At 37.4% G+C, this 57,671-nt stretch carries 63 protein-coding genes (1 of these 63 running past the window's edge); 21 read left to right on the top strand and 42 right to left on the bottom strand.

Annotated elements, in window-relative coordinates:
• From spoVAC to LKW28_RS15000, 16 genes are all read right to left on the bottom strand, one after another.
• On the bottom strand, positions 1-316 hold the 5' portion of the coding sequence (gene spoVAC, locus LKW28_RS15075) for a stage V sporulation protein AC (RefSeq protein ID WP_229141353.1). It extends 146 nt beyond the left edge of the window; the window shows 316 of its 462 coding nt (coding positions 1-316); it begins with the start codon at positions 314-316; its stop codon lies beyond the left edge, outside the window.
• Positions 317-348: 32 nt separating this feature from the next.
• A complete protein-coding gene (locus LKW28_RS15070) occupies positions 349-768 on the bottom strand; it encodes a stage V sporulation protein AB (RefSeq protein WP_229141180.1) in 420 nt (139 codons plus the stop codon).
• Positions 758-1,378: a stage V sporulation protein AA gene (locus tag LKW28_RS15065; RefSeq protein WP_229141179.1), complete on the bottom strand. Its 621-nt coding sequence runs from the start codon at positions 1,376-1,378 to the stop codon at positions 758-760. Before LKW28_RS15065 ends, LKW28_RS15070 begins: the two co-directional genes overlap by 11 nt.
• A gap of 118 nt (positions 1,379-1,496) precedes the next feature.
• Positions 1,497-2,255: an RNA polymerase sporulation sigma factor SigF gene (gene sigF, locus LKW28_RS15060; RefSeq protein ID WP_229141178.1), complete on the bottom strand. Its 759-nt coding sequence runs from the start codon at positions 2,253-2,255 to the stop codon at positions 1,497-1,499.
• A 12-nt stretch (positions 2,256-2,267) separates the two neighbouring features.
• Entirely contained in the window at positions 2,268-2,708 is a 441-nt protein-coding gene (gene spoIIAB, locus LKW28_RS15055; RefSeq protein ID WP_229141177.1) for an anti-sigma F factor, read from the bottom strand.
• Positions 2,708-3,058 (bottom strand): anti-sigma F factor antagonist, encoded by a 351-nt coding sequence (gene spoIIAA, locus LKW28_RS15050; protein ID WP_229141176.1) that lies wholly within the window; start codon positions 3,056-3,058, stop codon positions 2,708-2,710. The genes spoIIAB and spoIIAA overlap by 1 nt, the downstream gene beginning before the upstream one ends.
• A gap of 243 nt (positions 3,059-3,301) precedes the next feature.
• Positions 3,302-4,465 carry a D-alanyl-D-alanine carboxypeptidase family protein gene (locus LKW28_RS15045; RefSeq protein WP_229141175.1) on the bottom strand — a complete coding sequence of 388 codons (1,164 nt, stop codon included), beginning with the start codon at positions 4,463-4,465 and terminating at the stop codon, positions 3,302-3,304.
• A gap of 225 nt (positions 4,466-4,690) precedes the next feature.
• On the bottom strand, positions 4,691-5,992 hold the full coding sequence (locus LKW28_RS15040; RefSeq protein WP_229141174.1) for a pyrimidine-nucleoside phosphorylase: 1,302 nt from the start codon (positions 5,990-5,992) through the stop codon (positions 4,691-4,693).
• 38 nt (positions 5,993-6,030) lie between these two features.
• Complete coding sequence (locus LKW28_RS15035; protein ID WP_229141173.1) at positions 6,031-6,843, bottom strand: purine-nucleoside phosphorylase; 813 nt, start codon at positions 6,841-6,843, stop codon at positions 6,031-6,033.
• Positions 6,836-8,038, bottom strand: a complete 1,203-nt coding sequence (gene deoB, locus LKW28_RS15030; RefSeq protein WP_229141172.1) for a phosphopentomutase — start codon at positions 8,036-8,038, stop codon at positions 6,836-6,838. The genes LKW28_RS15035 and deoB overlap by 8 nt, the downstream gene beginning before the upstream one ends.
• A gap of 229 nt (positions 8,039-8,267) precedes the next feature.
• Positions 8,268-9,158 carry a site-specific tyrosine recombinase XerD gene (gene xerD, locus LKW28_RS15025; protein WP_229141171.1) on the bottom strand — a complete coding sequence of 297 codons (891 nt, stop codon included), beginning with the start codon at positions 9,156-9,158 and terminating at the stop codon, positions 8,268-8,270.
• Positions 9,159-9,164: 6 nt separating this feature from the next.
• Entirely contained in the window at positions 9,165-9,392 is a 228-nt protein-coding gene (locus LKW28_RS15020; RefSeq protein WP_229141170.1) for a YqzK family protein, read from the bottom strand.
• Between the two features lie 289 nt (positions 9,393-9,681).
• Positions 9,682-10,152 (bottom strand): Fur family transcriptional regulator, encoded by a 471-nt coding sequence (locus tag LKW28_RS15015; RefSeq protein WP_229141169.1) that lies wholly within the window; start codon positions 10,150-10,152, stop codon positions 9,682-9,684.
• A gap of 114 nt (positions 10,153-10,266) precedes the next feature.
• Entirely contained in the window at positions 10,267-10,914 is a 648-nt protein-coding gene (gene spoIIM / locus LKW28_RS15010; RefSeq protein ID WP_229141168.1) for a stage II sporulation protein M, read from the bottom strand.
• 104 nt (positions 10,915-11,018) lie between these two features.
• A complete protein-coding gene (locus LKW28_RS15005) occupies positions 11,019-12,188 on the bottom strand; it encodes an endonuclease Q family protein (RefSeq protein ID WP_229141167.1) in 1,170 nt (389 codons plus the stop codon).
• A gap of 6 nt (positions 12,189-12,194) precedes the next feature.
• Complete coding sequence (locus tag LKW28_RS15000) at positions 12,195-12,746, bottom strand: NUDIX hydrolase (protein ID WP_229141166.1); 552 nt, start codon at positions 12,744-12,746, stop codon at positions 12,195-12,197.
• 88 nt (positions 12,747-12,834) lie between these two features.
• Here LKW28_RS15000 and mciZ point away from each other — a divergent pair, with 88 nt between their 5' ends.
• Positions 12,835-12,978, top strand: coding sequence for a Z-ring formation inhibitor MciZ (mciZ, locus tag LKW28_RS14995; RefSeq protein WP_229141165.1), 144 nt, complete (start codon positions 12,835-12,837; stop codon positions 12,976-12,978).
• Positions 12,979-13,064: 86 nt separating this feature from the next.
• Positions 13,065-13,988, top strand: coding sequence for an aldo/keto reductase (locus LKW28_RS14990; protein WP_229141164.1), 924 nt, complete (start codon positions 13,065-13,067; stop codon positions 13,986-13,988).
• Between the two features lie 41 nt (positions 13,989-14,029).
• Here LKW28_RS14990 and LKW28_RS14985 read toward each other — a convergent pair whose 3' ends face one another.
• The 4 genes from LKW28_RS14985 to LKW28_RS14970 all read right to left on the bottom strand — a co-directional run bounded on the left by LKW28_RS14985 (position 14,030) and on the right by LKW28_RS14970 (position 16,925).
• Positions 14,030-14,278, bottom strand: a complete 249-nt coding sequence (locus LKW28_RS14985) for a YqkE family protein (protein WP_229141163.1) — start codon at positions 14,276-14,278, stop codon at positions 14,030-14,032.
• A gap of 87 nt (positions 14,279-14,365) precedes the next feature.
• Complete coding sequence (locus LKW28_RS14980) at positions 14,366-15,022, bottom strand: 3-oxoacid CoA-transferase subunit B (protein ID WP_229141162.1); 657 nt, start codon at positions 15,020-15,022, stop codon at positions 14,366-14,368.
• Between the two features lie 13 nt (positions 15,023-15,035).
• Positions 15,036-15,725: a CoA transferase subunit A gene (locus tag LKW28_RS14975; RefSeq protein ID WP_229141161.1), complete on the bottom strand. Its 690-nt coding sequence runs from the start codon at positions 15,723-15,725 to the stop codon at positions 15,036-15,038.
• A 12-nt stretch (positions 15,726-15,737) separates the two neighbouring features.
• Complete coding sequence (locus LKW28_RS14970; protein WP_229141160.1) at positions 15,738-16,925, bottom strand: acetyl-CoA C-acetyltransferase; 1,188 nt, start codon at positions 16,923-16,925, stop codon at positions 15,738-15,740.
• 168 nt (positions 16,926-17,093) lie between these two features.
• Here LKW28_RS14970 and LKW28_RS14965 point away from each other — a divergent pair, with 168 nt between their 5' ends.
• The 3 genes from LKW28_RS14965 (at position 17,094) to LKW28_RS14960 (ending at position 19,202) form a co-directional block, all read left to right on the top strand.
• Positions 17,094-17,987 (top strand): hydroxymethylglutaryl-CoA lyase, encoded by an 894-nt coding sequence (locus LKW28_RS14965; RefSeq protein ID WP_229141159.1) that lies wholly within the window; start codon positions 17,094-17,096, stop codon positions 17,985-17,987.
• A 63-nt stretch (positions 17,988-18,050) separates the two neighbouring features.
• The gene (locus tag LKW28_RS23010; protein ID WP_267498022.1) at positions 18,051-18,179 is read left to right on the top strand and encodes a hypothetical protein; all 129 of its coding nucleotides are present in this window, start codon (positions 18,051-18,053) and stop codon (positions 18,177-18,179) included.
• 114 nt (positions 18,180-18,293) lie between these two features.
• Positions 18,294-19,202 carry an alpha/beta hydrolase gene (locus tag LKW28_RS14960; protein ID WP_229141352.1) on the top strand — a complete coding sequence of 303 codons (909 nt, stop codon included), beginning with the start codon at positions 18,294-18,296 and terminating at the stop codon, positions 19,200-19,202.
• 15 nt (positions 19,203-19,217) lie between these two features.
• On the opposite strand, the gene LKW28_RS14955 is transcribed toward LKW28_RS14960, so the two are convergent.
• Complete coding sequence (locus LKW28_RS14955) at positions 19,218-19,460, bottom strand: DUF2552 family protein (RefSeq protein WP_229141158.1); 243 nt, start codon at positions 19,458-19,460, stop codon at positions 19,218-19,220.
• Positions 19,444-19,788, bottom strand: a complete 345-nt coding sequence (locus LKW28_RS14950) for an iron-sulfur cluster biosynthesis family protein (RefSeq protein ID WP_229141157.1) — start codon at positions 19,786-19,788, stop codon at positions 19,444-19,446. The genes LKW28_RS14955 and LKW28_RS14950 overlap by 17 nt, the downstream gene beginning before the upstream one ends.
• A 158-nt stretch (positions 19,789-19,946) precedes the next feature.
• Here LKW28_RS14950 and LKW28_RS14945 point away from each other — a divergent pair, with 158 nt between their 5' ends.
• Both LKW28_RS14945 and LKW28_RS14940 read left to right on the top strand, forming a co-directional pair.
• Positions 19,947-20,150 carry a CDGSH iron-sulfur domain-containing protein gene (locus LKW28_RS14945; RefSeq protein WP_229141156.1) on the top strand — a complete coding sequence of 68 codons (204 nt, stop codon included), beginning with the start codon at positions 19,947-19,949 and terminating at the stop codon, positions 20,148-20,150.
• A gap of 107 nt (positions 20,151-20,257) precedes the next feature.
• Positions 20,258-22,054, top strand: a complete 1,797-nt coding sequence (locus tag LKW28_RS14940) for a dihydroorotate dehydrogenase (RefSeq protein WP_229141155.1) — start codon at positions 20,258-20,260, stop codon at positions 22,052-22,054.
• A 50-nt stretch (positions 22,055-22,104) separates the two neighbouring features.
• Here LKW28_RS14940 and LKW28_RS14935 read toward each other — a convergent pair whose 3' ends face one another.
• On the bottom strand, positions 22,105-22,821 hold the full coding sequence (locus LKW28_RS14935; protein ID WP_229141154.1) for a dihydropteridine reductase: 717 nt from the start codon (positions 22,819-22,821) through the stop codon (positions 22,105-22,107).
• A gap of 223 nt (positions 22,822-23,044) precedes the next feature.
• On the opposite strand from LKW28_RS14935, the gene LKW28_RS14930 reads away from it, so the two are divergent.
• Both LKW28_RS14930 and LKW28_RS14925 read left to right on the top strand, forming a co-directional pair.
• A complete protein-coding gene (locus LKW28_RS14930) occupies positions 23,045-24,316 on the top strand; it encodes a class I SAM-dependent methyltransferase (protein ID WP_229141153.1) in 1,272 nt (423 codons plus the stop codon).
• Positions 24,313-26,919 (top strand): metallophosphoesterase, encoded by a 2,607-nt coding sequence (locus LKW28_RS14925; protein ID WP_229141152.1) that lies wholly within the window; start codon positions 24,313-24,315, stop codon positions 26,917-26,919. The genes LKW28_RS14930 and LKW28_RS14925 overlap by 4 nt, the downstream gene beginning before the upstream one ends.
• 285 nt (positions 26,920-27,204) lie before the next feature.
• On the opposite strand, the gene LKW28_RS14920 is transcribed toward LKW28_RS14925, so the two are convergent.
• Positions 27,205-28,284: an NAD(P)/FAD-dependent oxidoreductase gene (locus LKW28_RS14920; RefSeq protein WP_229141151.1), complete on the bottom strand. Its 1,080-nt coding sequence runs from the start codon at positions 28,282-28,284 to the stop codon at positions 27,205-27,207.
• A gap of 152 nt (positions 28,285-28,436) precedes the next feature.
• Here LKW28_RS14920 and LKW28_RS14915 point away from each other — a divergent pair, with 152 nt between their 5' ends.
• The 5 genes from LKW28_RS14915 to LKW28_RS14895 all read left to right on the top strand — a co-directional run bounded on the left by LKW28_RS14915 (position 28,437) and on the right by LKW28_RS14895 (position 33,354).
• A complete protein-coding gene (locus LKW28_RS14915) occupies positions 28,437-29,279 on the top strand; it encodes an ABC transporter ATP-binding protein (RefSeq protein ID WP_229141150.1) in 843 nt (280 codons plus the stop codon).
• Positions 29,233-30,153 (top strand): iron-hydroxamate ABC transporter substrate-binding protein, encoded by a 921-nt coding sequence (locus tag LKW28_RS14910; RefSeq protein WP_229141149.1) that lies wholly within the window; start codon positions 29,233-29,235, stop codon positions 30,151-30,153. The genes LKW28_RS14915 and LKW28_RS14910 overlap by 47 nt, the downstream gene beginning before the upstream one ends.
• A gap of 66 nt (positions 30,154-30,219) precedes the next feature.
• Positions 30,220-31,227 (top strand): FecCD family ABC transporter permease, encoded by a 1,008-nt coding sequence (locus LKW28_RS14905; protein ID WP_229141148.1) that lies wholly within the window; start codon positions 30,220-30,222, stop codon positions 31,225-31,227.
• Positions 31,224-32,234, top strand: coding sequence for a FecCD family ABC transporter permease (locus LKW28_RS14900; protein ID WP_229141147.1), 1,011 nt, complete (start codon positions 31,224-31,226; stop codon positions 32,232-32,234). Before LKW28_RS14905 ends, LKW28_RS14900 begins: the two co-directional genes overlap by 4 nt.
• Positions 32,235-32,580: 346 nt before the next feature.
• Positions 32,581-33,354 carry a DUF2935 domain-containing protein gene (locus LKW28_RS14895; RefSeq protein ID WP_229141146.1) on the top strand — a complete coding sequence of 258 codons (774 nt, stop codon included), beginning with the start codon at positions 32,581-32,583 and terminating at the stop codon, positions 33,352-33,354.
• Positions 33,355-33,558: 204 nt separating this feature from the next.
• Here LKW28_RS14895 and LKW28_RS14890 read toward each other — a convergent pair whose 3' ends face one another.
• Positions 33,559-33,981: a hypothetical protein gene (locus LKW28_RS14890; RefSeq protein WP_229141145.1), complete on the bottom strand. Its 423-nt coding sequence runs from the start codon at positions 33,979-33,981 to the stop codon at positions 33,559-33,561.
• Positions 33,982-34,270: 289 nt separating this feature from the next.
• Between LKW28_RS14890 and LKW28_RS14885 the strand changes: the two genes are divergently transcribed.
• On the top strand, positions 34,271-34,555 hold the full coding sequence (locus tag LKW28_RS14885; RefSeq protein WP_229141144.1) for a hypothetical protein: 285 nt from the start codon (positions 34,271-34,273) through the stop codon (positions 34,553-34,555).
• Positions 34,556-34,900: 345 nt separating this feature from the next.
• Here LKW28_RS14885 and LKW28_RS14880 read toward each other — a convergent pair whose 3' ends face one another.
• The 3 genes from LKW28_RS14880 to LKW28_RS14870 all read right to left on the bottom strand — a co-directional run bounded on the left by LKW28_RS14880 (position 34,901) and on the right by LKW28_RS14870 (position 37,932).
• Positions 34,901-36,187, bottom strand: coding sequence for an arsenic transporter (locus LKW28_RS14880; protein ID WP_229141143.1), 1,287 nt, complete (start codon positions 36,185-36,187; stop codon positions 34,901-34,903).
• A gap of 154 nt (positions 36,188-36,341) precedes the next feature.
• The gene (locus LKW28_RS14875) at positions 36,342-37,757 is read right to left on the bottom strand and encodes an amidase (protein ID WP_229141142.1); all 1,416 of its coding nucleotides are present in this window, start codon (positions 37,755-37,757) and stop codon (positions 36,342-36,344) included.
• Positions 37,750-37,932 (bottom strand): hypothetical protein, encoded by a 183-nt coding sequence (locus tag LKW28_RS14870; protein WP_229141141.1) that lies wholly within the window; start codon positions 37,930-37,932, stop codon positions 37,750-37,752. Before LKW28_RS14870 ends, LKW28_RS14875 begins: the two co-directional genes overlap by 8 nt.
• Positions 37,933-38,298: 366 nt before the next feature.
• On the opposite strand from LKW28_RS14870, the gene LKW28_RS14865 reads away from it, so the two are divergent.
• Together LKW28_RS14865 and LKW28_RS14860 are read left to right on the top strand one after the other, a co-directional pair.
• A complete protein-coding gene (locus LKW28_RS14865; RefSeq protein WP_229141140.1) occupies positions 38,299-40,578 on the top strand; it encodes a transporter substrate-binding protein in 2,280 nt (759 codons plus the stop codon).
• Between the two features lie 349 nt (positions 40,579-40,927).
• Entirely contained in the window at positions 40,928-41,548 is a 621-nt protein-coding gene (locus LKW28_RS14860) for an AmiS/UreI family transporter (RefSeq protein ID WP_229141139.1), read from the top strand.
• A gap of 141 nt (positions 41,549-41,689) precedes the next feature.
• Here LKW28_RS14860 and LKW28_RS14855 read toward each other — a convergent pair whose 3' ends face one another.
• Positions 41,690-42,022: a YolD-like family protein gene (locus LKW28_RS14855; protein ID WP_229141138.1), complete on the bottom strand. Its 333-nt coding sequence runs from the start codon at positions 42,020-42,022 to the stop codon at positions 41,690-41,692.
• A gap of 315 nt (positions 42,023-42,337) precedes the next feature.
• On the opposite strand from LKW28_RS14855, the gene LKW28_RS14850 reads away from it, so the two are divergent.
• Entirely contained in the window at positions 42,338-43,249 is a 912-nt protein-coding gene (locus LKW28_RS14850) for an Rpn family recombination-promoting nuclease/putative transposase (protein ID WP_229141137.1), read from the top strand.
• A gap of 204 nt (positions 43,250-43,453) precedes the next feature.
• Here LKW28_RS14850 and LKW28_RS14845 read toward each other — a convergent pair whose 3' ends face one another.
• The gene (locus tag LKW28_RS14845) at positions 43,454-44,713 is read right to left on the bottom strand and encodes a DNA polymerase thumb domain-containing protein (protein WP_229141136.1); all 1,260 of its coding nucleotides are present in this window, start codon (positions 44,711-44,713) and stop codon (positions 43,454-43,456) included.
• Between the two features lie 189 nt (positions 44,714-44,902).
• Between LKW28_RS14845 and LKW28_RS14840 the strand changes: the two genes are divergently transcribed.
• Complete coding sequence (locus LKW28_RS14840) at positions 44,903-45,250, top strand: AbrB/MazE/SpoVT family DNA-binding domain-containing protein (RefSeq protein ID WP_229141135.1); 348 nt, start codon at positions 44,903-44,905, stop codon at positions 45,248-45,250.
• 137 nt (positions 45,251-45,387) lie between these two features.
• On the opposite strand, the gene LKW28_RS14835 is transcribed toward LKW28_RS14840, so the two are convergent.
• The 8 genes from LKW28_RS14835 to LKW28_RS14800 form a co-directional block, all read right to left on the bottom strand.
• Positions 45,388-46,191: a hypothetical protein gene (locus tag LKW28_RS14835; protein WP_229141134.1), complete on the bottom strand. Its 804-nt coding sequence runs from the start codon at positions 46,189-46,191 to the stop codon at positions 45,388-45,390.
• Between the two features lie 202 nt (positions 46,192-46,393).
• Positions 46,394-47,503, bottom strand: a complete 1,110-nt coding sequence (locus tag LKW28_RS14830) for a glycosyl hydrolase family 18 protein (RefSeq protein ID WP_229141133.1) — start codon at positions 47,501-47,503, stop codon at positions 46,394-46,396.
• Positions 47,504-47,630: 127 nt separating this feature from the next.
• On the bottom strand, positions 47,631-48,542 hold the full coding sequence (locus tag LKW28_RS23160) for a DnaD domain protein (protein ID WP_229141132.1): 912 nt from the start codon (positions 48,540-48,542) through the stop codon (positions 47,631-47,633).
• A gap of 234 nt (positions 48,543-48,776) precedes the next feature.
• Positions 48,777-49,106 (bottom strand): hypothetical protein, encoded by a 330-nt coding sequence (locus LKW28_RS14820; RefSeq protein WP_229141131.1) that lies wholly within the window; start codon positions 49,104-49,106, stop codon positions 48,777-48,779.
• A complete protein-coding gene (locus LKW28_RS14815) occupies positions 49,099-49,746 on the bottom strand; it encodes a hypothetical protein (RefSeq protein WP_229141130.1) in 648 nt (215 codons plus the stop codon). The genes LKW28_RS14820 and LKW28_RS14815 overlap by 8 nt, the downstream gene beginning before the upstream one ends.
• Positions 49,747-49,978: 232 nt before the next feature.
• Positions 49,979-50,329: a hypothetical protein gene (locus tag LKW28_RS14810; RefSeq protein WP_229141129.1), complete on the bottom strand. Its 351-nt coding sequence runs from the start codon at positions 50,327-50,329 to the stop codon at positions 49,979-49,981.
• Positions 50,330-50,483: 154 nt separating this feature from the next.
• Positions 50,484-50,699, bottom strand: coding sequence for a YdbC family protein (locus tag LKW28_RS14805; protein ID WP_229141128.1), 216 nt, complete (start codon positions 50,697-50,699; stop codon positions 50,484-50,486).
• A gap of 133 nt (positions 50,700-50,832) precedes the next feature.
• A complete protein-coding gene (locus LKW28_RS14800; protein WP_229141127.1) occupies positions 50,833-51,975 on the bottom strand; it encodes a type I restriction endonuclease in 1,143 nt (380 codons plus the stop codon).
• Positions 51,976-52,083: 108 nt separating this feature from the next.
• On the opposite strand from LKW28_RS14800, the gene LKW28_RS14795 reads away from it, so the two are divergent.
• Together LKW28_RS14795 and LKW28_RS14790 are read left to right on the top strand one after the other, a co-directional pair.
• A complete protein-coding gene (locus LKW28_RS14795) occupies positions 52,084-52,215 on the top strand; it encodes a DUF2922 domain-containing protein (protein ID WP_324255042.1) in 132 nt (43 codons plus the stop codon).
• A gap of 235 nt (positions 52,216-52,450) precedes the next feature.
• A complete protein-coding gene (locus tag LKW28_RS14790; protein ID WP_229141125.1) occupies positions 52,451-52,621 on the top strand; it encodes a YvrJ family protein in 171 nt (56 codons plus the stop codon).
• 367 nt (positions 52,622-52,988) lie between these two features.
• Here the strand turns inward: LKW28_RS14790 and LKW28_RS14785 are convergent, their stop codons facing one another.
• The 4 genes from LKW28_RS14785 to LKW28_RS14770 form a co-directional block, all read right to left on the bottom strand.
• Positions 52,989-53,393 carry a hypothetical protein gene (locus LKW28_RS14785; protein WP_229141124.1) on the bottom strand — a complete coding sequence of 135 codons (405 nt, stop codon included), beginning with the start codon at positions 53,391-53,393 and terminating at the stop codon, positions 52,989-52,991.
• A 166-nt stretch (positions 53,394-53,559) separates the two neighbouring features.
• On the bottom strand, positions 53,560-54,564 hold the full coding sequence (locus LKW28_RS14780) for a hypothetical protein (RefSeq protein WP_229141123.1): 1,005 nt from the start codon (positions 54,562-54,564) through the stop codon (positions 53,560-53,562).
• 197 nt (positions 54,565-54,761) lie between these two features.
• Positions 54,762-55,865 (bottom strand): hypothetical protein, encoded by a 1,104-nt coding sequence (locus LKW28_RS14775; RefSeq protein WP_229141122.1) that lies wholly within the window; start codon positions 55,863-55,865, stop codon positions 54,762-54,764.
• Positions 55,855-57,327 carry a DUF5677 domain-containing protein gene (locus LKW28_RS14770; protein WP_229141121.1) on the bottom strand — a complete coding sequence of 491 codons (1,473 nt, stop codon included), beginning with the start codon at positions 57,325-57,327 and terminating at the stop codon, positions 55,855-55,857. The genes LKW28_RS14775 and LKW28_RS14770 overlap by 11 nt, the downstream gene beginning before the upstream one ends.
• Positions 57,328-57,671: the final 344 nt, after the last annotated feature.

Below are 57,671 nucleotides of genomic sequence, written 5' to 3'. Positions count from 1 at the left end.
CACTCGTCATTGAGTTTGCAAATCCGGTTACAGGTACCGCAGACCCCGCACCGGCAAATTGTCCCAGTTTGTCATAAATACCAAAGCCCGTTAACAAGGCCGCTATTAAAATAAGCGTTGCAACGGTTGGATTACCCACATCTTTTTCCGAGAAATTAAATACGGTCATATAGAAATTCTGTATACCTTGCCCAAAACAACAAATAGCACCTCCAACCAGAAATGCCTTTATACAATTAAAAAAATACTTAGGCTTCGGCTGGTACTTTTTGACGCTGTTCTTATAATCATCTTTAATCTTTTTCTTTGTAGCCACTTTCTTGTTCACTCCCTACCTGCCTAAAATGATTATTTCACATAGTACATCCATTGAAATAAAGACCCTGCTATTTTTCCGAAAACAATTGCCATCACCAAAATAACAATTTTACTTTCGATTCCAATTCGTTTTGCTAATATCGGAAACACATTCAGTACCTCTGTGAGAGCAGCTGCCAGCATTCCAACGAATATTCCACTTGCCAATCCAACAGGCAGCACTAAAATTTTCCATAAGTGAAAGATTTGATCATTTAGAGTAAACCAGCCGCCAAATACGGCACCAAGGACAACCCCCCACTCATAAAAGCGAATATATTTCATCGTTTTCGTTAATTGTGTAAGCCGAGGGATGATCCCTAAAACGGCTAAAAATGCTACAAAACCGCCACCAACTGCAAGTCCACTTCCCAATCCAATAAAAATAATCAGAAGGACTTTAATTGTCATCGACGTGCTTCATGCTTTCTTTGTTTTCAGTGATAATTAAGTAATTATCTAAATCCTGTTGGTAATTAAACATTTCAACTTCAAGTGGACTGGGTTCTTCATTCAGACGTTTTCTAAAGAAATGATTGAAAAATAAAATCATCCCTATCCCTAAACCTAGTGAATATGGAATTTGAAAGAGCAATGGTTTAGGGACCACGTCACCTGTTATCATCGTATAAATGCGAAGATGAACTTCTCTCATGGATACATCTTCATGGAAATTCATCATCGTAAGGGCCGCTCCTATAAATAATAAAAGCCAAACCGCTACAAAAAGTGCAGGTGCAAACCGTTTTTTCTTAATCTCTACCTCAATAATGGTTTGAGCGGGACCTACCGTTTGAATATCCACATGAGGAAATCGCCTCCTGATTTGTTCAATGACCTTCATTACATCAATGATGATAATATTTTTATCCTTCTTGCTAACTTGATGAATAATGATCTTTTTAATATCCTGTGCAACGTTTTCCTCAGCACTAATTTGTACGATTTCTCCAATTTTTACAGTTGCATTGGGTTGTACCAGTACGCGATGGCGCATTCGAACATAAATTGATTTTTCCATCACTTTCACACCCTACACATTGTTTTCCTTATATATGTAGTATGTTAAATCTAATCTATCTAATGCGATTGGACCGCAAACTCCAATAATTACCACGACGCAAAAAAAACCGAATGGATTATACGTCCATTCGGTCTTTCATTTGTTGTAATATTTTTTTCTCTAGCCTTGACACTTGTACTTGAGATATACCAAGCCTTGTCGCAACTTCAGATTGGGTTTGATCTTTATAATACCGCAGATAAACGATTAATCGCTCACGTTCGTCCAGCTCGCGAATGGCTTCCTTTAAAGCAATTTTATCAAACCATTTCGTCTCATTATTATCCGCAATTTGATCAAGTAATGTAATTGGGTCACCATCATTTTCATATACCGTTTCATGAATGGAAGAAGGCGCACGACTTGCCTCTTGAGCTAAAACGACATCCTCAGGGGTAATTTCCAAGTACTCCGCAATTTCAACAATTGTTGGAACCCTGCCAAACTGTTTTGACAGCTCGTCCTTCGCTTTTCGGATTTTATTTCCGGTTTCCTTTAATGAACGACTCACCTTAACTGTCCCATCATCTCGAATAAAACGTTGTATTTCACCGATAATCATGGGTACAGCATAGGTTGAAAATTTAACATCATAAGATAAATCAAATTTATCGACAGACTTCAATAATCCAATGCAGCCTATTTGAAACAAATCATCTGGTTCATAGCCTCGATTTAAAAATCGTTGTACAACAGACCAAACTAACCTCATATTCTTCTGGACGATCAGATCTCGTGCTTCCTGTCGTCCTTCTTGGCTGAGTTTGATTAAATTCTTAACCTCACTGTCCTTTAAATACGTTTCACTTTTGGTGTTCTTGACCTCCACATCCATTGGCAAGTCTCCTTAATTGCATAACGCTTTACTCTTTGATAAATGCTTTGTTAACCGTAATGTTGTACCATTAGCTGAACCTGTTTCCACTTCAAACTCATCCATGAAATTTTCCATGATTGTAAAGCCCATACCAGAACGCTCAAGCTCTGGCTTTGTTGTAAATAATGGCTGCCTTGCTTCCTCAAGATCGTTAATTCCAATTCCTTCATCTCTTATGGTGATATACACAGTACTGTCTTCAATTTTGCAAGAAATATAAACAATCCCATTTGGATCACTTTCATATCCATGAATAATTGAGTTTGTTACAGCCTCAGACACAACTGTCTTAATCTCAGTTAGTTCGTCTAAGGTTGGATCTAATTGTGTAATAAATGATGCAACAGCGACACGAGCAAATGATTCATTTTGGCTTAGTGCTGAAAATTGAAGGTGCATTTCGTTTTTCATTATGCCACCCCCAATGATTGCAGCGCAAAAGACTCATCACGCTCTAATCGAATGATTTTGAAAAGCCCAGACATCTCAAATAATCGTTCTACCTGAGTAGAAATGGAACAAACCACCATTTCTCCGCCCAGATTTTTGATTTGCTTGTATCTTCCTAAAATAACACCTAATCCTGAGCTATCCATAAATGTAAGCTTTTCAAGATTTAATAGGATGTGATTAATTTGATTGCTCTCAATCGTATCTGTTACCTTTAATCGCAATTCTTCAGCAGTATGATGATCTAACTCACCCGTAAGCCGAATGCATAACACATTGTTTTTTACTTCAAGTTCTATTCCAAGACTCACTTTACAATGCCTCCTTAAAATCGTATAGAGAGTCTTTTCGCTATTTACTTGAAAGAATCCTTCTAGATGACAAAACTAGTGTTGATTCGGCAAAAAAAACAGAAAAGTGCAAGCGCCTTGATCAGCCCCGACAAGCACAAGACAAGCTGGCTAGAAGGTTGTACTTTGACCTTCTTGACAGATTGGATTGTGACCTCGAGGGGCTAGGCGCTGGAACTAGACAACAAAAACTACATAAAAGAATTAAGGTGTTTTATTAAAAGTACCCATTGTACGTTTAAATAATTTCCACCAGCTTGCAGCATCAATATCTTTTTCTGCAACTAGCGGGCTTTCACTTAAAATCTTTCCATCCTTCTTAATAACTAGCTTTCCGATTTCGTCACCTTTTTTTATTGGTGCGCTCAGGTTTTTTGCCACGATTACTTCTTTTTGTACATCATCGACTTTTTCACCTTTTCTCGTTAATAGTGATATAGGTTCAGATGTCACAAGCTTGATTTTCTTTTCACTGCCCTTACTAATCTTTGCATCAGCAACTTCCTGATTACGATCATATAAAGGGTGTGTCTTATACTGACTGAAGCCGTAATCAAGCATTTTAGTTACTTGCGCATTACGATCCTTAGGTGTAGGGGCTCCAAAAATAACAGAAATTAAACGCATATCCTCTTTTTCAGCAGTGGCCGTTAAACAATATTTTGCCTCTGTTGTAAAACCTGTTTTTAATCCATCCACACCCTGATAAAATCTGACAAGGCGATTTGTATTGACTAGCCAAAATTTATTATCAGAATCTTGACGTAAATAATCCTCATATTTACCAGTGAATTTCGTGATATCTTCATATTTCAGTAATTCCTTAGACATAATAGCCATGTCATGGGCAGAACTATAATGATTTTCCGCAGGAAGGCCAGTTGGATTTTGAAAGTGAGTATTCTTAAGGCCTAATTTCTTAACCTTCTCATTCATCATTTCAACAAAGGCTTCTTCTGATCCTGCTAATTTTTCCGCCATGGCAACAGATGCATCATTGCCTGAACCGATGGCAATTCCTTTTAACATTTCCTCTACTGTCATTTCTTCGCCAGGTTCTAGGAAAATTTGTGATCCCCCCATTGAAGCAGCATGTTCACTTGTTCTAACTTTCTCAGAATAGGTGATACTGCCTTTATCAAGGGCTTCCATAATTAACAGCATGGTCATGATTTTTGTCATACTAGCTGGGGGAAGCTTTTCATCACTATTTTTTTCGTAAAGAATCTTTCCTGTATCACGTTCAATTAATATTGCAGATTTTGCATTATTCGCTAAATCAACAGTTGATTCCTGTGCAGAAGCGAAAGGTGTAAACGTAAAAATCGTGATCGTTGAAATTAACAGACTAATAAATACACGTTTCATCTCCAAACCCTCCATTCTTTATACTTTCCCATTTTTTCCAACAAACGAAAAAATATACACAGAAAAGTTTTTGGCGCGCAGCCCTAGGCGACAAGCATAAGACGAGCGCTGGCAGAAGGCGCCCTTTGCCTTCAGAAGCGATTGGCTTAGACCTCGAGCCGATAGCGCCTAAAACTAGACATTAACAAATAAAAAATCCGGGGATTTTTATCCCCGGATTGTGAATTATGATATTTTATCAATGATTAATGTAGGTGGCGGCACTGGATTTGGTGAAATCGCGATACTTTCAGATAGCTTCTTTTTAATTTCAGCAATATCTTCAAAATTACTATGAATGGTCACAAGACTTTCTCCTTTAGAAACCTTGTCACCAATTTTTTTCTGAAGAACAAGCCCAACCGCCAAATCAATCGACGATTCCTTGGTTGCTCTTCCCGCACCAAGCAGCATCGCCGCTGTACCGATTGAATCAGCAATAATCTCAGAAACATATCCATCTGATTCTGCTTCAAATTCAAATTGATATTTTGCTTGTGGCAGCTTTTCAGGAGCATCAACAATGGAAGCATCTCCACCCTGTGACTGTAAAAAGATTTTAAAGGTTTCTAATGCTTTTCCAGTTTTGACAGACTCCTCAAGTAAGGCTCTAGCTTCTTCGAGAGAATTAGCTTTCTTCGCAAGCAAGACCATTTGGCTTCCCAAAACAAGACAAAGCTCCTGGAGATCAGCTGGCCCCTCCCCTTTTAATGTATCAATTGCCTCTTTCACTTCAAGTGCATTTCCAATCGCAAAACCAAGCGGCTGACTCATATCCGAAATAATCGCCATCGTGTTTCTGCCCACATTATTCCCAATGTCAACCATTGTCTTGGCTAACTCTTTTGCATCATTCAAATCCTTCATAAAAGCACCTGCGCCGGTTTTTACATCTAAAACGATCGCATCCGCTCCTGCGGCAATTTTCTTACTCATGATTGAACTAGCAATTAATGGGATGCTATTTACCGTCGCTGTGACATCCCTTAACGCATATAACTTTTTATCTGCTGGTGTTAAATTTCCGCTTTGCCCAATGACAGCAACCTTATTTTGATTAACTAGACGAATAAAGTCATCATTGGTAATTTCAACATGGAAGCCCGAAACAGATTCGAGCTTATCAATCGTTCCGCCGGTATGGCCAAGTCCCCGGCCTGACATCTTTGCAACCGGCACTCCAACTGATCCAACTAAAGGGGCAAGCACCAAAGTGGTTGTATCACCTACACCACCCGTACTATGTTTATCGACTTTTACTCCTTCGATCCCTGAAAGGTCAATCGTGTCACCAGACTGAACCATTGCCATGGTGAAATCAGCTTGTTCCTGTTTCGTCATTCCCTTAAAAAAGACCGCCATCGTAAAGGCACTCATTTGATAGTCAGGAATATCACCTTTTGTGTACCCATCTACAACAAATGAAATTTCCTCGGCTGTTAATTCCATTCCATCCCGCTTTTTTTCAATTAAATCGACCATTCTCATGTTTATTCACCTTTTTCTAACCGTTCATTATTGTTGACCTATATTTTCTTAACAATTTCTTTTACAAGCGCTAAAAAGTCTGTCTTCACTTTTTCTGTTGTTTCAATAACCTCGTCATGGGTTAGCGGTTGATCTAAAATACCTGCTGCCATATTGGAGATACAAGAAATGCCAAGCACTTTTAAATTAGCATGGCGCGCAATAATCACCTCTGGAACAGTTGACATGCCAACTGCGTCTCCACCAAGTGTTCGGAGCATTCTAATTTCTGCTGGTGTTTCGTATGATGGTCCTGTCATCCCAACATAAACGCCTTCCTGAACAGAAATATTCAATTCATTCGCAGCCTCTTTTGCGAGTGTCCGAAGTTCCTTCGTATACGCTTCTGACATATCCGGGAACCTAGCTCCAAGCTTCGAATCATTGGGTCCAATTAAAGGGTTTTGCCCGAAATTCAGATGATCTGTAATAATCATGAGATCGCCTGGTTGAAAGGATTCATTCACTCCGCCAGCCGCATTTGTTACAACTAAAGTCGTGACACCAAGTTCTTTCATCACACGAACAGGGAATGTTACCTTATCAAGACTATATCCCTCGTAAAAATGAAAACGTCCCTGCATGGCAACAACTGATTTTCCTTGTAAAGTACCAAATACAAGCTGGCCCGCATGACCTTCCACTGTTGATACTGGAAACTCTGGAATTTGGTCATATGGCACTTTGATTGGATTTTCAATTTCATCTGCCAAAACACCTAGTCCTGAACCTAAAATCAAACCGATTTCAGGAACTGAAGGGCTCTTTTCCTTTAAAAATTGTGCAGCTCTTTCCATAATCGTTTTATCCATTCCTTTTTCCTCCGTTTATTTCTGAAAGAAAGCTCTTTCCATGTTTAGGTAATGTTACGTTAAAATTGTCTGCTACGGTTGCACCGATATCAGCAAAAGTTGTTCGTAATGGTAATTCCTTACCACCATTCATTTTTTTGTTATAAACTAATAATGGAACATACTCACGTGTATGATCCGTTCCAGGATGTACTGGGTCATTTCCATGATCTGCTGTAATGATTAGCAGATCGTCATCTGTTAGTTTTTCAAATACTTCAGGTAAACGTGCATCGTATTCCTCAAGTGCTTCCCCGTAGCCCTTTGGATCGCGGCGATGGCCAAATAAAGCATCAAAATCCACTAAATTTAAAAAGCTTAAGCCTGTAAATTCCATGTTAAGCGTCTGAACTAATTTATCCATTCCATCCATATTGGACTTTGTACGTAAAGCTTGTGTAACGCCCTCACCATCATAAATATCTGAAATTTTTCCGATTGCAATCACATCAAAACCTTTATCACTTAACTCATTCATTACTGTACGATCGAATGGTTTCAATGCATAGTCATGTCTGTTAGATGTTCTTGTGAAATTGCCAGGCTCCCCAACAAATGGGCGGGCAATGACACGTCCCACCATATATTTTTCATCAAGGGTCAATTCACGGGCAATTTCACATATTTTATATTGCTCTTCAATAGGAATGATTCCCTCGTGTGCAGCAATTTGTAAAACGGAATCTGCCGAGGTATAGATAATCAGTTTTCCAGTTTTCATGTGCTCTTCGCCTAGCTCATCAATTATTTCGGTTCCAGATGCTGGCTTATTTCCTAAAACTCCACGACCAGTCCGTTTTTCAAGTTCATCTAATAGTTCTTTTGGAAATCCTTCCGGGAAAACTTGAAATGGTGTTTCAATATGTAAGCCCATGATTTCCCAATGTCCGGTCATCGTATCTTTACCATTCGAAGCCTCTTGCATTTTGGTGTAATACGCAAGTGGACTGTCTTGAACAGGAATTCCTTTAATTTCACGAATGTTGCTTAAGCCAAGCTTTGCCATATTTGGCATATGTAGACCATTCATTTCTTCGGCGATATGACCTAAAGTATCTGAACCCTCGTCACCAAATTTTTTCGCATCTGGTGCCTCTCCAATTCCAACGGAGTCCATAACAACCAGGAAAATTCGTTTATATGTATAAGCAGACATGTAATTCCCTCCCAATATAAGATATCGTTATTCTATGGTATATTTTCCCCTACAAGCTACAACTTACTCAATCTTTTATGAACACGCTCGTCAGAAGTCTGACATCTTTGAGTATAAAGGGTGAGCGGTTGTCTTTTCAAGTAGATTACAAGAGTTTTAGTAAAAATTGTTAAGTTTGTATGACGAAAAAAAGGCCAGACGTCCTAGTCTAGCAATCTACTACTGCATTTTAAGCACGAGGATGATAGGTTTTATAGACATCCTTTAAACGTGTCTTAGTAACATGCGTATATATTTGTGTCGTCGAAATGTCTGCATGACCCAGCATTTCCTGCACTGCTCTTAAGTCAGCCCCATTTTCCAATAGATGGGTCGCAAAAGAGTGACGAAGGGTATGTGGTGTTAATTCCTTTTCAATTCGGGCTTCCCGTGCGATTTTCTTTAAATTTTTCCAGAAGCCTTGTCTTGTCATGCGATTCCCATGATGATTCACAAAAAAGGCATCTGTTCTCTTTTGCTTCACAAGTTGACGGCGGCCCTGATCTAAATATGCCTGCAATGCCTTCGTTGCTACACTGCCAAGTGGAACAATACGCTCCTTATTTCCTTTCCCAAGACATCTGATGAATCCCATCGATAAGTGGATATCCGCAAAATTTAAGTTGATTAGTTCACTCACCCGCAATCCTGTCGCATATAAAAGCTCAAGCATGGCTTTATCGCGTATCCCAAGCGGATTGTCCAATTTGGGTGCATCAAGCAATGCTTCTACTTCAGAAAGATTTAATACCTTTGGCAGTGTACGCTCAGCCTGTGGCGTTTCTATCTGTTCCGTAGGATCATGATCCGTTACTTTTTCGCGGAACAAAAACTTGTGAAAAGAACGAATAGATGCAATATGTCTAGCCAAAGTTCTTGATGAATTTCCTTGTTCCTTTAATGTTTTTAAAAAATGGATCACTTGTATCCGGTTCACATCATTAAAGGATGAAATGTTTTCAACCTTTGTTACGTATTGATAGTATTTTCTAAGATCCCTTTCATAGGACTTCACTGTATTGTCAGCAAGTCTTCTTTCGACAACTAAGTAATGTAAATAATCCTTTACTTGATCTTCCACTGAACTCTACTCCCCATTTCGGTAAAAAAACAGTAATCTATCTAATAGGCCATCCTCCTTTTCTTCAAGCATTGAGGTGGCCTTTACTGAGGACCCTTCTGGTTCATCATATTTGTGATAATTTTGATATTCCTCATTAACCCATATAATACCATAATAAAATAAAACCGTGCATCCAGTAAACAATACAAAAACCTTTAACGTATCATATACAACTTGAAACCATTGTCTCATCTGGTAATCCTCCATTAATAATCAAATGCGCGCCTTCGCGTATTTGCCGCCCAGATTTTTTCGCACATGGGCGAAAAACTTCCTTAGAAAATCTGTGGCATCCGCCGGAGGCTTTAACTTTATCAAGCCGGGTAATAGAACCCCGGCTTGACATAAAGTTATCGTTATTAGAAGATATGCCAAATTTGCATGGTTTTATACACGCTTATCCCAATTTTTGCGATTTCTTTTCAATCCTAGTAATTTATGAAAATGAAAAAAACCTTTTCCCGAAAGGAAAAGGGGTCGCTTATTTATGTAGATCTGTTTCTTCTTTTGCTTCTTTATCATGACATCGATGACAAATCCCATGGAAAGTTAAACGATGGTCTTTAATAATAAAGTTCCAATTTTTTTCCACGATTTCTTCAACATCTTCTAGTAAATCTTCCTTAATCTCATCGACTGCTCCACATTCGATACATACGAGGTGATGATGGAAATGTGCAACACCTTCTTGGCGAAGGTCATATCTAGATACACCATCTCCGAAATTTATTTTATCCACGATCTTTAATTCAGTAAGTAATTCAAGTGTCCGATAGACAGTTGCTAAGCCGATCTCTGGCGACTTTTCTTTTACTAGGAGGTAGACATCTTCGGCACTTAAATGATCCTCTTCATGTTCAAGCAGTACCCGAACGGTCGCCTCACGCTGTGGTGTAAGCTTATAACTTGATGAATGCAACTGTTTCTTTATACGATCAATCCGATTTTCCATGTAAAACTTTCCCTCCCTCGCCGTTACCTCATTATTATAACAGAAGAAGGGGCACTGTCCAAATAAAATAATTATAAATAACAGGAACTAATTCTTATTACTTAATAATTATTCTTATTTATTAACGACATCAATAATTTCTTTCATTAGGACAGGAGAAGCGAATGCCTCCACAGCTGAAGCCATTAAGATCACGAAACTTACCGCAACCATCAATAGCGAATACCTTGTTAATAACTGAAGAACAGGCTCGTTCATTCGTTTCATAAATTGCTGGCGAATCATTTTCAATGAGAATGCCACAGCGACTGTACCAACGATGATGAACGTTGGAATGATTAAGAGATTTTGCGGTAATACAGAAACAAATGATAAAAGAAACCCGCTCCAGCCCATTTGATTAACGAGAAAGCCAACCGTGAATCCAACAACAACCCCTTTTAGGAATAACAGAATCAAGATAATCGGCAGCCCAATAATGGAGATTCCTAAAATCCACATGAGTCCAACATATTTAAGATTGTGAAGAATGCTTTGCTTGAACATATCGGTTGAGTTAGCATAGGTTCCTTCAGATACCTCTCCAAAAAATCGGCTTAAATAGAAAAAGAGATCCTCTTTCTGACTGGGGTTTAGACTGTTAACGACGATGGCTCCAAAGATGACACCCATTAGGAATAGTACGGAAATAAATAAATATATGGATGAATGTTCACGAAAATGATTCACTGCGATTGTTTTATATGGCTGTTGCTTTCTCATCTATCGATCCTCCTATCAATCTTCTAGTAGATTGTATGAGGTCAAATAGATTTCTATGACAACTTGATAGAACTATTTCTATTAACTACATGAAAAAGAGACTCCTATTTAGAGTCTACTTTTCCATATTTACCGCCACCACCGGATGTTAGGCGGAGTTTTCCTTGGCGAGCTTGAATGATGATGTCGGCGATTTGTCCCTTCACCACACGTCTTAGTTCTTCTTCAGGTACCTCATGAAGAATGGCCATTTCTGTCTTAAAATAATCCCTTAGTTTTTGTAAGGTTTTCGGCCCAAGCCCTGGTATAAATTCAAGCGGAACTTGGTGTACATATGGCGGCCTATACGGATTTGGTTCATCAGCGCTTTTTAATTCCTGTAACCTATCAAAAACCCCTTTTACAAATCGAGTATGTCCACAGCTGGGACAAGCCTCTGCCATCACATCCTCAATGATTGTTAAACATTTCTCACAACTTGTTTTATGATATTTTCCCAACAACGGATCTAATCCATAATTTGCAACAACTTCCCTGCCATCTATCAAATGAAGCGCGAGTCTTAGTTCTTCAAAAGTAGGCTCTTGCATTTTAATGATTTGATATTCCCTCGCAATTTTCGGAAGCGAATGCGCGTCTGAATTGGATACAAAAGTAAATCGATGCAATTCTTGAATTTGATCAGCCATATCCGTATTCGAGCTCAATCCTAGTTCAACCCCATCGATTAAATCTTCATCGAACACTTCCGTTAATGATTGTTTGACGCCACGACCGTACATACTTTTGTAAGGTGTGAAGACATGTGCAGGAATAAAAATACCGGATAACTCTTTTACCTTTCGTTGCAACTCTCTTCCGTCCACATAAATTCTTTGCGAACTCAAAGTGATATTTTTCATTCGTTGTGCTAACCATGCGGAAAACAGCTTCATTTTTTCAATTGTAGGGATAAATGCCAGAACATGGATCGGCCCTTTGCAGTTTTCATCATAGATTTCAAGCTCAGATCCTAAGATGAGCGTGACATTTTTAAACCGTAATCCGCCTTCTTCATAGGGGTATACTTCTCCAATTTCGATTAGCGCTTCAAGTTCCTCAATGACTTCCGGAACATGACAATCAATTACACCAATCATGTCCATCCCTTTAATTTCAGTGGACTCCTGCAGGATATTTCCAATCGTAAGTGATTTGGCACCTGTGATTTTCACTGGTTTGCCTGAATTCGTTCTTCCAATGTGGATATGAAGATCAACATAGTAATTATTCATCGTGCATTATTCTCCTAATGCTTGTTGTAGTTGCAGATACTGTACCGCATATGCCGTCTTTGCATCATAAATTTTCTTTTCATTTATCAAATTAAGCGCTTCTTCTAATGTAACCTCAAGTAAGTCAACAAATTCATCCTCATCCAAGCCGGCTGGGTTTTCCATTTTCTTTAAACCTTTCGCAATAAAAAGATGCACCAATTCGTCTGCAAAGCCAGGTGAAGTATAAAACGAAATAAGCGGTGTTAGTGTTTCACAATCATAACCCGTTTCTTCTTCTAGTTCTCGTTTTGCAGTTACTTCCGGCAGCTCACCCTTTTCAAGCTTTCCTGCTGGAATCTCAACGATTACCTTATCCAATGCTTTCCGATATTGCTGCACCATGACGATTCTTTGATCATCCGTTAAGGCAAGAATCGCAACAGCTCCAGGATGTTTGATTAGCTCTCTTCTACTAGTATTTCCGTTTGGCAACTCTACCTCTTCTATATGTAAATCGATAACCTTTCCTTCAAAAAGGACTTCCCTGCTGATTGTTTTTTCTAGTAAATGATCCATTATTTATTGCCAGCTCCTTGTTCTACTAAATCTTATTTCTTCATACATTTTAGCATAGTTCTTTCCGTATTTTAAAAGGAGGTTTGCAATGAAAATTGTGATTGGTGAAAATCGGGTAGCACTAGTCGGCAAAGCATGGGAAATCCGTGCAAAACTGAAGGAATATAGCAGGTCCTATCAAACTGTTCAGGAATGGATCAATCAAGGAAAGGTAAAACAAGAGAAAAAGTAAACTCAACGCCCCTTCAAATCATTTGTGGTTCAGACCCGAAAACGATAAAATGTGACTAGAATGACAAATTCTGGAGGGGAATCGTTATGGATAAAAGAAGAATCGGATCTTCTGATTTATTTGTAAGCAAAATTGGGCTAGGCTGTATGTCCATTGGTACAGATGAGAAAAAAGCGTCACAAATCCTTGATGCTGCTGTGGATATGGGAATTAATTATTTTGATACCGCTGATTTATATGATCAGGGTCTAAATGAGGAGTTCGTTGGAAAAGCCTTAAAATCCAAAAGACAAGATATCATTTTAGCCACTAAAGTCGGAAACCGATTTGAAGCAGGAAAAGAAGGCTGGTCCTGGGATCCATCAAAAAAATACATAAAGTCCGCTGTCAAGGAGAGTCTGCGTCGGTTACAAACCGATTATATCGACCTTTATCAGCTTCACGGGGGAACGATCGAGGATCAAATCGATGAAACAATTGAGGCGTTTGAGGAGTTAAAAGGAGAAGGTGTTATCCGTTATTATGGAATCTCTTCGATCCGCCCGAATGTGATACGAGAATATGTCAATAAATCCTCGATCGTAAGCCTGATGATGCAATACAGCATTTTAGATCGACGCCCCGAGGAGCAAATACTTTCGTTTTTAAAGGAACATGAAGTGAGTGTCGTGACACGTGGACCCGTGGCAAAAGGATTGCTTACTAACCGGCCAATTGAAGATGCTAATCAAAGTACAAAACAAGATGGATATCTTGATTATTCCTTTGAGGAGCTTGAGGCGGTGATATCTAGCCTTAAGTCAGAAGTGGCTGGCTCTAGACCATTAACAGAAATCGCACTTCAATATTGCTTATTTGAGGATGCCGTCGCTTCTGTCGTAGCCGGTGCAAGTTCCACCCAACAAATCGAAAAAAATGTAGAGGCCGCGAATGCCAAGCCTTTAACAGCAGATGAGATCCGGAAAATCAGAGAACTTTCGAAGGCTTCTGTTTACAGTCAGCATAGATAAATTCCATAAGTTAACCCCACAGTCCATGTGGGGTTTTAAAATTATTTAAAATCTGACCATTTAAGGCTGCTGTCGTTTAGTAACTCCTCAAATGACTTATTTTTTTCTCTTTGTCTTCGCTCCTCACGCTGTCTTTCTAGCTCAGCATCTTGTTTCTTTTGCGCTTCTTCTTTTAATTGCTGTTGAGTATTTTTTAGCTTGGAAACAATCTCCTCATTGAGTAAATCCCCAAGGCTTAGTTTTTCATCTTTTTGTTTTTTAACAGAAGGCTTTTGTTTTTTCTTAGCCATATTCTTCCCTCCATACGTATGCCATTTGACAATTATTATATCAAAAAAAGCGAATAACCGCTTGATAGGTTACTCGCTAAAATTGCCTTAGAACGCATCGAGTAGAACATCATCATTAATAACGAGATTTGGCTCAGTAGAAGCTTTTACATCCTCAACCGTAAATCCTTTCGCTACCTCTACTAATTGTAAACCGTTCTCGGTAACATCGATTACTGACCGGTCAGTAATAATTCGATTGACGACCCCTTTGCCAGTTAAAGGAAGCGTACATTTTGTTAAGATTTTTGCTTCCCCTTTTTTGTTCACATGATCCATTATGACAATAATTTTCTGGGCCCCATGAACAAGGTCCATCGCCCCGCCCATTCCCTTAATCATTTTTCCAGGAATCATCCAGTTCGCCAGGTCACCCGTCTCCGAAACTTCCATTCCGCCAAGAATGGCAATATTGATATGTCCGCCGCGGATCATCGCAAATGATTCTGCACTGTCAAAATAAGCTGCTCCCGGAATCGCTGTGACCGTCTCTTTTCCTGCATTGATTAAATCCGGATCCACATCTGCTTCGGTTGGATATGGGCCGATTCCAAGCAACCCATTCTCTGATTGAAGAACAACCTGCTTATTGGCAGATATATAATTTGCGACAAGGGTTGGCATACCAATTCCAAGATTTACATAAAAGCCATTCTCAATTTCCTTCTCAGCCCTTTTTGCAATCTTTTCACGCGTATTTGTCATAGCCTTCTCCCTTCTATCTAGATATTGTCAAACGTTCAATTTTCTTCTTTTGTTCACCCACGACCAATCCTTGGACATAGATACTTGGTGTATGTATCCTATTGGGGTCAAGATCGCCAATCTCACAGAGTTCCTCAACCTCAGCAATCGTCACTTTTCCCGCAGCCGCCATCATCGGGTTAAAATTCCGGGCTGTCTTGTTAAAGATTAAATTCCCCATCTTATCTGCCTTTTCAGCGCGCACAAGACTAAAATCAGCAACAAATGCTTCTTCAAGGACATATTCCTTTCCATTAAATACTCTTGTTTCTTTTCCATTTGCAATGGGTGTACCAACTCCAGCTGGTGTATAAAACGCGGGAATCCCGGCTCCACCTGCTCTAATTTTTTCAGCTAAAGTTCCTTGGGGTACAAGTTCGACCTCAAGCTCGCCTGACAATGCTTGTCGTTCAAATTCCTTGTTTTCTCCCACATACGAACCAATCATTTTTGAGATTTGTTTGTTTTGTAAAAGCAAACCAAGTCCCCAATCATCTACGCCACAGTTATTTGAAATAACGGTTAGATCCTTCACCCCAGACTCAGCCAATGCTAAAATTAAATTTTCTGGGATACCACATAAGCCAAATCCACCAACCATGATCGTGGAACCGTCCTTAATATCCTTGACTGCTTCCTGAAAAGAAGAGTATATTGGTTTCATTTGCACACCCCGCTATTCGATATTTTCAACAATTGTCGCGACACCTTGACCGCCGCCAATACATAAAGTCGCTAATCCGTAACGATCATTGCGACGCTTCAACTCATGAATAAGCGTAACTAGAATTCTTGCCCCACTTGCGCCAATTGGATGGCCTAAGGCAATTGCGCCACCATTTACATTTAAAATTTCCTGATTAAAATGAAGCTCCCGATCAACGGCAATCGATTGAGCTGCAAATGCTTCATTTGCCTCGATCAAATTCATATCAGCGACACTTAATCCGCACTTTTCCATTGCTTTTTGTACAGCTGCAACTGGGCCAATTCCCATAATACTAGGGTCAACTCCAGCATTTCCATTCGCTTTTATCGTGACTAATCCTTTTATCCCCAGTTCATCTGCTTTCTTTTTACTCATCACAACAAATGCAGCTGCTCCATCATTAATACCTGAAGCATTACCTGCTGTAACCGAACCGTCCTTTTTAAAAGCTGGACGCAAGTTACCTAGCTTCTCAGCGGTTGTGCCTGCTTTAGGGTATTCATCTGTATCAAAGACAATGCTTTCTTTTTTCCGTTGCGGGATCACGACAGGCACTATTTCTTCTTTAAATTTACCTGCTTCAATTGCTGCAATCGCCCTTTGTTGACTGCGTGCTGAAAAACGATCCTGTTCTTCTCTCGTAATCTCGTATTTATCGCATAAATTTTCGGCTGTTATTCCCATATGATAATCATTAAATGCACACCATAGTCCATCGGAAATCATACTATCAATCATCTTTTGGTCGCCCATTTTAAACCCATTTCGTGCACCTTTTAACAGATAAGGGGCCTGGCTCATATTTTCCATCCCGCCAGCCACAATAACATCTGCGTCACCGGCAAGGATCGCCTGCGATGCTAAATGCACAGCTTTTAATCCTGAACCACATACCTTATTTATTGTCATTGCTGGAGTTTCCTGTAACAATCCTGCTTTTATCGCTGCCTGTCTGGCTGGATTTTGTCCCACTCCTGCCTGCAAAACATTCCCCATGATGACTTCATCCACATGTTTGGGGTCCACGCCTGCTTTTTCTAGAGCTCCTTTAATGACAACTGCACCAAGTTCCGGAGCTGAAATAGAATGCAAACTCCCTCCAAAACTGCCAATCGCCGTTCTAACAGCGCTTACAATTACAACCTCATTACTCATTTCAACATCCCCTTTTACATTTACGCTTAAGTACCTAATACCATTTATATTTCTAGTCTTTTTTCGAAATACCTCTTATTTTGTCTAAATTCCTATTATTCTTGCTTTTTACGAAATGTCTCCACTAGAATAAGAGATAATACTATATGTTTTGCTGGAGGGTTGTCGATGCAATTACCTAAGCACGTGACGATTATTGAAGTCGGGCCTAGGGATGGGCTCCAAAACGAAAAAAGCGTAATCCCGACAGAAGCTAAGATTGAGTTTATTAAAAAATTAAAAAAGGCGGGCCTTCAGGAAATGGAGCTCACTTCATTTGTTTCGCCGAAATGGGTTCCACAGATGAAGGATGCCGAAGAAATTATCGCATCCTGTTTAGATGATTCCCGCAATTTGGTTCTAGCTCCAAATCGGAAAGGAATTGAAAGACTGTACCTGACAAATTGTAAAGCGGTTGCCGTCTTTGTTGGGGTCAGTGAAAGCTTTAATAAAAAAAATATCAATAAAACGACTACTGAAAGTATGGAGGAACTAAAGCCTCTTATCCAGGAATTAAAGGAAAAAGGATATTTTGTTCGTGCCTGTATTTCTACTTCCTTCTACTGTCCATATGAAGGAAAAATGGATGAAGAAGCGGTACTTCACCTTTGCTCAACCTTTGTACAGTACGGTGTTGATGAATTAAGTGTTGCCGATACAATTGGAAAAGCAAATCCCAAAGAGGTTTACTCGCTTTTTTCAAAATTAAAAAAAGAGCTGCCAAACACACTATTAACCGCACATTTTCATGACACTCATGGTTTGGCGCTCGCAAATGTGTTAGCTGCTCTTATAGCTGGAATTGACCGTTTTGACACATCTGCTGGCGGCTTAGGCGGTTGCCCGTTCGCACCTGGAGCAACTGGTAATGTTGCCACTGAGGTTGTTGTGTATATGATTGAGGAATTGGGGATTTCAACAGGAATTGATCTTGCAAAGCTTATGGAGGCAGTAGATGTCATTAAACCACACCTCACGCGGCCTATCGAAAGCAAGTATTATCGATTACATTCTCCTAAATAGGAATACTTTGTATGAAAACTTCACATCCTATCCATGACATTTCAGGAAATGGAGTTGTTACCATTGGCAAAACGAGATAAAGGTCGTTCTCAAAAAGGTAAACCGAATGCAGATACGACAAACAATATAATGGCTGCTGAAGAAATGGAAAAAGCCATTCATCCGACAAAGCGTCAAAATTCACAGCAATGAGGAAGAAACCGTGCCCATTAGAGGTACGGTTTTTCATATGTTTTTTTGGTGCAAAATGGTAAAATGAAATCACATCAGTTGCAGCTTTCAGGAGGAACGATTTTCATGAAAAGAATGAAAAAGATATTTATCTTTATGGGAATTCTTATCGGCTATATGGCCACAATTGGAATGATTTTTACAAACATCGTCATGTTTATGAAAAAGAAAACCGATGATGAGATTCTTGAACGAGAAACTAGGGAGGGGCGCCTTACCTTAGATGATGTTGAGTCTTTAAGCAAGGAGGATATATCGATCCAATCAAAATTTGGATACATGATTAAAGGCTGGCTTGTAAAACGAACGGATCAAAATCGATTTATTATCATCTCACATGGTGTAACCCAAAACAAACTAAATTCAATTAAATATATGAAGCTTTTCTTAGAGCGTAATTGGAATGTTCTTTTATATGATCATCGCCGCCACGGAGAAACCGGCGGAAAGACAACTAGCTATGGGCACTATGAAAAATTCGATCTGGAATCAGTTGTTTCCTGGGTGAAAGAAAATTATGGAGATGACAGTACCATTGGTATTCATGGGGAATCGATGGGCGCTGTAACGACACTGCTTTACGCTGGAATGATTGAGGACGGAGCAAATTTCTATATTGTCGATTGTCCGTTTTCCGATTTTGAAGCACAGTTGAAATATCTGTTAAAGGTTGATTATAAAATTCCTGCTCCATTTGTTCTCCCTTTTGCCAATATTTTTTTAAAGCTACGGGACGGATATAGCATTAAGGATGTATCCCCAGTTTCTGTGATTCAAAATATCAAAAATCCTGTTTTATTTATCCACAGTGCCAAGGATGATTATATTTTGCCAGAAATGACAATGGAGCTTTATAAAATGAAGGAAGGGCCAAAGCAAATGCTGATTGCTGAAAAAGGCAAACATGCCTATTCCTTTGCCGATAACAAGGAAGCCTATGAAAAAGTAATTGATGATTTTTTAGACCAATATGTAAGGGACTGATTTGTTTTTCAGTCCCTACCCTAGTACATCTGTAATGTCTGTTAAGTTTTCTTCTATCCAGGTTAATGCGAGTTCAATCGTTTCAAATTCCTGAACCTCAAAAGTCACCTCATCCTGAAGCAGCCATACATCCTTTTGTTCATGGTTGGCCCCTGCAATGGACCAATGTAAAAGGCTAAATGGATGGTTGTCGTGTAAAAAGGAAACCCATGTTTTATCTTCTGCAATAGTTCGGATTGTTTTAAGCTTGGAACTCATGTACACCACTCACTTCTACTAGTCGTAAACGTGGATTTAATATCTCATTGGGACTTTTTAACATATAGCAATTTGCAAGTTCAATAAAATCCACTGTCAAATTTTCATCCAAGAACACCATTTTAGACTTTTCTACTAATAACGGCTGATAATTTGTGTCTAGTGTTAGATCATCTTCATCCCCAGAATCGACTAGCCATAATGCTGTAACGCCACTCATCACACAGCCGCAGCCTTCTGTTTCATATTTCAGCTTTAATTTTTTATCTTTATTTTTAATTTGTATGTTCAGTTTTTCAATCGCACGTTCTGTAAATGTAACGTTCATAGTGTTCTCCTTTTATGTTCGTTTACATATATTTTAACATATCTTGTCTTGTTCTACATATCATTACAATGTCTCGGAAATTTTAACAAACATTTGAGTTTTGGTAATGATTACCTTATTATCAAGAGTAATACTTACTTTAAGGGGGCATATAAGAAATGTCAAAGGTTACCATCAAAGTAAATGATAATGGTTCATTAAGGATTACAGGTGATGTCGATTTAGTCGACGCGGAAGGAAATACGTTCCCAACAAAACAAACCTTCTCATTATGCAGATGCGGCAGATCCAATAATAAACCTTTTTGCGACGGTTCTCATAAAGGTCATTTCGAATCAGTCGTACGCGCACCGAAAGAATAATCTTATTAAAACCGAATGCTCAAGCAGCGTTCGGTTTTTTCGTTATCTGGATTGCCAATTCAATTATGATACAATACGGGTAAAAGCCTTTCATGGAGGAACGGAAAATGCCTGATTGGTCATATCATGTACTCTTTCAACCTATTTTATCTCGACTATCATCCTATCAATCGCGGGAATTTATTCATAGAGGAATGAATCTGATCTCCTCACTCCCGGGAGGACATCGTCTTATTCATTTCCTTGGCAGAGAGGAATCTTCTAAACTTGTAAAAAAAGAAATTCATGGCATATCCTATCCAAATCCAGTTGGACTTTCCGGAAAAATAGATCCGCTTTTAACTGGTTCAAACGCTTTTTCAAATCTTGGATTTGGTTTTATCGAAATGGGTCCGGTGACAAAGGAGCCTGCAATGGACCCCACCCTTCCAATTGTAAATTGGCAAAAACAGCAAATGGAGTTTTCTGCAAACTATGAATCAATCGGATTGGTGAAAACGATCCAAAAGCTAAAAAAGTGGAAGCCTAAACAGCCGGTATGGGCCAGATTGGCCGGAACAAGTGAAGAACAACAGGAAATAATCACGGAATTAGAGCCATATGTGGCTGCATTTGTAACAACCTCTTCAAGTTCAAGTTGGGCTACCGACCATCCAGTTTATCTTTCTGTTCCAGTTGGAAAGGTAAAAGCTCTATCACTCGATCATATTCAGTCTACTTTTTCGGGTATCGTAATCGATAATCCAATGGACATGTCTAATGATTGCTATTTGAGAGAATTACTAGATTCTATTCATCATTTAAGAGAAAACGGGTTTACACTTCCCATCATCAGTGTTGGCGGTATCCATGAGCCTGCCCATGCTCTTGCTCTTTTTGATGCAGGAGCTGACCTTGTTTTACTGTCTGAAGGTTATGTTTTCTCGGGTCCTGGTCTTACAAAAAGGATTACAGAAGCCCTTTTATACAAACTTCAGCCTGAGCCACCGCTTCATCCTGCATGGATATGGTATTGGCTGTTTGGTTTGGCTATCTTCATTGGTGGTGCAATTGCCGTCCTTTTTAGCTTGACGACCATTATTCTTCCTTATGATGAGCAGTTTCTTGGAATGCAAAGGGACAAAATCCTTTTGTTTAACGAACGGGTGCTTTATTTCATGGCCCATGATCGGATGACACTCGCCGGGACTATGATTTCTGGTGGTATCGTCTATATGGCTTTAGCACGTTTCGGAGTTCGAAAGCAGCTTCTTTGGGCCAAGCAGGCAATTGATTTTGCTGCCATACTTGGGTTTTTAGGGATTTTCCTATTCATTGGCTATGGATATTTTGATTGGCTTCATCTTGTTTTTTGGCTTATCTTACTCCCTATCTATCTAACTGGTTTTATTAAAACGAGACAGCTTAACGGGACGCCAACATCGCTTAATACCCGTAATCACCGGGTTTGGAAACAAAGTTTAATCGGGCAACTCGCTTTTATCATTCTTGGGTTTTCATTCGTGTTGGGCGGTATCGTAATTTCATTTATTGGAATAACGAATGTGTTTGTTTCAACTGATATTCTATATCTTTGTATGCCGCCTGAGATGATTGATTCGTTTAATAATAAGTTGATTTCAGTAATTGCTCATGACCGCGCGGGTTTTGGCAGTGCCCTTCTTAGTGTTGGTTTATTAGTGCTAACCATATCTCTTTGGGGCTTTCAGCAAGGCAATAGATGGGTTTGGTGGACATTGCTTGTAGGTGGACTTCCCGCTTTCTTTGCAGGAATTTGGATTCATTTTGCAATCGGGTATACGACTTTTATTCACCTGCTCCCGGCTTATTTCGCACTTTGCTTATTTTTCGTTGGGCTTATTATGACGTACCGATTTTTTCATATGGGGAAGGATAAGATATAAAAATGAAGGAGGCAGTCATTTGCAATGACTGCCTTGTTTAACTCTTAAGCTTAAATTGACAAACCAAATGATAAAAACTCAGATAGTTGTTTTTCGCGCTTATCGAGCATTATCTGTTCTGGCTTGATGCCCTGCTCACGCAGTACTTCAATATTCTGCTTAAGGAACTCGTCGCTGCCAACAACGTAGAAAATTCCATCCTTATCTGCAGCAAGATTTTTGACTTCTTCGTAATAGTCTTGACGGTTATCGACGAACTTGGCTGTGAAATTCTTGTCGGGTGCAGATTTAAAAAGATTAGTGAACAAGAAATCTTTTGATGAATCAATGTTCAGGGAATGAATTTGATTGACGTTGTCAGCACGCTCAAAGTATTCAAGTAAAAGCGGTCTGAAAGTTGCCAATCCGACACCTGATGATAGCAAGTAAACATTTTTCCCTTCTCTTTTAAGCGGTACATTGGAATGCGTTTTAAATATGGCAACTTCATTGCCGACTTCATGATTTCTCAAAATCGATTTAAACTCGGAACACTGCTCTCTGATGCGTGTTGTGATACCGATTGCATTTTCATGCGGTAAAGTGGAGATTGACATATGGCGTACCAAGCTCTTGTTTGGTTTATCTCCAGCATTGAAACCTTTCAGCCCGAAATGAGTGTGGGAACCTTCTTCCCATGTAAAGCCTTCAGGACAGTCGAGCAGGAAGGTTTGAACCTCAGGTGTTTCCTCAATAATTTTATTTATTTTAGTCCAGTATATTTGCATGTATTTGCTCCTTACTCCATTGTGGATTGTTACTACTTAGCATACAACAAGTGATAATAATTCTCAATTAAAAAGATTGATTAGTTCAGATAAATTATGAAATTTACTAACACTCCTATTAGTGGTATGGTTGGAGCATTTATTATTAATATTAGTAAGAAGGATAATCTTAACTTCAATAGAATTTTACACATATAAGTTTATTTTTTTGGAGGTGTCTACAATGGCTGTTTTTCAAATACGATCTTCAAATCCAAGGTTTTCCTTTGTCGTAGGGAAAAATCCAAATTCAGGCATGTTGCTGAGAACTGTCCGTAAGGGAAAGATCTACGGTTGGTTTTCAGATAATCATACATATAATGTATATTTCAAGGATGCTGAAAATGAGGTTTCCTATCCAAAAGATAAAGATGAGCAGTTTGAATACTTAAATGTTTCTCGATATCATACACCCCTTTTTCCGCTTAATGTAGTGGCTGATTTATTTGCTTCAGCATCAAAAAAGCACCATGATGACGATACAGAGGGATTTGAGCACAAACTGATGGTGAATCTTGTTCTAGTTGAACAGACTCGGTATCTGCATTTTTTCAAATTACATTTTAAAGACTACGAATTATTTTGGGAGGAGGTTGCTCATCAAAACTATCGAATTACCATTAAAACAAAGAAATCACTTTATGAGCTCTTTAATTATAGCAATACCTTATTTCTGTTTTTGTCTTTAATGAACCGCATTTATTTTGACATCACGAATGAAACTATTGAAAAATATATCCGCAGCATTAATGTGATAGATGCCCCTTTTTTCATTCGTTATTTGTTTGTCAGAAACGTGCTTACAAAAAAAGAGAAATTCCGCCGATACAAAGGACTCATTGAAGAAACATCACGGTATACAATTGATTTTGCCTTTGGTAATACCGCAATCCAACGAAAAGACTGGATTACACAGCAGCTTGAATTTCAATTGCCAATCATCGATGTCGGCTGCGGTGAGGGTGCCTATTCCATACCGTTTAGTAAAGAAATTGTTCCCCGTCTTGTCCATTCGATTGATATTGATGAGGCAGCATTGTTAAAAGTATCGGAAAAAGCACAACGCCATGAGATTTCAAATATTATTCTTTACGAATCTATTGATCATTTTCTTGCAAACTATACAAAGGATTTAGCCGATGTTCTCTTAACAGAGGTAATCGAGCACATGGATAAAAAGTCTGCTGAAGAATTGATTTTAAAAATAATTCAACATGTGAATTGTCATAAGCTGATCATTACGACACCTAACCGTGATTTTAACCAATTTTACAATATAGAATTACGTCATCATGACCATCAATGGGAAATGAATGAACAAGAATTCAAAAGCTGGATTCAATCTTTCATTCCACCTGACTGGAACTACTCTCACCATGGGATTGGTGACAATGTGAACGGGATTCATACAACTCAAGGATTAGTATTAACTAGAAATGCTGGTGAATTCAAATGAAAATCGAGACGAAATTACATACGATTTATCTTTTGATCGGTCCGACCGAATGCGGGAAATCAACGTTTGCAAAAAATGTATTGATCCCTCAATTACAATTTTATGATGAAGAAAAAAATTACCGGAGTAATGTCCAATACCTGTCTAGTGATGAGATACGGCAGGAGATTCTCGGCTTTCCTTATGATAAATATGATTCAATGATGATGGAGTCGTCTGCCCAAGCGTTTGACCTGCTTTTTCATAAGCTAATGGCTGTGACGAGCTTTCCTGTTAATGCTGATTTTGTAATTGTCGATACAACTGGTCTTGCAGATGATTTTCGAAAAAAAGTCGCGGCAATAGCAAAGGAAAATCACTATCGCCTAGAAGCTATCGCTTTTGATTACAAAAATATGAAAGACTATTTCGCATCTGATCGCAGTAAAAAGGTGATTGCAACACATGTCAACCGAATGCGACGTGACGTGCTGCCCACTTTAAGGCGCAGTGACTTCGATGACATCCATCGAATTCATGAAAAAAACTTTCTACATACCACTGCCTATGAAATTGTCGTTGAGAACATACAAGAATATGTAAATCATATACTTCCTCAAAATTATTTTTACATCATCATTGGGGATGTTCATGAGACGCTTGCGCCATTACAACAAATGATTACTTTGCACGGATTTACAATTCTTGATGGTAAAATTCAGGAAACTTCAAAGAGTGGCAATAAAAGATTTGTGCTAATTGGCGATTTTATCGATAAAGGAAAAAATACAAAAGCGACCATTGAGTTTCTTTATCATAATCGAGAATTCTTTTATTTTGTTAAAGGAAACCATGAAAACTTTGTTTCGAAATATATAAATGGCGAAATTCAAAATGTGGATCCACAATTACTAGAGAACTTTTTTACTTCCATTCCTGTCTTAGCTGCTGATCTTGAGCTGCAATCTAAGTTTCAGGTTCTTGTGGATGTATCCTGTGATTTTTATCGGTTTATCGGTAAGAAGAATAACAGCTTTTACCTGACTCATGCCCCTTGTCATAATCAATATATAGGAAAAATGGATGCAACTTCACGTCGTCATCAACGCCGGTTTGCAACTAATTTTGAGGCAGATATCGAAGAGCAGCTTCGCTTTTTAGAAAAAGAAAGTGGGAGTAATTTTCCCTACCATGTATTTGGTCATGTGGCCACAAAAGAAGTGGTCCGCATGAAAAATAAAATCGGAATCGATACAGGTTGTGTATCAGGGAATGCCTTAACAAGTTTGACTTTGCAATCATATAAGCCATTATTTAAGAGTGTCCCTTCTTCCGACAAGACTGCAAACGAAGAACCAGAACTTAGTGGAGATAATACTCCATTTTCTAACGAGTTACCGGCAGCCTTTTCCTCCAAGGCAAAGAAAGTAAAGCTCATTGAATTAAGTGAAAATGACCAAAAACGACTAGATTACATCCTTCAGAACAAAGTAAATTTCGTCTCTGGCACGATGAGCCCTGCCGATAAGGACTTTCGTACAAATGAACTGGAAAGCTTGCCGAAGGGATTAGATTATTTCAAAGAAGCTGGCGTAAGTGAAGTAGTCCTTCAACCGAAGTATATGGGCTCCCGCTGTAATATATATTTGTCTCAAGATGTAGAGAAATGCAATGCAGTGAGTCGAAATGGCTATAAAATTACACATATTGATTTAACACAGGTGTTCTGCCAACTCCAAGCAAAATTTTCGACATTGATGGATGAAAAAGCAATCGATATGATCATATTTGATGGTGAGCTGCTCCCTTGGAATGCACTTGGAAAAGGGTTAATTGATCAGCAGTTTGATGTCGTTGCCAAGGCCCTTGAAACAGAAATTGGCTTTTTGAAAGAATTCGGTTTCGAAAACCATTTCTTGGATGTAGTAAGACGATACGAATCCAGCGGGTTTGAGGAAGCAATGTCCAGAAATTCGAAAAAAGACTTAATTGCACATTTTGGTATGAACGATTATCAAACGTTCAAAGATTTAAAGGAAATAATCGATACAACACATACCTTGTCTGAGCAGGAGAAATCCTATTTACTATTTCGTAAGCAGTTAGATCTTTATGCAAAGGATCAAGAGCTAACATATAAACCATTTTCTATTTTAAAGGTGGTTTACTCAAATGGTAATGAGGAAATTCCGGTTATGAAGACTTCGGAAATGTTCTCTTTTATAAGTGATGATGAATACATGATTGTGAATCTACAAGATCCGTACGACAATGCCTTAGAATTTTTCAAAAAGCTAACGTTTGAACGCGGTATGGAAGGCGTAGTCATTAAGCCAGAAGTACCAAAGGTTAATCTTGTCCCGTTTATGAAAGTACGGAACCCCGAATATCTTACACTTGTGTACGGATATGATTATCGGTTTCCACACAAATATACAAAGCTTATGAAACAAAAAAACATTAAGAAAAAAATCCAAAAATCGTTAATCGAACATAAATTGGGGATGAAAATGCTTCAAACCCGACTTGATGAGATTGGCCCAGAAAACTTGGAATACAAGCAAACCGTCGCAAATCTAATCTTTGAAGAAAGCCAAGAACAAGATATTGATCCACGATTGTAGGAAAATTTTAGCCCGGATCACAAGGTTCCACACTTTCGGAGGGGGATTAAGGTAAGCACACAGGCTGATATATAGACGGAGAAATTCCGTCTATTAAGTAATTAGGATCAAAAAATGCTTAAATAGACGGAAAAATTCCGTCTATTTTTTTAAAAAGAGCAAAAATGGAGGTTTTTTTTAAGCATTACCGGAAAAACTTCCCTTATTTACCCCGAAACGCGCTCCATTCTACATTTAACAGGAGGATTTCCGCTTATTTTGCCATTTGTTTGTTCTTCATTGCTCTTATTTTGACGTACTTATTTTTTCATATGGGTAATTCAACATCCTGTTTACTAATTCCCGATTCCTCTGCTTAAATACTTCATTATGGGATGAAACCATTGCTGCTTCATTTGCATCTGGTTCAATATATTTTTTTGCTTTGTTTACAGCATTTGCTGCATCCTGGAATGCACCTGCGATTAAGTTTACTTTTCCATCGTATTTGATAATATCCCCTGCTGCATACAGCCCCTCTACAGACGTTTCACACTGAGGATTTCCAGTTATATAAAAATTTTCAAGCATCTCAATTTCAAGTTCACTGTTTTCCAGCAAGGATGCATCTTGTTCAAAACCATGATTTATGACGACTTCATCAACCGATAAAGAATGGATTTCACCCGTTTCGTGATTTGTTAATTCTACACAGCTAATTTCATCTCGATGATTAGCCGCAACTAGCTTTGTAATAGACGTATTCAACAAGCATTCTGCTGTACTATTTAGTAGATTCGTAACTTGTGATTCATGTCCAGTCAAACTCGCCTTCCGATATGTAACATATACTTTCTTCGCTATCGGTACCAATTCATTGGCCCAATCAATCGCCGTATTCCCTCCACCTGAAATAATAACGGTCTTATCTTTAAAATACTGAAGAGATTTGACGGTGTAATGAAGATTTGATACTTCAAACCGTTCGGATCCCTGAATATTTAGCTTTTGGTGCTTTAATATACCACTCCCTACCGCAACAATTACTGTTTTGGAATAATGCTCCTGACCAGAGGCCGCCTTCATAACGAACAATCCTTCTTTATTTTTGGCAATCGAAATGATTCTTTCATTTAGTACAACAGTCGGATCGAATGTTAGACCCTGTTCAACAAGCTGCTCAATCAACTGTGCACCGGAGAGAGGCGGCAGCCCCCCTATATCCCATATCATTTTCTCAGGATAAATATGTATTTTCCCGCCTAAGTAAGGTTGAAAATCAATTATTTTTGTTTTCATTTCTCGTAAGCCACTATAGAAAGCAGAGTAGAGACCCGCTGGTCCTCCGCCAATAATTGTTACATCATAACATTCAATTCCCTGCATCCACAACACTCCTCTTATATTATCCTAATCATTCAAAACACTTTTAAAAATCTAGTTGACAATGATTCTCAATAGAATTATAGTGTCATTATAACTTACATTGATAATGATTTTCAATATCAATATTTAAATTTTACAATTGGAGGAATAATATGGTTCGCCTTTTTACAAAGGATCTGCAGATTGGCTATGGTGACCGCTTAATCGTTAAGGATTTGAGTATTGAAATTCCCGACAAAAAAATTACAACGATTATTGGATCAAATGGCTGTGGAAAATCGACTCTTTTGAAAGCGATGACCCGTGTCATCCCCCATCAATCTGGTTCGATTATTTTGGACGGAGAAAGCATTTCAAGGGAAAATACTAAAAAACTTGCAAAAAAATTGGCTATACTCCCTCAAAATCCTGAAAGCGCCAGTGGCTTGACAGTGGGAGAAATCGTTTCCTACGGACGCTTTCCCCATCAAAAAGGTTTTGGTCGCTTAAACAGTCATGATATAGAGGTGATCAACTGGGCGCTCGACGTTACGGGCACAGCCTTTTTTAAACATCACCCTGTTGATGCACTGTCTGGCGGACAACGCCAACGTGTTTGGATCGCAATGGCCCTTGCACAGGAAACGGAGATCATTTTTCTAGATGAACCGACAACATACCTTGATATGGCACATCAACTTGAGATTTTAGAGCTTTTACAAAAGCTGAATCAAGAGCAGAACCGAACGATTGTAATGGTTCTTCATGATTTAAACCATGCTGCAAGGTTTGCTGATTACATAATTGCCCTAAAATATGGTCAAATCGTAAAAGCGGGAACTTCTGAAGAGGTGATAACGAATAAAGTCTTAGAAGAAATATTTCATATCGATGCTCTAATCGGGAAAGATCCTAGAACAAATAAGCCTATGTGCCTTACTTATCATTTATTAAAAGGAGAAAAATCAAATGAAGAAACTACTTATCCCCTTTCTACTAATCTTGTTACTATTTAGTCTAATCGCGTGCGGCGCGAAAACGAAGGAAAACGCAAGCAGCAACAACAATGAATCAACATCATCAGATATGATTACCTATCAATCCGAGAATGGGCCGGTCGAGGTGCCCGCTAATCCACAGCGTGTGGTTGTACTTTCCACCTTTGCAGGTAATGTTCTAGCATTGGATGTACCAGTTGTTGGCGTTGATTCTTGGTCTAAAGGAAACCCCCTTTATAAGTTAGACGGTGTCGAGGAAGTAACCGATGAAAACCTTGAAAAAATAATTGAACTAGAACCGGATTTAATTATTGGGCTCTCAACAATGAAAAACGTAGATAAATTGAAAGAAATAGCTCCTGTTGTTACTTTTACATATGGAAAATTAGATTATCTGACCCAGCATTTAGAAATTGGGAAGTTAGTAAACAAAGAAGCGGAAGCTAAGGAATGGATCGAAGACTTTAAACAACGTGCTCAAGAATCCGGTGAAGAAATAAAGGCTAAAATCGGTGAAGATGCGACAGTTACCGTTATTGAAAACTTCAATAAGGAACTTTATGTCTTTGGTGACAACTGGGCTCGTGGTACAGAAATTCTATATCAAGAAATGAAGCTGAATATGCCTGAAAAGGTAAAAGAAAATGCATTGGAAGCCGGTTTTTATTCGCTGTCTCTTGAGGTACTGCCAGAATTCGTCGGTGACTATTTAATTGTTAGTAAAACAGAGGGAACTGAAACTTCCTTTATGGAATCCGAAACCTATAAAAATATTCCAGCTGTTAAAAACAATCAAGTCTATGTTGCGAATGCAAAGGAATTTTATTTCAATGACCCAATCACCCTTGAACATCAGTTGGAATTTTTCACCAACTCATTTCTAGGTAAGTAATTAGATATGAGGAGTTCTTACAAAAGAATTCCTCTTCTTTTATTCTGAAAAGGAAAGATGAGATTAATGACAAAATACACAAACTCAGTTCCATTTATGGTGAAATTTATCATAAGTATACTGCTTTTCATAAGCGTATTTATTCTTTCATTAGTTTTTGGTGCAGCCGAAACTACATTGAAGGAAGTATGGTTGGCTCTTTCAACGAACTTGAAAACGGATACCATTATTATGATTCGTGAAATCCGCCTGCCTCGAGAAGTAGCTGCTATATTTGTTGGCGCTGGCCTTTCGGTAGCCGGTGCGATTATGCAAGGTGTAACAAGAAACCCTCTAGCTGACCCAAGTATCCTTGGATTAACTGCTGGGGCGAATGCAGCACTTGCCTTAACAATCGCATTGATTCCGACTGCTAATTACTTTACGATCATGGTTGCCTGCTTTTTTGGGGCTGGGATTGGAACAATATTGGTCATCAGTATTGGTTCCGCTAAAAAAGGGGGATTTTCTCCACTTCGGATTGTGTTAGCTGGAGCAGCTGTGTCTGCCTTCCTTTATGCAGTTGCTGATGGCATTGCGCTTTATTTCAACATTTCTAAAGATGTTTCAATGTGGAGTGCAGGTGGTATAATCGGAACCACTTGGGCTCAGCTTCAAGTCATTGTTCCTTTTATCATCATTGGTATTTTAGTTTCGCTTTTTCTCTCGAGACAGCTTACGATTCTTAGCTTAAATGAGGAAATCGCGATTGGATTAGGTCAAAAAATTATGCTAATTAAAGTGTTATTATTCATTATTGTGATTATGTTAGCTGGCGCATCTGTTGCACTTGTTGGAAATCTTGCCTTTCTTGGCTTGATGGTTCCTCATATTGTAAGAGCGATCGTTGGGACAGATTATCGGTATATCCTCCCGATGTCAGCTGTTGCTGGCGCGACTTTTATGGTGTTTGCAGATACAGTTGGGCGAAATGTAAATGCTCCCTTTGAAACACCAGTGCCTGCGATTGTTGCCATTATGGGGCTTCCCTTCTTCCTTTTCATTATACATAAAGGAGGGAAAGCATTTTCATGATTCAGCCAAATTTACTTACCAAATATCGTTTTTTACTGATTGGAACCTTTGTAATGATTATCATTACAGCTGTCATTAGTATGGGATTAGGTTACTCCTCCCTGTCTTATAGCAGACTTATTCCAGCACTGTTAGGAGAGGGAACCTTTAAAGAAGAATTTGTGTTATTCTCTGTACGCCTGCCACGTATCGTGATCACACTCCTTGCAGGAATGGCGCTTGCCCTTTCTGGGGCTATTTTACAAGGAATCACACGGAATGATCTAGCAGATCCTGGCATCATTGGGATTAATTCTGGGGCAGGTGTAGCCATTTCGGTCTTCTTTTTGTATTTCCCGATTGATGCAGGTTCATTTATTTATTTACTTCCTGTCGTAGCATTTATCGGTGCCCTGATAACGGCATGCTTTATTTATCTATTTTCATATCGCAAAGGTGCGGGTTTACAGCCAGTAAGGCTCATCTTAATCGGCGTTGGATTTTCAATGGCGTTGTCTGGCACAATGGTGCTCCTTATTTCCTCGTCCGATCGTGAAAAAGTAGACTTTATATCCAGATGGCTGGCAGGTAATATATGGGGCACAGACTGGCCATTTATTCTTGCCCTCTTACCATGGTTGCTTGTGTTGATTCCCTTTACTTTATTTAAAGCGAATCGCTTAAATATCCTTAATTTAAGTGAAACAACGGCAATCGGGTTAGGGATTTCCATTGAAAAGGAAAGACTCGTTTTACTAATAACAGCAGTTGCTTTAGCCGCTGCGGCAGTATCTGTTACAGGCGGAATTGCCTTTATCGGTTTAATGGCTCCACATATCGCAAAAGCATTGGTCGGAGCGCGCCATCAACTATTTATACCGATTGCTGTACTTATTGGCGGGTGGCTTTTATTATTCGCTGATACAATCGGGCGCAACATGGCAGAACCGGAGGGTATTGCTGCTGGAATTATGACGGCTCTCATAGGTGCACCCTATTTTGTTTATCTTTTGCTTAAGAAATCATGATTTTTTTAAAAACTGTTTATCTTTAGTTACCCACTAAGAGTCCTTGCAAGGCTTATATGGGCTTGTTGGGTGGGTAATATCAGTGATTTTGTAAACCGATTACTTATAATTTAGGTAGTATTTTCAATCATATTTAATCAAATCCCCACAACAGTAGTTGCTAATGGATGAATAGACTATTTTCAAATTACAACATAGGACAAAAACATGATGAATATAATCCTTACTGTTAGTTGTGTCATGCAGCCATGTATTAAAACGCCTGAATTGAAATGATTATCATTAGGGACCAATTCGGGTGTTTCATTTACTTGGCTATCACTTACTTACAAGGAGGGGTTGGGTTATGGCGTATACGGATAACTATGAAAGGGATGCCTATGGGATTATCGCTTTTTGGTTACGGAACGATTATGACCACGGACGGTTTTTTGATAGAGAAATAAGTCATTATGAAACGGAATTGGCCCGTGCAAACCTTAATAATATTCAGCGCTTGGGAAAAGTATGGGAAAAGGCCGCCAAGAAACAGGGTGATATCGGTAACTTAATAAATGAAGCCCAACATGCTACCCGTGAATTTCACAGCCTTCTCGCCTATACAATGGACAAATCCTTGCATTGTGAAGTTATTATCTCTACGCCGGTGTCTTTGATAGACCACATGGTACGGGAAGCGGAAGAGTCCCAAAGGGTTTTTAAATTAATTGAAAGTGGTGCCAAAATTTCACCCTCCGACGCTATCATACACGAATGCGTCTTTTGGCTAAGGCAAATGGCCGATCATTTGGGCTATATACGTCACTATCTCGATATTTCAAATTATGATTTAAATTTTCAGGTTACAATGATGATGCAGAAATTTGAACGGTTACTTATGCAAGCAACGGCACTACAGACCATGATACGTACACCACGAAATGAAACACTTCCGGTTCTAACACAATTTAAGAAGATGATAATTAAAGAAGCCAAGAGTTTGGAAAGTTTTAAATTGGAGTTGGATGATTTAATCAAACAATGTGCGGCTGTTACAACATCCCCACCTGACCTGTTGGAACACATCGCCAGAGAAGCCCATCATTTATGGAGAAACTTGGAGGAAGAAAGAATCACATGATCAACAATCATGTGTGGCAAGTAATTTTGCTTTAAAATACCTAAGAGATACAGACTGAAGACTGTTGAAAACCATATGAGAGTATGTCAAAGGGGCCTTCTTAATAATGTAAATAAGCAAAGTGTGCAAATAAGAACCCATATCGAAGGAACCAGCGTAATGGGTTCTTATATTTCGTATTTAAAAATAGGCCTTGTAGGTAAATCACCAGTGGAATTGATACCCAACTGGGCCATACATATGACTAGGCATAAATACATTAGGGTGGCCACCCCATTGTTGCCACTGCCCACCACCCATAATTGGACCATGTCCTTGCTTCCATTGGCCCATTCCATAGACCTGGTTACCGCCATGTTGCCAAGGGAAAGATGGAATTGCATAGACAGGACCAAAATTCCCCATTAGTTGGTTCTGGTCAAACAATGTTGGAGGTATCTGACCTATATTCCGTTCCTCACTTTGTCCTCCCTGATTGGCTAAACCCTTAGGTGTTGGCGCATCACTTTGACCCGTGCCACTTCCATTTTTCCATGGAAATGAAGGTATGGCATAGACAGGACCAAAACCATTTTTTAGTTGATTTTGTCCAAACAAGGTTGGAAATTCATTATGATTTTTAGCCATTTTCATTCTCCTTTTCAAGATATCATCCCATCTTATTCACCCAGCATTTATTTGGGTAGAAAGTTTATAAAAATGGGCAAATCCATAATGGGGTTACCGCATACATGGACAAGATTCACCCGTATTTACCCCAAAAATATTGGGAATAAATAGTTGTAAGTGAAAATAACATTTTTTATCCGTTTTGGGTAAAAATATTTTTAGCAGCTTTAATTTTATTGAAAATCCCTGATAAAAGCGAAAAATAAGAGTAATAGATCCCAAAATGTTGGGAATAGGTGTGATTGGCATGGTTGAAAAAGGATTAAGTGAACAAGAGTGGATCCATAACTATCTCCAAGGACGTGGAAATCCGTTACCCTTAGTACTTGGTACGAGAGGTACTTGGGGTATAAATGGTGAAACGGCCATTATCTTAGTAGCCTTCACAATGCCAGATATTGAAGTTTTACGGGATATACATAATGCGACAATGAACCCAATCAGAAAAATGAAATATAGGGGCGTTACGTATTTTGCTGTCAATATACTTGATAGAGAGCAAGTTATTAATTTGATTGAAGAATGGAAATAACCTAACCCTATGCGGGGTTCTTTTTAACCCAGCTACCATCATAGAAAAATGTTGCCCGTTATATCCGGGTATCGCCTTCATTAAAAGCTTTTTCCGATGACTTTTCATTGAATCTTGTCGTGTATGGGTCACTAAATCCATGTTGTCCCAAAAGTTTATATACTTTGACATTCTTTTTGTCTAAATTTAAAATGAGCTTGTTGATTAATACTTGTAGATCTCGTGTACAACAATGAATAAGTTATCCGATTTTTCAAGTATTTGAAGCATGGTTATTCCCCTCACAAGTGGTTCTTCTATTCATTCAAAGCGACAATCCCTTACCCTCTTGGTAATGCAAATAGATTAAAATATTAATAATGATACATACAACCCGATTAATGTGATGAAAAGGGTCGGTATTGTAAGGATAACTCCGATTTTACAATAGTAACCCCATGTAATTTTAACATCTTTTGTTGCTAAAATATGTAGCCAAAGGAGGGTAGCAAGTGAACCAATAGGTGTTATTTTGGGTCCTAGGTCACTTCCGATTACGTTTGCATAAATAAGTGCTTCCTTCCCAATTCCAGTAATGTCCGTTTCTGCTATCGCTAATGAATTAATCATGACTGTCGGTAAATTATTCATAACAGATGATAAAATAGCTGCAGTAAACCCCATTCCAATAGTAGTGACAAACAGTCCCAGTTCCGCAATTTCCTCTATAAGAAAAGCAAGAAAACTTGTCAATCCAACATTTTTCAAACCATATACCACAACATACATTCCGATAGAGAAAAATACAATCGCCCAAGGTGCACGTTTTATAATCACTACTGTGTCAATAATCGGACTACTGCGTGCAAAAAGCAAAAATATAATGGCAACCGTCCCGGCTATAATGGATACAGGAATGGAGAAAGCTTCACTTACAAAATAACCTGCGATTAGGAAAACCAATACAACCCATGACATACGAAATATTCTACTATCCTTGATTGCTTCACTAGGCTTCTTTAAATGAGCCATATCAAAATGGTTTGGGATATCTTTACGAAAAACTAAATAAAGAACAAGCATACTTGCCCCCAAACTAAACAAATTTGGAAGAATCATATACATCGCATACTTGAAAAAACCAATTTGGAAGAAGTCTGCCGAAACAATATTGACGAGGTTACTAATTACAAATGGCAATGATGTGGTATCTGCAATAAATCCTGAAGCCATAATAAAAGGCAGGTACATCTTTCTCTTAAAACCCAGGGAACGGACCATTGCTAAAACAATTGGAGTCAGAATAAGTGCTGCACCATCGTTTGTAAAAAAGGCAGAAACAATTGCCCCTAGGATAGTGATTAAAAAGAACATCTTTAAACCATGCCCATTAGCAAAGTGAGTCATATGCAATGCCGCCCATTCAAAAAAACCAATTTTATCAAGCACTACAGAGATAATTATCAATGCTATTAATGTCAATGTAGCATTCCAAACCATTCCTGTAACATTTAATACATCTTTAACAGATACAACACCCACAATTAGAGCCAGGAATGCCCCTGTACAAGCAGACCAGCCAATTGATAGACCCTTCGGCTGCCAAATGACCAAAACCAATGTTAGTAAAAATATGATGACTGCTAGATACATATATAGACTACTCTCCCTTGATTACCGAGATTCTTACGATTTACCTTAAGTACTAGATTGCTAAATAGGGTTGCCTCTATTTGAGACAACCCTCTTTTAATGATTACTTTTACACATTGCAGGAAAGCCGAATGGATTCCCTAAAAAATCAGGTTTAAGACAGCACCATCTGTGGTTTTCTTCCACGTAACGGATTTGTTTTTTCAATAGCGTAACCTACGTTAAGTACTCTTCCTTCATTAAACGCTGGTCCAATAATTTGTAGACCTACCGGCAAATCATTCTTGAATCCACAAGGAACCGTTAAAGCTGGTAGGCCAGTTAAGTTGCTAGGTCCTGTGAAGCGAATGATATTTTCGATTAAATCAACCTTTTCTCCATTTAGGTCTGCAAAATCATCACCAATATCAGGTCCAACAATTGGTAATGTCGGAGCTATTAACACATCAACTTTTGAAAACGCCTTTTGGAACTCAAGCTTTAATTGTCTTCTTAATTGTTGAGCTTGGAGATAGTCAACAGCAGTGAATAACTCCCCTAATTCAAATAGCATTCGAATATCATCACCGAAATCATCTGGTCGTGTTAACAAGTCGCGATGATGGATGGCCGACGCTTCAGACAATGATGTGACTAATTCTACGTATTCAGCGTATTTTAATGCAGGTATTTTTACTTCCTCTACCTTCGCACCTTGTTCAACAAGTGATTGAATACCTTGTCTAACTAGCCTTTCTACATCGGAGTCAACATTTTTGAAGAAATACTCTTCATTTATTCCAATAACGACATCCTTCATATCACCTGTTAACTGCTCTGTATAATTTCCAACAGGTACATTTATAGTAGTTGGATCGTTTGTGTCGTAACCTGCAATTACCTCGAGTAAACCAGCCGCATCCTTCACTGTTTTTGTCATTGGACCAATGTGGTCAAGTGTCCATGCAAGTGGGAAACAGCCATATTTACTTACCCTTCCATGTGTCGGCTTAAGTCCAACGATTCCGCAAGCTGAGGATGGAATACGAATTGAGCCAGCTGTATCCGTTCCTAATGTTGCAACAGTCATATCAGCAGCAACAGCGGCACCCGAGCCACCACTTGAACCACCAGGAATTTTGTTTAAATTCCATGGATTTTTAACAGGTCCAAAATGAGGACTGTTATTTGTAATTCCCCATGCATATTCATGCATGTTTAATTTTCCAGTGAAAACAATTCCGGCTTCCTTCATTTTAGCAATGATTGTAGCATCATAAGAAGAAACAAACTCACCATGAATCTTTGATGACATTGTCGTCACTTCATCTTTAAAATAAAGATTATCTTTAACGGCCATTGGAATTCCATGGTACATTCCTCGATAATTTCCAGAAGCGATTTCCATATCCGCTTTCTCAGCTGCTTCAACTGCCTGTTTTCTTGTAAAACTCACATATGCATTAATTTCTTCATTAACTGCCTCTGCGTGATCTAAAACTGCTTTTGTTAACTCGACTGACGATACATCCCTATTTTCAAGTAATGGAGCCAACTCTTCGACCGACTTTGAAACTAACTCTCTACTCAATGTGATCCCCTCCTGGTATATTACGAAGTGCAATATCATAATCGTCCAGCACCGCATTTTTTATTTCTGCTTTAAGCGTTTGAATTCCCTCCCAGCGTTTTTCAATCTCAGAAAGATGTGGTGGGATTGTAATACCTTGGTTTTCCAATAATTCTCGAACAGATAATTGTTTCAATTTAGGTTCCTCCTTGTTAAGGTTGTCAATTTTTTCAGCCAAACTATTTATTGAACCTCCTTTCCCTCTTACCATTTCTATATGCAAATACCGTGCCAATTGAAAAGAACATTAACTGTTAGGTGTTGCTGTATATGGCTGTTTCAAAATGGCACATTGTTTTATCTGGAGATTTCGATAATGTTAATTTATTAGTAGAATAACAGAGGTTTGTCCGATTAATAGACTGATTCTCAAATTGAAACATGTCTTTTACGAAAATAGAAAGCAGAATATATTTAGTTTTCCGAAGATTTGATATATGATATACATGCAGGCATTTTCATTTCATTTTGTTTTCTATTATATTGGAGGGGGACAAATAGTGTGTACATTAAAGTTGGTTTATTATTTTCATTAACTGGTACAACGTCGATAACGGAGAAAGGACAAAGTGATGCTGCCAAATTTGCCATATCCGAATACCAAAGTGACCACTACACAATTGAAGCAATTGTACGGGATATCTGTTCGGACCCAGTAAAAGGTGCAGAAGAAGCAGAAAAACTTGCAAAAGAAGGAGTTAGAATTTTTATTGGCTGTTACACATCGGCCTGCAGGAAAGCCATTTTACCAGTGCTAGAGAAATACAATTGTCTCCTCGTCTATCCAGCTTTGTATGAAGGTAGGGAATGTCATCCAAATGTACTCTACACTGGAGAAGTTCCAAATCAACAAGTTCACACTCTATTAGATTATATGGTACATCATTATGGGAAAAAGGTATTTTGTATTGGATCTGATTACATTTATCCGCGAGAAACGAACCAACAGGTTAAAACATATTTACAAGAAATGAATGGTTCTGTTATCGGGGAACATTATGTACCACTAGGGCAACAAAACTTTTACGATGTCTTACAAGAAATTATTCTCAAAAAACCAGATGCTATTGTCTCAACAATCGTTGGAAAGAGTGTCATCTCCTTTTATCAAGAGTACCATCGCCTCGGTCTTTCACCTGATAAAATGCCTATTTTCAGCCCAATTACAAAGGAAACGGAAATTGATGTAATGGGGGCTAAAGTCGCTCAAGGCCATTATGGCTCAGCTAGTTATTTCCAATCAATCAAGAACGAACAAAACCTACATTTTGTTAAAAATTTCCGGCAGTTTACTAAAGGAAATAAGGGTATTTCTTCTGTTATGTTTAATACGTATCTTGGGACAAAATTGATTATTGATAGCATCATTGAAACGAAAAGTATAGAGCACAGAACGATTTTTTACCATTTAAGCGATAAAAAAATAGAAAGTCCTTGTGGAACATTGGTATTCGATTCTACTCATCGTCACTTGTCACGACCTGCAAAAATTGGGAAAGTACTTTCTGATGGCCAATTTGGCATTGTCTGGGATTCTGAACATAACATTTCCCCAAAACCATTTAAAGAAAAAGGCCGACGGTATGAACATTTAAATGAAGTTTTTCTACGGGCATGGGGAGAAGTTTGTGAACAAGCACTCTTTGTTTTATCTAATGAGCTTAAAATTTTATATATAAGTGAAAAAGGTGCCCAATTGACAAAATATAAGGAAGGTCAATTCATTTCGAAAAGTATGCTGCAACAATTGGATACTACCTTCCAAGTCCATCATTATGAAACAAACAATCAACAACTATATTTAATTAAACCCAAGAAAAACATCCATCGTTCAGGCACAATATTCAAGTTTGGACAAATTCGCACTTTAAGTGATCAATTCCGTACAGAGCTAGAAGTGGCAAAAATCGCTTCGCAATCAGTTGCAAATGTACTAATACTTGGTGAAACTGGAACCGGTAAAGAAGTCATTGCAAAGTCTATTCACTATCAAAGTGATCGAAAAAATGGGCCGTTCATCCCAGTAAACACTGGGATGTTGCCAAAAGAACTGATTACGAGCGAACTATTTGGTTTTGTGGAAGGAGCTTTTACCGGTGCCAAAAAAGGCGGTTCCATTGGAAAATTTGAAGCTGCCAACTATGGAACAATCTTTTTAGATGAAATTGGGGACATGCCATATGAGTTACAGGTTGTGTTATTACGAGCAATTGAAACAAAAAAAATCGTTCGTCTTGGTGATACAAAAGAACGCCCGGTGGATGTTAGAATAATTGCTGCAACGAACAGAAATCTTGACGAGGAAATCGCATACAATAACTCGTTTCGCAGTGATTTATTTTACCGTTTAAATGTATTATCCATTTCGATTCCCCCGCTTCGAAATAGAATTGAAGATATGGAATTCCTTTGTGAAGAAATATTACAGGAGTTCCAAGAAATATACGGCAGTGGACCAAACAAAATGAGTGATGAAGCATTTTCCTCACTCTTTCAATATCATTGGCCAGGGAATATTCGCGAACTAAGAAACGTATTGGAACGTGCATTTCTTCTTGGAAGAGCCGAAGAATCTCACATTAAAGCAAAGCACCTACCGACTGCTCTAAAGGGCTACTATCAACTAAAAAAACCAAAAGAAAAATCATTAAAAGATTTGGAAAAAACAATGATTGAACAAACATTACAAGAATCAAAATCAGTCATGGAAGCATCACAAGTGCTTGGAATTTCCCGCAGCACTTTATATCGAAAAATTAAGGAGTTTCACATTACAGTATAATTTAACTGATTGATTCATGAATAGGGCTTAGCGATTAATGAGAATCGTTAGACCCTATTCATTTTGCTGCTGCAAATTTGACAATAGTTATCGATTTTAGGAGAAAAGATTCTTACACATTTGTTTCAACATGGAACAATGTATCATAATGAAACACGACTCCCCTCTTTTTGATTCAAAAGCTTTTAACTTAGAAACTAGTTTTGGGGTAATTTAATATATTTTTATCTAGGAATGATGACTCCCTTGCTGTGTACGTAATACATTGGCACATTTATTGCATTTAATTTGATCATTAAACAATGTGGCTATTGAAATGTAATACTGAAAAACCAAGGGGGAATTGGCTATGTCAAATGTCGGATTGCTTTATGTTGGAGCTGTTTTGTTAGTCAACGGTTTCATGCTATTAGGAAAAATTGACGGTAAAAGTGCAGGTATTTTTAATCTATTTGTTGGCGGGCTACAAATATTTACACCTATTTTTATGATTACAACAGCTAATGGAGACGCTCAAACTATTTTATCAGCTTCAGCTATTTTTTTATTTGGATTTACTTATTTGTATGTGGGGATTACCAATCTAACCAATGCAAGCGGAAGCGGTGTGGGTTACTATTCTTTATGGGTTTCAATCCTCGCTATTGGTTATTCTTTAGTCAATTTTATAAATTTTGGGGATGTTAAATTTGGAATCATCTGGTTAATGTGGGCATTTTTATGGTTTCTATTTTACCTGTTACTTGCCAAAAATAAACCAATCGAAAAGTATACTGGCTGGATTGCAGTCATTCAATCATGGATTACATGTACCATACCGGCATTTTCTATATTAGCTGGCATATGGGATGCCGTTACAAATGTAGCCGGTATCATCATTGGGATTGGTGCTTTCATTATTTTTGCTCTCCTCTATAAAATGTTACCAACATTTATTAACGAGAAACGTGTAGACCAGCTAGATGCTTAAATAACATATAAACCTAAACCTAGCACCCTGAATATGGGGGTTTATCAAATGTAAAAAGCCTTGTAGTATAAGTTACTGCAAGGCTTCAAGTTTCGAAAAATGTCGAACCAAAATCCTTTTACAATCGTTTTATGTGAGAAATTAGTCTGAAAAGCGCAGATCGACTAGCATGTTTATAGGGATATAGTGTGCTTCCCCAAATTTATCAATGATGTGCAATCTGTTTTGTAAGTTATCATAATGATGAATCGTGCCAAGGAGGAGTTTGTGGTGTTTCGCTTCGTAATGCGTAACGATAATCTCTCTCCCCTCCTCCATCGCCTGGCAAAGAATGCCATTCATCTCTTCAATTTGCTGCTCATCTAGTTCTGGCTTTTGCTCATACGTATCTTCCTCCGCCCAATCTCTAAGTATTTTCACATGTTCTGGCAGCATCATTGCTGTCCATTTGATCGCTCCGCGGTCCCGTATCATTCCTTATTACCTTCTTTCTATCCTTTGTGTCCGCCAACAAGCTTGCCAATACCCCAAAAGGAATGTATGTTCGTATTATATTCTCAATAATAAAAGAATATACGTTCGATTTCAATGGAAATTAAAAACAAAATAAAAGAGTTCCTGACCCTACATTAAAGAGTATATCGTAGTAAATAGCACCTAAATCTGTTGAATTAGGTATTTAAATTTTTTACAACCTCGCAGGAATTTGTGATTAATTGTCGAAATTAATGATTTGTAAAGAAAGTTCCTTATTACACCCCTAATACAACCCCGAAAGGACGATATTTTATGAAAACCGAATACCTCGATTTAAAAGTGGATTTTATGTTCAAACAGTTATTTGGTCAGCCAAGTCGAAAACATATTACAATCGCATTTTTGAATGACCTTCTAGGAAGGAAAGGTAATAATCGAATTCAAGATTTACAATTCATAAATACTGAAATCTCCAAGGAGACTAAGGATGGAAAAACAGTTCGACTGGATTTAGCTGTTAATACTGCAAACGATGAAAATATTAATGTTGAAATTCAAATTATTAACAAACATGATTTACCAGAACGCATACTCTACTATTGGGCAAAGACCTATTCATCCTCTATTCATTCCGGTGAATTATATCAAAAATTGCGACCCACCATTTCAATTTCTATTTTAAACTTCTCACTTTTCCCTTCTGAAACCGATGATTTCCACACAACTTTTCATATTCGAGAAAATAGTAAACATTTCTTATGGAGTGACCACCTTGAATTCCATGTGTTTGATTTGACCTCTTTCGTGGTACAATGGAGAAAATACCATCGGGAAATGATGCAGAATAATCAACTACCTTGGCTGTTGATGTTATCAGCTGTTGATTATCCGCAAAATAAATTAGACGATGAATTAATGTCCGAATTGGAGGAGTGGGCAATGAACATCGAGCAAGTAAGAGAAGCACTCATTGAGTGGGAAACTATAAGTGCAAACAAAGAAAATCGTGTCATTTATGAAGCGCGTGCAAAAGAGCTACGTGATTTGTTAAGCAACCTAGAAGGAGAACGCAGATTAGGGAAAGAAATTGGAAGAAAAGAAGCAAACCATCAAAACGCCTTAATGATGATAAAAAAGGGGCTTGATCTTTCATTAATTGAGGAGATAACTGGTTTGACTAGAGAAGAAATTTTGAAACTGAAACAAAATGAGCAGGATCTTTAGGTCTGTCCTGTAGTGGGGTAATGCTTATCGAGTACGTCTTCTACCTTAAATGAAATGCTTGAATTGGTTTTTGTTTGACTATTATTAGGTTAAACAACGATAAAAAAAGGGGAAGTTTATCGTTATAAACGTTATAGCCTCCCCTTTATTATAGTATTGTTTAGATCGCTCCGCGGTCTCGTATCATTCCTTATTACCTTCTTTCTATCCTTTGTGTCCGCCAACAAGCTTGCTGCGGAGCCTTGATGTTCCAGCATTTGTATAGGAAACTGCACGCAGGATCGCATCTGAACCGTATTTTCCTCGGATGCCATCCATTACATAACCAAGCTTATGCTGCTTAACTCGATTAAGATAAAACAAATCCAATTGCATTTGTGTGTCATCCTCAATATTGGAAAGCGAAATTGAGATTTGGCGAACGGTCTTTCGGGTATAAAATTTCTCAAATAATGCAAGACAGACACGATACATTTCCATCGTAATATTGGTCGGAGCTTCAATCGTTTTCGACCGATAAAATCCTCCGCCAAATTCATCTTGGCTATATTGAATTCCAAGGCTAATCGTTCGACCTGCCTTTTTATGTCGTCGTGCACGCCTTGCTACCTCTTCACACATTTCAAGAATGACATGCTTTACTTCTTCCGGATCTGGATAATCACGCATCAGAATTTGGCTTTTCCCAAAGCTAATCTGCCCTTGCATAATAGGCGCACCAAGCTCCGATAAATCGACACCCCAGGCATGGTAGTATAATTGGTTCCCCATCACTCCGAATTTTTTCTCAAGCAATTCAAGTGGATAGTGGGCAAGCTGCCCAACGGTTGTAATTCCCATTCCATTCAAGGTTCGCTCTACCCTTCTCCCAATTCCCCACATTTCTCGCAGTGGTGATATGGACCATAATTTTTCGGGGATATCGTCATAGGTCCATTCTGCAATGCCCTTTTTCTTTGCATCCAAATCTAAGCATAGCTTTGCCATTAGCATATTAGGGCCAATCCCAATCGCACAGGTTAGCCCATACTCAGCTTCAATCTCTTGCTTGATTTTACGCGCAATCGTTGTCGCATCTCCCCATAATTTTTCAGTTCCATCAATCTTGATAAAGCTTTCATCTACGCTATACACATGAATCGCACTTTTGGGGACATACCGATTAAAAAGTCTCGTAATTTCTGTTGAAATTCGTAAATAGGTTGCCATTTTCGGGTTTACAACTTTAATTCGCGGATCCTTTGGGATTTCAAAAAGCCTAGACCCCGTTTTGATCCCAAATTCCTGTTTTAGCTTTGGTGAAGCGGCGAGCACAACACTTCCCGGGCGCTCAGTATCTCCAACAACCGCCAAATAGCACTCAAGTGGATCAAGACCTAATAATACTGCTGCACAGCTCGCATAGAAGCTCTTTATATCCACGCATAAAATCTTTTGAACGGGCAACTGACTGTAATCCACCATCTGACATCATCTCCAAAAAGAATATATGTTCGTATTATATTCTTAATCATAAGAGAATATACGTTCGATTTCAATGGAAATTAAAAACAAAATTTGAAATGGTAAAGCATTTCCTCACTGGGGGATGTGGTACAGATATTTATGATATACTTTAATCATCAATTCAGCATTACTGAAAGGGTGAAATAAATGTTGTATGATGTACAAATCAATGACAGAGGACAAATTACAATTCCAAAGGAGTTACGTGAGACTGTTAATCTAAAAGCACATGATAGATTAAAACTTAGCATTAATACAGATGGACGCATAATACTTTATAAATCGGATTTCTTTGATGATGTTGAAGACTTAATTCGTAAGGACTTAAAAAATGAAGGCTTAACCGCTGAGCAAATTGAAAAAGATTTACCTGGGCGCAAAAAAGAACTAGGCAAAGCATTATTAAAAATGGCTAGTGAGGTGGATCAGGAAATCGAGCGTGGAGAATATATTACCCTCGACCAGTTAAATGAGGCACTTGAGGGAGAGGATTAAAAGTAGCGTTAACCCTTCATCTTGGATTAACGCTTTCTTCTACATATCATCTCTATTTTTTATTCCTAGGGTATCTAGATTAAGCTCTTCAGCAATTTCTGTTGCTATATTGAAATTTGTTTGAAAACAAATTTTCATTATCCTTTTTTTCTGGGGATAAAATTCCTCACAAACCTATATTTTTTCTCGTCATGCTGAGCGTATAGATAGCCTAACACACTGAAGACAATTGCACCAAGCAGGTTGACAAATAAATCCTTCATTGTATCAATAATTCCAATATCAAGATATCCACCGTCAATAACGGTTTCCATCCTATTCCCCAAATCATCATTACTTTCAATAATTGTGCGTTGAATATTTTCAATCCGATAAACGGCATTACTTTCTGAACCAATACTTACACTGTTTATTTTTTGAACTACTCGGTCTTTTTGCATATCGAGATTCATCCAGCGGTCTGCGGCGTATTCAAAAAACTCCCACATAACACCAACGGTCATAGAAAAACAGAAAGTGACGATTGCAAGAAACAACGGGCTCAAATTTATACCCTCAGCATTTTTATTTAACAGATAGACCAGCGAGAAACCGACACCTGCAGCCAGAAAGCCATTGAGTGTATGAAGTGCTGTGTCCCAAATTTTAAAATAACCGTAAAAATCGCTCAGTTCCCCCAGAATAGTCGAACTAAAAACAAATAAGATGATGATCAGTTCCAACAAGTTGGGAATTTCAATGTTAAACAATCGCTCCACAAGTTGTGGGATAGCAAATAAAGCGAGCGTCAGCACAAGAAGAAACGCAGCCCCCCATCTTTGCATAATTAACTGATTGATAAGCATGAAAATAGCAAGTGCACGAAATAATACATACACTGTGACAATCTTCTTGTCTGCTGTTTTCGTACTACTAGTAAAGAATTTTTTAATACTATTCACGGGCATAACCCTCCATTTATAAAGAATTCATCTCTTTTTGCTATATTTTATTTATAGTTCCCAAAGAGAACACTTGCAGTACAACAAAAAAGACTTTCTTTACTCATGGAAAGCGCCCAAATGTGTAAGATTGCTTAGGGCAAGCGACCATATGCAAATGCACATTGGGCCGTTCAAGTGCAGATTACAGATTGCCAGTCCTTCACTTTTTTACTTTTATTTTCTCTTGTATTGTCGTCCAATACTTTGGGTCTTCTAAGCCGAGTCGCCAAATCCCGATTCCTCGTAAGTTATATTTTTCTACAAGGTCTAGCTTATACCGCAGACTATCGCTATTCTCAAACCAAACCTGGTGGCTATGTTGTTCTTCATCCAGGTAACTGAAATGAGGTGTTTGTGAACGGGAGTCCCATAGAACTTTAGCGTTATATTTTGTTTTCTGAGCCATTAACTCTTCATAGGAGCTATACTTGGCTTCGCCTGCTGTTGTATCCCAGTCCCATCCATAACCGGCGATACCTAGTAAAATTTTTGATGGTGGTACTCCCTGTTTCAAAGCATATTGAATCGTTGCTTCTGTCCAATCGACTGATGCTGATGATCCGGGTTTTGTTCTAGGATTGTGCTCATCGTATGTCATAATCATTAACCCATCTGAATATTGACCAATCTTTTCGTAATCAAACCACGGTGACCAGGGATTAGCTCGGGAATCACCTGTGTTTGCCGGGACTGAGACCGTAACTGCTTTTCCATCAAGATTTAGCACATCAGACAATTCCCTTATCAGTTGGCTAAAGGAATCACGGTCAGTCATATACAAATTTTCCATGTCAATATTAATACCGTCATAATTAAACTGATTTATTTCATTACGTAAGTTCTGAATAAAAACATCGCGAATATTATCGTTATCGAGTACATTACTTGCTACCTGCTTTCCCTTCTCCACGGTTTCATAAAAGAGATTATGTACAACCATATATACCTTAATGTGTTTTTCATGGGCACTTTGAATAACCTTTCTTTTATGCTCTGCTGTAACTGATTCTATAAGACTGCCTGGACGTTTATCATCAAGTTTATACCAGAAAGGTGCAATTATGCTTAAATTGAAGAATTGCCTGTCAACAGTGGGTTGAGACCCTGGATAGGTTCCTTCCTGTTCTGTATAGAAGCCTAAAACCTCGCGAGGAGTTTTATTCGTACCTTGAATTTCGACTTTACCTTGTGACTGCCCACAGGAAGACATTAGCATAAAGATCATGCTTAAAAAAATGATGGTGAATGACCGATTACAATTCTTCGCCATAATGCACCTTCTTCTAATTTGTATATCTCTTAAGATGATTAGAAATGATGCAACTTATACACGTTGGCTTTCCCCTTTAAGGATCCGGGAAAAATTTTGGGGATGGGATGATTACAAAATTCCTATTTTACACTTGGGACAGTAACCTTTCCCTCTGTCCCAAAAGCCGTTCCTCAAACAACCGTTTCTTCGCTTCAAAATCCAAATCAATAACCGGTTTATCTGGCTGGTGGTCATCATGAAGCCACTCCGGAATAAGTTCTTTTCGGACTGGTGTTGTATAGGTTTTTTTCTGTTTTTGTCTTTTGTATGTTTGGCGTGCCTCTTGGATTTCTCTAACGGTATGGTATCCTTTGTTACTCCAATCTTTTAGTACAGCCTCCGCATAATTCCAGCGGTTTGATCCATTTTCTAATGCTAGTTTCATCGATTCTATGACTAGTTCGCCAGATAAAGCAGCACACCAGGATTTAATCCTTTTCGCATAATAGTTTCCGATTTTGCCAAAACCATTTTGTTCAAAAAATTGAAATGCATCATTTTCGTCTTCTTTTTCACCTTTGTTTTTAGAAGAAGAAGTCTCTGATGTACTCTCTGTTGTAATCTCTGAAGTAATCTCTGGTATTGCTGTGTTCATATTGGGCACATCGTCTGTCCACTTTGAACACTTCGCCTGTTCATTCTGAGCAGATGGACTGTCCACTTTGAGCACATCGTCTGCTCCATTTGGACACATCGATTCTTCAAGGTCGGGTTGCGGAATTTCGGTCTTTTCTTCTACTTCATGTTGTGATTCATTATCATCTGCCTTTAGTTCGTCTACTTTTTCATAATTGATTGAGTACCAGTTTGTTCTATCTATTTTCAATTTGTTGAAATTGCCGGAAGCGAGGAAACCATTATTTTTCAACTTTAAAATAGCCCTTCTAATCGTACTTTTTGAGATTTGCATTTGCCTCGCTAATTCATCATACGTAATATAGACCCATTTTCGTTCTTGGCGAATATTTTCGCTGCGTTGAAGTTCAAATGCTGCCACAAAGCATGAAGGCTGACCCGACATATGAAACGAAGAAGAGTATATCGTAAAAAAGAGGCACCTAGCTCGTTTGAGAATTCTGTCTTGGCGAGGGAACGATTAAAAGAAGTCAGCAAACAACAGCAACTGGATCTAAATAAAAAAACTATATTTACACTCGATTTTTTTCGTGTGTAAATATAGTCATACTCTGTTGATTATGCGGCCATTAGTTTTTCACTTTATTCCTTATTATCAATCGGTTCTTCGTTTTCCTACTTGTTCTAACTGAACCCGACGCAATTTTTTATCTGATTTTGGTCCTATTTTTTTCGAGGATACTAACTCTGTTACACTGACAGTTTTCACCTTGATTCCAATTACCGGAATGGAGTTCTTCTTTTTTTGAAGAGAATAAGCTAATTTTTCCGGTTGCCTTTTTCTTTGAGAAAAGCGGGCTTTCGCAGCTTCTACACGTTCCTGAATCAGCTGCTTTCGTTTATCGTCTTGGGGATGCATCCAATTAGCCATTTCTGGAGTTGCACGGACAACGATCGGCCGTTTTTCCGAAAAATTATTATTCATTTAGTTCCCCTCCTTTTATGAATACGACTTCAAACTCTTCATTTTTATCGAAACTAACACAGACTGATTCGGATTCCATTGTTATATCTATTATAGCAAAAATTCGTTCAATTGGCATCATGGCCCTTACAACAAATCCGAAATTGTTTCGTGAAACAAATCCTTTTGCAATTTCATCTGAAAAACTCCAGCTAGATAAAATTCGTTGCTCATCAATCTGAATATTTTGCCCCTCTTCCAGCCTTTCATTCACCCATTCGGGGCGTTCAGACCAGCTAAATCCGCGATAAACAATGACATGATGAACCTTTTTGGCAGATAAAAGCCTCTGTGTCACGTCATAAATCGCAATGATTGCTTCCTTTTGTTCCTTAGTTAGAATTGCCATTGAATTAATTTTAGAGTTGTAATGTACATAGTCTAGCTCCAGGAATTCCGCAACGTATTTTTCCATCGCAAGAGAATTTGGATTATTTGAATCCGTCACCCAGTCGGCACGTAAATCAAAAGCAGCATAAACAACTTCGTCCTCATATTCATACATCATACTATTCATATGATCTTCAAGTTGCTCCCCACTTAAACCATTAGTTATGTACTCCATTCCTGTTCTACCCTCTACCGTTTTTCCCCCGTTCATTCTTTGGAACCCCCTCTCTATATTGCTATTAACCCTTTCCGCTGTTCCCTAATGTTAAAATAACTGGTGGGTCGGAAATATCATCTATAATTTGTACAATGTCATATTTCTTTTTTATTTTTCTAGGATTAGTTTTATTTCGTTCATGATCTAATGCATGAATTAATAAAGATAAACTAGGGCCAGCCAAATTAGCAAAATACCTTGGCAACAAGCCTTGTCCAATCAATATTCATAAAGAAGTTTCTCCAGAAGAGCTATTGCTAGATCCTCCTGCATATTCAAGTACTTTGGAAAAATCATAATGATTATCGAGATGAATTTGTGAGCGCATATTAAAGAGTTCAAATACATCATCCTCATACCATTCCACTTCTTGTATTGCTTTTTGGTAGGCTGGTATTATAGACTTCAAATCTGATAATAACAAATCCATACATGCACAAATCTTACTCCAGATATCTTTTCCTTCAATACTGTTTTTAGTTTTATAGTCGGCAAAATATAGTCTTATAAAATCGTCATGATCATGAACCTTTCCCCTAAAATTATTGATTAAATCTGGGTTTAGTTCAGGAACCATATACCTCATCCCTTCTAAAAAACAACCGTACAACTAAAAAAATTAGTAAGATAAAAAGCAATGGTCAGCTGGCCATTGCCTCTTTAGGTCCGGATAAATATTTTTGAAAAATCTTTCCGGAATGCTTAAACATTGTTAATACTTGCAAATAAATTCACAGCACCTTAAGTACCTCGACTAGCTTTTCCAGTTCTTCTTTTGACAAAGTAACACCTTTACCCATCTTTTCATGATTGGGAGCCCAATCACGAATGTCGTACTTTGGTTCACGACCATTCCAGCTAATTAAATTTAGTTCTTTTGTCCATCCTTTGGAGGAATCTGAAAGAACCGCAATTTGTTCAGTAATTTCATATTTTAACTCCGACACATAGACACCCCCAATCATTTATACGTTAAATTCTTCCTTGCTCTCTGCTGCTTGATTAGCCATTAATTCAGCCTGTCTCATTACGACTTCTAATTCTCTGCTGAAAAACAGATATTGAGCCGTAATGTACATATTATTTAACAGCTATTTTATCAAATTGTCTTGCAACCTCCAAAATCTCATTTTTATAATTTAATATGTCATTTACAGATTCAATTTTATAGTAAGTCCTGTTCGAATCATTTAATTGAATATACTTATTCGAACCGTTAAAGCCTAAACGGCATACCCACTTCCTAATCGTATCATCCAGTAATACATTAAAATAACTTTTATTGTCTCTATAAAAAACTCTAGTAGGGTCAATTTCTTCCTTAAGAATTAGTTTCACAAGTACATATCCTTCTATTTCTTCTTCAGTTGTATGTATTTCATTTTCAGGTGTCTTTGTATCATCACTTTCAATTTCTTCATTCACGACCTCACCCGTTGTTACTGTATTGACACTTTCACTATTTTCAGAAGAAGAGTTTAATGCCTTTTGTAATTTATCGTTTACCTTCTCGTTCACGAATTGATTTAGAGATTTTTTTACTAGTTCTCTAAAATTATCAATAACCTTTTTTGTTTTTACTCCTTGATAGATTTCATTAAGGATTAGTTTAATAAAATCATCTGAAGGATCTTCCCATTGTTGGGTTAAGTATTTTTTTATTTCTCCAGTATACTTTAGTTCAGATGCAGTAGTTAAAACGTTTTCAACATCAAAGTCACTTTTACGAAATTTTGCTAGTTCAATAATATCAATATCTTTAAAGTCCAACATATTTATAACGAAAAATGGCTTTTGATCCATTTTATTTTGTTCTTCTAAATCTGTAAAAAACTTATATTCTATACCATTTGTTAAAATAGCAAATTTTGCTTTAGTGGTTCCAAAATACCTAAAAAGCTGTGAATCATGTTTTGTTAAATGTTCATTAACACTTTTAGCTTCAATAAGGATTACAGGCTCGTTCGCTTGCAAAATTGCATAATCAATTTTCTCACCTTTTTTTATGCCTACATCAGCAACAAACTCTGGAACTAACTCCTCAGGGTTGAAGATGTCGTACCCGAGTGCTTGAATTAAGGGCATAATAAGTGATGTTTTTGTTGCTTCCTCTGTTTGTATATTTCCTTTTATTCTATCAATTCTACTCCCTAGGCCTTTGATTTGCTGTTTAAAATCTTCCCGAACATTCACTCCCCTATTATTGTTTGAATTATTTACCATCTATTATACCAAAAGACTAGGCCTTTTGTTGTATATTCCCTAAACATTACAAAATATTAATCTCCTTTGAAATTTAAACCTGTTGATACAGTTGCATAGGCTGCTGCTATTGATCTTATTGTATCGGATGATGTGTTCGTCACATCCGGCGGTTCGATTGTAGAGAAAGAAGGCGCACGACTTGTCGAGCGCAATGTTGAAACAGTGGAAGAACAACAACATTATTCATCGTGGGTTTGAACCCAGTTGAATAACTGTTATAGCCTCCGGCGGATGCCACGATTTTTTAAAAGGAAACCTTTCAAGCAGTAAGATCAAAGACTAAAAACGCCACATCCTGTGGCAACGTCTTTGTGACACACCTCATGTGGGCCTAAAAATCGGGCGCAAATACGCCAAGGCATATTTGATTTAAATTGGGCCAGCTCTCTATTAGGGAATTGGCTCTACTTATTTAGAGGAAGGAGGAAGTTTGGTGGAGCAGTTATTGCCTTTTATTCAAGAGGTGGGCTTTCCCGTCGTCGTGACATTCTATCTATTGGATCGGATCGAAACGAAGCTTGATAGTGTCATTGACTCGATTCAAATGCTGCCACAAAGTATGAAGGCTGACCCGCCATATGAAACGAAGAAGAGTATATCGTAATTAGGAGTACCTGAGATGTTTCTAGATTGAATAAATCATTCAGCTGTTATTTGTCCAACTCACATTATGAATGACCTCTAGTGTGGCGCACCAGAAGTCAGGCACCGAAATCTCGAGGCTCTAAAAAGTAAGATATAACCCCTTACACGTAAAAAACGACGTTCCTGTTGGAAACGTCGTTTTTTTGGTATAGATACTGGTGGTCGGGGTCGAAATGGCGGTAAAAGCATTGATTTAATAAGGTTTTGAAAATACTTGCGTAAAATTTGCGTAATATAGGATAAAAAGTGTAAAGCAGGTAAGTACAATTTACTTGCTTTATTTTTCTATTAAATTAATTATCGTAAAATCCCGAAAATTATTTAGCCTATTCTTTTTCTATCAGCCAAATCAAATAGTCAATTTTCTTATTACGTTGCTCTGTTCTATTTAACTTATCTACCAATGGAAAGAACTGCTTTAGTATGAAAAATATAACTATCAATGCTATAACTGCGAATATTGCTATATCATCAATCCATGGAATATCTATTTCCACAATTGATAGGAAAATAGCGATGATAGCTATGAATGTAGCCACTAACCCGTTTGTTAAGTTATAGTCCTGCTTTTGAAGTAATAAGACCTTTTTCACCTTTTCCATTTCTATAGAAGGGGTTTCCTTTAACTTATCTATCTCTTCAATTGCTCTCTTTTCATCTTTAGATTTAACTAGCGTTTCAACTGCATTTATTGTTGCAATATCTTGTTCAATAAAAGATTTTAAATACATAATTACACATCCTATCAATTTTATAAAATAATAAATCTTATACCCATTTTCATATAAGATTCGCATTCCAGAAGAGGATACACTAGAATAGGTGAATTAGGTATATATCCAAGGAACTCACTCTTTATGTATTTATAACAGTGTAGTTCGTAAGATATTTCCTTTGTTATTTTTCCTTTTGACTTAAATACCACTTCATTTCGGAAACTGCCATATATCCTTTTTGCCTCATTTCATTTGTACACTTTTCATAGCCCTTTGATTTCATGGTATATTTATCAAATATACCATTACTCTCTAATAACATTCTATTTTTTTCATTATCTACAAAGAACGTATCACCTAATTTTGGTAGGATATCTTTCACATCACAAGAAGAACTTCTATAATAAGTGTAATTATAGTCAAAGTAATCATTTTCATCTCTCTTGAATTCTTTTACAACCTCTAAATCAGGTAATGATAAAGATGTTTCATCCTCAAAAACTAAGTCGTTATTACATTTAGGTTTATATTTTGAGATATAATATGCTTCATATATAGCTATATCTGATTTTGTTTTTGTTCCCCTAATCTCTATTTTTGAGAAATCCAATAATCCACGCTCACTTACTGAACTAAAGCTCCTAGTAACTGCATTACTGGAGCTTTTTCCTATATAAGCAATGTTACCATCTTTGTCATAAATAAAATAAATACCGTATACATTATTTCCTTCTAAACCATTAGCAGTAATAGAATATATTTTTTCTGTTGCTTTAACTATTTCAAGTGCTCTAATTTTAGATGGAAAAAATCGGTCATTAATATTAATAGAAGATATGAACTCCTCGGTAAATGTAACATTTATCCCCAACATACTTTGAAAAGATGTAAAAACATAGTATATATCAACATTTCCTTGTTCGAAAGCAGTTATTTTTCTACTAAGATAATCCATTGTGTTTGTGGCTTCATCAATTTTATTATCTTTAAATAAGTTTACTATATTTATCAGAGGATCCTCTTTATAATCAATCTTATTACTTAATTTTAATTCTGATAGAAATTCTGGTACTTCTTCAAACGCATCAAAAGCAAGATAATGCTTTTTTGTTAATTTAATTTCTTTATTATGAGCAATTTTAAAACAATACTTTTTAAAGTGTTCATAACTATTAAAATTAACCATAATGTTTCCCCCATGATATTTCATTTAGGTACACTTTCCTTAACTAAAATTGTTAAATATAGTATATAACAATCAAGTGGGTTTTCCAAGAAAAATATCTACAAAAATAAAAAAGCACTGGAAATGAGCAGTGCTTTTAAACCTGTATATTCAGAGTAATTTTAGCGGTTTTTAAGGGCGGTAATAAATGATAATATTTACCCTTGGTTAAGCAATACTTTATTTACTTCTTCAAGGATTATTTCTTGAGCTCTCTTTACTCCACCATGATATATGATATTCACATTAAGTTCCTTTAATTTAGCCAGGACCTTATCTAAAAGTTTTTCACCTTTTAGCAACTTAATATATTCCTCATATTTATGTTTAGTAAGTAGCTCTAATGGTATTGTATTATACATAATATTTATAATAATAGACTTTTCAATCATTAGTCTTGTCTGTTCGTCGTCATTAAAGGTATCTTTTAAAAGTAAAAAGTATCTAAATGTAACATCATGTCTGATATATGGAGTAAAACCCAATGCTAGATTTGTTAATAATATATCTATTGTTTGTGCCACATAAGAAAAAGTTGCTATATTAAAAATATCAATATTAGAAATACCCTTAAATTGTGTATATTCGTGTTTATACCTTTCACAACGTTGTTCTAGGTCTAAATCAGTGTCTTTAGAATCAATATATATAAGGTTCTTCAAAATGAAATCATCTAATTGACTCTCAATATCTGATATTGTATTGAATTTCTCGTAGAATTCCTGTTTTCCCGCAATATCGGTTTTAAGTATACTGGAAATAAAAACCCAATAGAACTTTTCTATTAACTCACTTTTGTTAGTTTCATATTTTAATAACATTTCTCTTGTGGGTAGGATTTGGATAGTGTTATGAGTATTATTTAAAATATTTAATGTATCTTGAAAAGCGGTTTTGAAGATCCTTATTGAATTTTCATCCACGAATTTGTTATCGGGCATTCTAAAAAACGGTTCCATCTTCAACAAAGGATCTGAAATAGCATGATAATCCCCAAATAACTTGAAATAATAATGTTCGAACTCTTCTATATCTAAATATACAGCCCCAGATAATAATAGACTCTCAGTAGAACTATCTCTCTTTTCATTTCCGTAAATAAGCAAATCCAATTTTCTACGCCAAAAGATTTCGATTTCATCTATTATTTTCAATATAGTGCCTGAACTCAATTCCTCTTTTATTACAAATGGCTGATATTTAGTTAATAAGTCAGCGTATTGTCTCTGGATCCTATTTAATGTCGGAAAATTATATTCCATAGTTTAACTCCTTATACTTCTGTTTATACCAATCAGGCATTTCAAATTGACAAGATAACATTTCTATATGCTTTTTAAAAACTTTTTCAGTATCATAAACAACGCTCGGTAACTTTTGAAAGTTGTCAATATCTGGGATCGTATGGTATTTATGTAATGGATTTTCACAAAAGATCATTGAACTTTCCCGTATTGCACCCCAAAAACCATGCACAAAGTTATTATCATATTCATAATAGGTTTCATATAATTCATTTTCATCAACCAATTCAAACTTCTTTTTAATGGATTGTGTATCAAAGTATCGTACATCAATGTCTAAAAATTCTTCAAGCATAGGTTCATTTACAATCCCATGTAAAATGGGTAACTCAATATGACTATATTCATTAATAATTGAACTTTCTCTCACTCTTAACAAAACGTGTTTATATTTCCCAACTCCATAAATCTGATAATCAGAAAAAATGTTTGGATTTGTATTTTCATTTTTAATTAGATATTTTATCATTATGTATACTTCTAAAATTGTTCTGAAGCCATGTCTACCCAAAATGGAATTTTCTAATTCCTTTTCGATTAGTTCTTCAATTATCTTAATCATATATATTGTTGATCCAATTAAAACTTTAAATTTAGCACTGTCTAACTGACTTTCTTTATTTTCTAGCATTAATTGTTGGAAAGCATCCTTAGTATCTATTATAAATATACCAACATCTGTATTACTCTTACTAAAATCTATAAACATCGGTTTACAATCGGTAATCATACCTAGCTCCGTCCAAAAATAAGAAATAAAACTATCGTTTTTCTTTTCATGATCGAAACCTTCAAATGATCTAATGGATGGCCTGTAGAGTTTCATTTCATCATCATCATGATTACACATGCTATAATTTTTGATTGCATCAATCCCTTTCAAACCTTCAAATATCTTAATTTCGCCTTTAAACAAAGGAAGACAAATAGCCAGATAACGTAAATCTGTAGTTATGTCTGATTGAGGATCATAAAACTTTTCAACTGCATCCTTGATAATTGAAAGTCTATTATCAACAGTTAATTTTTTATCATAAAAAAATTCATTAAATAGTTTATATTCTTCATCACGCAATATTATCGTCATTGGAGCTAATACGTTAGGTTCTACCAAACTTGAGATAATTTTATAGATTTCCTTTTGTTGTTGTTCATTAGCATTAGTAATAAGAGAAATTTTAGGTTTTGAAAAGTCTAATTCTAACTTGGACATTAAGTAAAGAATTTTTTGCCCAATCTCTAAACCTTTTTTTCTGTCATAGTTTAGTAGGATTAACCCTAACCATATATATTCTGGCAATCTTTCAGTTGTCCAAGAGTTTAATAATAGTTTATCTCCGAGCATTGAATTCATCGGACTAATAATTTTACCTTTTTTATATTTATGGTCAGATAACCTACTTCTTCCCCTTGCGTCCAATTAACTTACCCCCATATCTAAGTAATCTTCATTTTATATTAAAGTTCCATCCAAAAGTTTTCACGAATATATTATCCTTTTTTGCTTCCAACAACTCACTTTCAAAATACGGTAGTATCCCTGCACATACTATTATTCCTTTTATATTATAATAACCTAATTCATTCTTACATAATTTCATATAATGCTTAATTTGCTGTTTAGCCTCTCTTCCAATCATTCCTTTTTTTATCTCTACTACTACTCTGTAATCATTCATCTGGTCATATAACAAAAGTGTAAAGAGTCACTTTATATCCTCCAAAAAACAACTATTATTTTCAAATTCCTCCGGAATTGCATAT

This window comes from Bacillus sp. REN16 (assembly GCF_020731355.1).
Classification (GTDB): domain Bacteria; phylum Bacillota; class Bacilli; order Bacillales; family Bacillaceae_L; genus Ferdinandcohnia.
Note: the sequence above shows the minus strand (reverse complement) of the source record. Positions and strands in the feature narration are given on the sequence as shown.

Excerpts from the sequence above, each read along its gene's own strand:
- LKW28_RS14945 (WP_229141156.1), top strand. The coding sequence starts at position 19,947 with ATGTCAAAGGTTACCATCAAAGTAAATGATAATGGTTCATTAAGGATT.
- LKW28_RS14895 (WP_229141146.1), top strand. The coding sequence starts at position 32,581 with ATGGCGTATACGGATAACTATGAAAGGGATGCCTATGGGATTATCGCT.
- LKW28_RS14880 (WP_229141143.1), bottom strand. The coding sequence starts at position 36,187 with ATGTATCTAGCAGTCATCATATTTTTACTAACATTGGTTTTGGTCATT.
- LKW28_RS14925 (WP_229141152.1), top strand. The coding sequence starts at position 24,313 with ATGAAAATCGAGACGAAATTACATACGATTTATCTTTTGATCGGTCCG.
- LKW28_RS14940 (WP_229141155.1), top strand. The coding sequence starts at position 20,258 with ATGCCTGATTGGTCATATCATGTACTCTTTCAACCTATTTTATCTCGA.
- LKW28_RS14800 (WP_229141127.1), bottom strand. The coding sequence starts at position 51,975 with ATGGTAAATAATTCAAACAATAATAGGGGAGTGAATGTTCGGGAAGAT.
- LKW28_RS14820 (WP_229141131.1), bottom strand. The coding sequence starts at position 49,106 with ATGAATAATAATTTTTCGGAAAAACGGCCGATCGTTGTCCGTGCAACT.
- LKW28_RS14935 (WP_229141154.1), bottom strand. The coding sequence starts at position 22,821 with ATGCAAATATACTGGACTAAAATAAATAAAATTATTGAGGAAACACCT.
- LKW28_RS15015 (WP_229141169.1), bottom strand. The coding sequence starts at position 10,152 with ATGGAAAATCGGATTGATCGTATAAAGAAACAGTTGCATTCATCAAGT.
- LKW28_RS15005 (WP_229141167.1), bottom strand. The coding sequence starts at position 12,188 with ATGAATAATTACTATGTTGATCTTCATATCCACATTGGAAGAACGAAT.
- LKW28_RS15020 (WP_229141170.1), bottom strand. The coding sequence starts at position 9,392 with ATGAGACAATGGTTTCAAGTTGTATATGATACGTTAAAGGTTTTTGTA.
- LKW28_RS14855 (WP_229141138.1), bottom strand. The coding sequence starts at position 42,022 with ATGATACGGGACCGCGGAGCGATCAAATGGACAGCAATGATGCTGCCA.
- LKW28_RS14810 (WP_229141129.1), bottom strand. The coding sequence starts at position 50,329 with ATGGTTCCTGAACTAAACCCAGATTTAATCAATAATTTTAGGGGAAAG.
- LKW28_RS14840 (WP_229141135.1), top strand. The coding sequence starts at position 44,903 with ATGTTGTATGATGTACAAATCAATGACAGAGGACAAATTACAATTCCA.
- spoIIAB (WP_229141177.1), bottom strand. The coding sequence starts at position 2,708 with ATGAAAAACGAAATGCACCTTCAATTTTCAGCACTAAGCCAAAATGAA.
- LKW28_RS15040 (WP_229141174.1), bottom strand. The coding sequence starts at position 5,992 with ATGAGAATGGTCGATTTAATTGAAAAAAAGCGGGATGGAATGGAATTA.
- LKW28_RS14885 (WP_229141144.1), top strand. The coding sequence starts at position 34,271 with ATGGTTGAAAAAGGATTAAGTGAACAAGAGTGGATCCATAACTATCTC.
- LKW28_RS15070 (WP_229141180.1), bottom strand. The coding sequence starts at position 768 with ATGACAATTAAAGTCCTTCTGATTATTTTTATTGGATTGGGAAGTGGA.
- LKW28_RS14990 (WP_229141164.1), top strand. The coding sequence starts at position 13,065 with ATGGATAAAAGAAGAATCGGATCTTCTGATTTATTTGTAAGCAAAATT.
- LKW28_RS14975 (WP_229141161.1), bottom strand. The coding sequence starts at position 15,725 with ATGAAACCAATATACTCTTCTTTTCAGGAAGCAGTCAAGGATATTAAG.
- LKW28_RS14930 (WP_229141153.1), top strand. The coding sequence starts at position 23,045 with ATGGCTGTTTTTCAAATACGATCTTCAAATCCAAGGTTTTCCTTTGTC.
- LKW28_RS14780 (WP_229141123.1), bottom strand. The coding sequence starts at position 54,564 with ATGGTTAATTTTAATAGTTATGAACACTTTAAAAAGTATTGTTTTAAA.
- LKW28_RS14950 (WP_229141157.1), bottom strand. The coding sequence starts at position 19,788 with ATGAACGTTACATTTACAGAACGTGCGATTGAAAAACTGAACATACAA.
- LKW28_RS15045 (WP_229141175.1), bottom strand. The coding sequence starts at position 4,465 with ATGAAACGTGTATTTATTAGTCTGTTAATTTCAACGATCACGATTTTT.
- LKW28_RS14900 (WP_229141147.1), top strand. The coding sequence starts at position 31,224 with ATGATTCAGCCAAATTTACTTACCAAATATCGTTTTTTACTGATTGGA.
- LKW28_RS14830 (WP_229141133.1), bottom strand. The coding sequence starts at position 47,503 with ATGGCGAAGAATTGTAATCGGTCATTCACCATCATTTTTTTAAGCATG.
- LKW28_RS14980 (WP_229141162.1), bottom strand. The coding sequence starts at position 15,022 with ATGACAAATACGCGTGAAAAGATTGCAAAAAGGGCTGAGAAGGAAATT.
- deoB (WP_229141172.1), bottom strand. The coding sequence starts at position 8,038 with ATGTCTGCTTATACATATAAACGAATTTTCCTGGTTGTTATGGACTCC.
- LKW28_RS14890 (WP_229141145.1), bottom strand. The coding sequence starts at position 33,981 with ATGGCTAAAAATCATAATGAATTTCCAACCTTGTTTGGACAAAATCAA.
- LKW28_RS15000 (WP_229141166.1), bottom strand. The coding sequence starts at position 12,746 with ATGGATCATTTACTAGAAAAAACAATCAGCAGGGAAGTCCTTTTTGAA.
- LKW28_RS14960 (WP_229141352.1), top strand. The coding sequence starts at position 18,294 with ATGAAAAAGATATTTATCTTTATGGGAATTCTTATCGGCTATATGGCC.
- mciZ (WP_229141165.1), top strand. The coding sequence starts at position 12,835 with ATGAAAATTGTGATTGGTGAAAATCGGGTAGCACTAGTCGGCAAAGCA.
- LKW28_RS14785 (WP_229141124.1), bottom strand. The coding sequence starts at position 53,393 with ATGTATTTAAAATCTTTTATTGAACAAGATATTGCAACAATAAATGCA.
- LKW28_RS15035 (WP_229141173.1), bottom strand. The coding sequence starts at position 6,843 with ATGGATAAAACGATTATGGAAAGAGCTGCACAATTTTTAAAGGAAAAG.
- spoIIM (WP_229141168.1), bottom strand. The coding sequence starts at position 10,914 with ATGAGAAAGCAACAGCCATATAAAACAATCGCAGTGAATCATTTTCGT.
- LKW28_RS14850 (WP_229141137.1), top strand. The coding sequence starts at position 42,338 with ATGAAAACCGAATACCTCGATTTAAAAGTGGATTTTATGTTCAAACAG.
- LKW28_RS14985 (WP_229141163.1), bottom strand. The coding sequence starts at position 14,278 with ATGGCTAAGAAAAAACAAAAGCCTTCTGTTAAAAAACAAAAAGATGAA.
- LKW28_RS14915 (WP_229141150.1), top strand. The coding sequence starts at position 28,437 with ATGGTTCGCCTTTTTACAAAGGATCTGCAGATTGGCTATGGTGACCGC.
- LKW28_RS14970 (WP_229141160.1), bottom strand. The coding sequence starts at position 16,925 with ATGAGTAATGAGGTTGTAATTGTAAGCGCTGTTAGAACGGCGATTGGC.
- LKW28_RS14860 (WP_229141139.1), top strand. The coding sequence starts at position 40,928 with ATGTCAAATGTCGGATTGCTTTATGTTGGAGCTGTTTTGTTAGTCAAC.
- LKW28_RS14955 (WP_229141158.1), bottom strand. The coding sequence starts at position 19,460 with ATGAGTTCCAAGCTTAAAACAATCCGAACTATTGCAGAAGATAAAACA.
- LKW28_RS14965 (WP_229141159.1), top strand. The coding sequence starts at position 17,094 with ATGCAATTACCTAAGCACGTGACGATTATTGAAGTCGGGCCTAGGGAT.
- sigF (WP_229141178.1), bottom strand. The coding sequence starts at position 2,255 with ATGGATGTGGAGGTCAAGAACACCAAAAGTGAAACGTATTTAAAGGAC.
- LKW28_RS14775 (WP_229141122.1), bottom strand. The coding sequence starts at position 55,865 with ATGGAATATAATTTTCCGACATTAAATAGGATCCAGAGACAATACGCT.
- LKW28_RS15065 (WP_229141179.1), bottom strand. The coding sequence starts at position 1,378 with ATGGAAAAATCAATTTATGTTCGAATGCGCCATCGCGTACTGGTACAA.
- LKW28_RS14905 (WP_229141148.1), top strand. The coding sequence starts at position 30,220 with ATGACAAAATACACAAACTCAGTTCCATTTATGGTGAAATTTATCATA.
- LKW28_RS14815 (WP_229141130.1), bottom strand. The coding sequence starts at position 49,746 with ATGAACGGGGGAAAAACGGTAGAGGGTAGAACAGGAATGGAGTACATA.
- LKW28_RS14910 (WP_229141149.1), top strand. The coding sequence starts at position 29,233 with ATGAAGAAACTACTTATCCCCTTTCTACTAATCTTGTTACTATTTAGT.
- LKW28_RS14845 (WP_229141136.1), bottom strand. The coding sequence starts at position 44,713 with ATGGTGGATTACAGTCAGTTGCCCGTTCAAAAGATTTTATGCGTGGAT.
- LKW28_RS14920 (WP_229141151.1), bottom strand. The coding sequence starts at position 28,284 with ATGCAGGGAATTGAATGTTATGATGTAACAATTATTGGCGGAGGACCA.